This is a genomic window from Barnesiella propionica, assembly GCF_025567045.1.
GTDB classification, from domain to species: Bacteria; Bacteroidota; Bacteroidia; order Bacteroidales; family Barnesiellaceae; genus Barnesiella_B; species Barnesiella_B propionica.
The window spans coordinates 461,374-519,044 of record NZ_JAOQJK010000001.1; the positions used below are offsets into that span (position 1 = coordinate 461,374).

The following is a 57,671-nucleotide window of genomic DNA, read 5'->3' on the forward strand; positions in this document are numbered from 1 at the left end:
GTTTACAAAAGCAAGATTTTCTCCCGTTTTCAGGAACCTATGATTATAGAAACCATTGGGATGCGCCCGAAGTTGGCAAGCTGACCAGTACTACAAACAGCTTTGTATTCACCTTAGGATTTAAATTCTGAAGATAAAAAATAATCTGGTAGGAGCGGTTAAAGAGGTTAGCCGCTCTTTTTTTGTAAAAAGTGAAAAGATTTTGATATATTTGAAAAAGAAACTTCGAAATAACTTATTATGGCCGAAAGTTGGGAAATAGATATTGATAATAAGGAATTTAAGGATGCGTTGAGCCTGATACAATTTACTTCGCAATCGGTTTTTTTGACGGGAAAGGCCGGGACGGGAAAGTCGACGTTTCTAAAATATATATGCGCTCATACGCGAAAGAAACATATTATATTGGCTCCTACGGGAGTGGCGGCGATAAATGCCGGCGGCAGTACGATTCATTCATTCTTTAAAATGCCCTTCAGGCCTATTTTACCGGACGATCCTGATCTGAGTCTGACGAACGGGCGAATATTCGAATTCCTTAAATACACTAAAAAACATCGTCAGTTGATTCGGGAAGTTGAGCTGGTCATTATAGACGAGATATCTATGGTCCGGGCCGATATGGTTGATTTTATAGATCGGGTATTACGTGTTTTCTCAGGTAACATGAGGCTGCCTTTCGGTGGAAAACAATTGCTTTTCGTCGGGGATATTTTTCAATTAGAGCCGGTTGTGACATCCGATACCAGGGATATTCTGAGCCGGTTTTACAAAAATGCGTTTTTCTTTTCGGCACGTGTCTTTTCTGAAATATCATTGGTTCCCATAGAACTGAGAAAAGTTTACCGCCAGAGCGATGAGCGTTTTGTTCATCTATTGGATAAGATAAGGAGCAATACGGTTTCCGATACGGAGCTGAAAGAGTTGAATAATCGTTATAAACCTATGTACGAGCCTGTTGTCGATGATTTTAGTATAACTCTTGCTACGCGTCGTGATCAGGTAGATTATATAAATGACAAACGCTTGTCTGAACTGGATGAGGACAAATATTTTTTCGAAGGAGAAATTAAGGGCGATTTTCCGGAAGGAAGTTTGCCTACACCTTTGGAGCTTGAACTGAAAAAAGGAGCCCAGGTCATTTTTATCAAAAATGATACCGAAAGGCGTTGGGTGAACGGTACGGTAGGTCTTATATCGGATATTGCCGATGACAGGATATTCGTCGTGCTTGAGACGGGAGAGGAATATGAGGTAGAACGGGACGTTTGGGAAAATATACGTTATACTTATAATGAAAAAGAAAAACGTATTGAAGAAAAAGTTCTGGGAACGTTTATTCAGTTTCCGTTGCGTCTGGCGTGGGCCATTACTGTACATAAAAGCCAGGGACTGACATTTAACCGGGTGATCGTCGATTTTACCGGTGGAGCTTTTGCAGGAGGCCAGACCTATGTGGCGTTAAGCCGTTGCGTATCACTGGAAGGGATTGTTCTGAAAAAGGAGATTACGCCGCGGGATATTTTTATAAACCCTGAGATTGTTAAGTTTAGCCAAAGTTTTAATGACCGTCAGTTAATAGAACGTTCTTTGAAACTGGCACAGGCCGACCGTCTTTACAAAGAGGCATCCTTCAGTTTTGACAAAGGTGATTTCGATGCGTTTTTACGTCAGTTTTTTGAAGCTATACATTCCCGCTATGATATAGAAAAGCCCAACATAAAACGTTTTATCCGGAAAAAGTTAAATATTATTACCCGGCTTAAAGAAGAGAACCGTATGTTACGCGAAAAATTATATTCCCGTCAGGAAATGTTGCAAAAGTATGCGTACGAGTATTATCTGTTAGGAAACGAATGCATTACGAAGGCTCACGATACCCGGGCGGCACTGGCCAATTTTGATAAAGCGTTATCGCTGGATCCTATGCTGGTCGATGCCTGGGTACGAAAAGGTGTTACTTTAGCAGATGTGGGCGAATATAACGAGGCAGCAGGGTGCTTTAATGAAGCAGTGAGACTGAGCCCTCGATATTTTAAAGCTCTTTATAACCGGGGAAAACTGAGATATAAACTGGAGGACTTTGACGGTGCTGTTTCGGACTTAAGCAAATCGGTGGATTTGAAACCGCAGAACGCTACAGCTCATGACCGTTTAGGAGACGCGTTTTCTAAATTGGGTAATGTGGATATGGCTACGCGCCATTGGGTGATAGCCGAGACGCTACGTGAGAATAAACAACGTAAATAAAATAGGGAACCATGAATGTGAAGTTAAAAAAAGGATTAAAAATTACAGGTATTATTTTGGCCGTAGTTATTGTACTTATGTTGCTCCTTCCTTTTGCATTTAAAGGGAAAATAGTGGATGTCGTAAAGAAAGAGGCCAATAAAATGCTTAATGCGAAATTAGATTTTGAGGAACTTGATTTGAGTTTTTTCAGACATTTTCCTAATGCTTCCGTTGAATTAAATGGCCTTTCCCTGTCAGGTATCGGCGATTTTGAAAATGATACGTTGATATCCGTAAAGTCTGTTGAAATGGCTGTTGATCTTCTGAGTTTATTCGGAGATCAAGGGTACAAGGTAAATTATATCGTATTGGATGAACCTTCGGTAAAAGCGGTAAAATTACAAGATGGCAGGGTAAACTGGGATATTATGAAGCCGGATACGGCTTCGGTTCAGGAAAAGCCGGATACGGTGTCGTCTTCTTCTTTTAAATTGAAGTTAAAACAATTTAAGATCAAAAATGCGACGATCGCCTATGTCGATGATTCGACAAAGATGCAGTTCTATACACGAGATTTAGATTTGAAGTTATCTGGGGATATGTCCTCCGATGTGACCGATATAGACAGCAAGTTGTCATGTAAAGATATTTACTTTTCTTTAATGAACGTACCTTATCTTAAAAATGCATCTGCCGAAATGAAGCTGACGGTAAATGCCGATTTCTCTGAGGATAAATATACTTTTAAAGAAAATTCCATCAAATTGAATGCGATAGAATTAAATCTTGACGGATGGCTGGCGTTGCTGGACGATGGAATGGATATGGACATAACCTTGAATACGCCTAAGATACAGTTCAAAGATATCTTATCATTGGTCCCGGCTATATACCAGAATGATTTCGATAAATTGAAAACATCGGGAAATATCGAATTAAATGCATTTGCAAAAGGGCGTATGGCGGCTGATGTATTACCTGAATTTGATATATCGTTGCAGGTAAAAGACGGAATGTTTAGCTATGAGGGGATGCCGAAAACCGTCGATCATATTGTTATCGGTTCCCGGATATATAATCCCGGAGGTATTGCCGACAGAACGACTATATCGGTAGATAATTTCAGTTTTAGTATGGCGGGTAACCCTTTTAAGCTGACTTTGTTTGCGAGCACTCCCGCAAGCGATCTGAATTTTAAAGCGACAGCGTCCGGAACTTTGAATCTTAATCTGGTAAAAGATATATTTCCTTTAGGTGATTCCATTCAGTTAAACGGGATTATACATTCCGATTTACGATTTGCCGGAAAAATGTCCGATATAGAAAACGAACGTTATCAAAATATACAAGGGGAAGGGAATTTTACGGTAACTGATATGGTATTGACTACTGTTCAGTTGCCCAAACTGGAGATACGAGAGGCTGTAGCAACGGTAACTCCCAGGGCCATGACATTATCGTCTTTCGATGTCATATTAGGTAAGAGCGATATACAGGCAAAGGGAACATTGTCTAATTATCTGGCTTATTTTCTCAAAGACGAGTTGCTTACAGGAACACTGACGGTTACATCTACTCTTTTGGATTTGAATGAGCTGATGCAGGATGGCACAGATGCCGCAGCTCCCGAAACCCGGCAAACGGACTCTTCGACGGTCATGAGTGCTTTTGAAGTTCCTAAGAACCTGAATTTAACTATGAATGCCGATCTGAAAAAAATCTTGTTTCAAAAAATGATACTGACCGATGTTACCGGGAGATTATTCGTGTCGGGGGGAACTGTGCGTATGGCTCCTATCGGCTTTAATGCTTTTGGAGGCAAGGTTCTGGCTAACGGTTCTTACAGTACTGCCGTGAATGCTTTGAGGCCTGTTGTCGATTTCGATCTCAAAGTAAGCCGGGCATCGTTCGAGCAGACTTTCGAACAATTGGATATGATCCAAAAGATCGTCCCGATATTCTCCAAAACAGGAGGAACTTATTCGGTTGATTTTAAAATGAACATGCCGTTGAATAGTGAAATGTCGCCCGAATTGAATGATCTTACGGCGAAAGGTACTTTACAATCGAATGATATTAAATTGCAGAATATCGAGATATTCGGTCAATTGGCTTCTTTACTTAAAAATGATAAATTTAAAAATATAGAAGCGAAAGATATAAAGATTTCATTTACTATTGAGGACGGAAAATTACAGACTTCTCCTTTCGACCTTAAGTTCGGAAATATAAATATCAATTTTTCGGGGATGACGGGGCTTGACCAGACAATAGATTATGTGGCGAAAATAACTTTACCATCGGGTACTGCCGGAGGAATGTTGAGTAGTTTTTCCGCTCATATCGGAGGAACGTTCGCTAAACCGGCTTTAAAGCTGAATGCTGCGGATGCGGTGAAAGATGCCGTCAAATCAACGGTCGCTTCCAAATTATTAGGTGCAGATAACCATGATATAGAAGCCCAGAAAGAAGCGATACGAAAGAAAGCGGAAGAAGCAGGTAATAAACTTGTAGAGACGGCAAGAACAGAAGGCGATAAATTGATAGAAAAGGCGAAAAATCCGTTGGCGAAGATCGCCGCCCAGACAGCTGCTAAAAAGTTGTTGGAAGAAGCCGAAAAACAGGCTGGAAAATTAAAGGAAGAAGCCGAAAAAGTAATTGAAAAAGAATACGGCCCGCAGTCATAAAATAAAGCGGGAATAAGTATAAATACGGCGTAACCTAAATAAGACCGACGGTTACGCCGTATTTTTAAATTAAAGTTAAGTTCCTGTGTTAAAGGTTAAACCAACTGTACCTCTTCGTTGTTTTATAGGGGAAACCGAAAAGATAGGACTTATGAAAAAACTGATTTATATTATCTGTATACTTTTAACAGGTATGTGGGTCTCTTGTAGTAGCGAAGAATCGTCTTCCCTGAATAGCAACGTGCCGTTTTATCAGAGTCTGGATGTAGAATATTATGTGAGTAAGAATAAGACCAAAGCATCTGCTAATTTTAATAAGTACAATGCGCTTGGCGATAATATACAATTGACAGGGATCTCTTCAATTAAATTCAATAATGACAAACCGAATTATGTGAATATTGCTCCTTTCTTTTATACCTATTCGTTCAACGGACTGGACGATATAACATTCCGTTTCACCCGTAACAGAAATGAAGTATATATTAATACAGTGTCCATAAAAGATATAGAACCTATAGATTTTCCTGCCGGATTTAATGATATAGATGTAAATAAAAAAGTGGATTTCAGATGGATCGGATCGCCTGTCGGAAAAAAAGAGGAGGTTCAGATCCGAATTGTGACGGCGGAGGGAGAATATAATTTTTATGACGACACTGTGGGAGACGATTTTATTCGTCTTGCTTTGCCTAAATCTGTAGATAAAGGAGATGTGACAGTTTCTCTTACCCGTATTAGAAAAATGGCATTGAAAGAAGCAGAGAGTGCCGGAGGAGAAATAAAAGTCTCATATATCCGTGATAAAGATATTCGTTTAAGATGAACAAGATAATATATTTTTCCCGGGATAGTTTGTGCATCGATTAATTTCTTATTTTTGTACGGTTAATCAAATATCAGCACATATGCTATGGAAAAAGGAAATGCTACCTCGCTTTTTCATTATACGAATACTTTTGAAAATCTTACCGGTATTCTTCGTAAAGGTTTTTTGCCTAATTATTGCCGGGAGGTGATGCCGGACGGAAACATATTAGGTATTCCCATGGTATCTTTTTGTGATATTCCCCTTACCAGAGCGGGCGAACATAGGAGCCGCTATGGTAAATTTGCCGTAGGTCTGGGTGAGAAATGGGGTACTATGCAGGATTTAAATCCTATTTTGTATATAAAATCCGCTCATTTAAAAAGTAGTATGCAAAGCCTGGTCCTGTCTATGGAAAATTCAAGGATGCTCAGACATGAAAAGATAGAAGAACTGCGTCATGATCCTAAGTACAAAGATATCTTTGTCGGGTTTTCAGATGCCTTGAATTCTTCGGAGCTGCTTAAACTAATTGACGAGAAGGACAGACATCTCTTTTCCTTCATAGGAGAATCTGTAGATGTGAGTACTCTGCATCAGATGCAGGGATACATGAAATTACATTCTTTTACCGATGATAAAGGCCGGGTAATTTATAATTACGATGACAGGGAATGGCGTTATGTCGTATCGGGAAGTAGTGAGAAGGAACGATGGCTCAGGGGTGAGAACGAATATAACAATTGGAGAGGAAAGACAGATAAGCCGAAACCCCGTTCGACGTTCGCTCCCTTGCGTTTTACAGCACACGATGTCCAATACATTTTGGTAGAAAAAGAGTCGGAGTCGTTGAAACTGATAGATGCGGTAAACCGCATGAAAACGATTGGCGGGAATGAAGTAGCGGATGATTCGGATCGTCAGTTATTACTTACTAAAGTATTGAGCGTAGAACGTCTTTCCAGGGATTTTTGATGAAGTTGGGCTTTCTTTTGTAGTAGTTGCGACCGGCTTGGAAACATTGCAACCAGGTTGCATTCCTTTATCCTTACTTTTGTTCCGGAATTAAAAGAAAGGAAAGAGGATATGAGCACTTGTAGTTGTCATACACATTATCATGCCGAAGAAAATATTATTTGCGGGATTAGAAATTATTTGCGGTCCGTATTATCCGGTATCATGCTTGTGTTGGGTATAATAGCCGGTAAATTGGAACCGGAGTGGCTCGATAATTCGTTATTATATTTTACGTGGTATCTTTTGGCCTATCTCCTTGTCGGAATGCCGGTTATGAAGGAAGCGGCCGAAAGTATTCGGAACCGGGATTATTTTAGTGAATTTACGTTGATGTGTATTGCTACGATAGGGGCTTTCTATATCGGTGAATATCCCGAAGGCGTAGCGGTAATGTTGTTTTATTCCATTGGAGAATTATTTCAGGAAAGAGCGGTAAACAAGGCTCGTCGAAATATAAAAGCATTACTGGATGTGCGTCCGGATACAGCTACGGTATTACGGGACGGTAAGAAAATAGAGGTATCCCCTTCTGATGTGAGAATAGGGGAGGTATTGGAAATAAAGGTGGGAGAGCGTGTACCTTTGGACGGGAAAATGCTGAACGGGGAAGCATCATTCGATACCTCGGCTCTTACAGGCGAAAGTATGCCTCGAGAAATACAGGCAGGAGAGGAGGTATTGGCCGGAATGATTGTTGCCGACAGAGTCGTGGAAATAGAGGTTGTACGTTCTTATGAACAAAGTGCGCTGGCCCGTATACTGGAATTGGTCCAGAATGCTTCGGAACGGAAAGCCCCGGCAGAACTGTTCATACGAAAATTTGCCCGTATTTATACTCCGATTGTGGTTGTTTTGGCTTTTCTCATTATTCTGTGTCCGCTTTTGTATTCACTTGTTCAGCCTTCTTTCGTGTTTGTTTTTGACGAATGGTTATATAAAGCTTTAGTCTTTCTGGTAATTTCTTGTCCTTGCGCTTTGGTCATAAGTATTCCGTTAGGATATTTCGGTGGAATAGGGGCGGCCTCCAAACAAGGGATATTGTTTAAAGGAGGAAATTACCTGGATGCTATAACAAAAGTCAATACGATAGCTTTTGATAAGACCGGAACTTTGACAAACGCCCGGTTCGATGTGAAGGAAGTACATGCTGCCGAACCGTATGATGAAGTAGAATTGGTTTCCATGATCGCAGCAGCCGAAAAGTCAAGTAATCATCCGATTGCTAAGGCTATTATGGACTATACGGTTTCCAGAGGAATCAAGGTGGGAGAAAGTACGGCTGTAAAAGAAATGGCCGGTTACGGGTTATCGGCAAACATCGCTTCACAGGAAATACTTGTCGGCGGACTGCGGTTATTACAGATGAACCGGATCTCATATCCCGCTTCCCTGGATTGTGTACCTGAAACGGTCGTGGCTTGTGCTGCAGGCGGAAAATATGCCGGTTATATTCTTTTGGCAGATGACATGAAAGACGATGCTGCCGATACGGTTAATGAATTAAAAAAATTAAAGATTGGTAATATTGAAATATTATCGGGGGATAAACAAGCTATTGTTTCTAAATTAGCTGAGAATTTAGGAATAGCACATGCTTATGGAGAATTGCTCCCGGAAGGAAAGGTGAAACATCTGGAATCATTGAAGGCGGATAAAACGAGTAATATAGCGTTCGTGGGGGATGGGATCAATGATGCGCCGGTATTGGCGGTCAGCCATGTAGGTATCGCTATGGGTGGCTTAGGCAGTGATGCTGCTATAGAGACGGCAGATGTAGTTATCCAGACCGATCAGCCCAGTAAGGTAGCTACCGCTATTCGGATAGGGCGGATGACCAGGAGCATTATCTGGCAAAATATAGCTTTGGCTTTTGCGGTCAAACTGACGGTTCTGATTCTGGGAGCCGTTGGTCTTGCTACTATGTGGGAAGCTGTATTTGCCGATGTGGGCGTTGCTCTGTTGGCGATTCTGAACGCTATACGCATACAGAGAAAAAAAATTAAATAAAGATAAGACAATATATAAATCGAGACCTATGAGCGATATATATTTAGACCGGTTGAACCGCAGGGAAATAAAGCCGACGGCCATGCGGCTGCTGATTCTTCGGACAATGATGCAATTCGAACGGGCATTTTGTCTGCTCGATCTTGAAACAGAGTTAGATACGGTAGATAAATCAACTCTTTCGAGAACGATAACTTTGTTTCTGAAACACCGGCTTATACATTGCATTGACGATGGTTCTGGCTCGCTTAAATATTCGGTATGCGGTAATGATTGTGATTGTTCTTTAAACGATTTACATGCTCATTTTTGCTGCCAAAAATGTCATAAAACATTTTGTTTCAGAAGTATTCATGTTCCTACGGTCGATTTGCCACAGGGTTTCACCGTAGAAAGTATCAATTATGTTCTTAAAGGATTGTGCAGCGAATGTTCCCGGAAAATAAACGCAACTGAATAATCATTCTTTTTCTGAAGATTCAAGATCGGTGAACCAATAAGTGAAAACTTTCTCACTGCCGTCTTCCATCTTAACAGGAAAGGAGTCCGATCGGGGTTCTCCGAGAGAATAATCGACCGGATACCTGAACATGCCGCCCGCATAGCAAAATGTATGATACTCTCCGTTCTCTCCGCATGGATCGGTATCTGCAGGCAGAAGGTTTATTAATTCCCGGTCTATATGTTTCCCTATGAAATTTTTGTCGAGCTTATCGGCTGTAGTGGTAACAATAATAGTACGGAGCCCGGATGCAAGAAATTCCTCCATGACATCCGAAGACGATTTGCCCCATAAAGGTTCTACTACCGAAATCCCGAAGGGGGCTAATTGTTTTTCCCTGTATTTTTTTACATCGTGGAGAAATATATCTCCGAAAATAAAATGTTTGATACCCAGTTTTTTAAAATGCAGTATTGCATTTTTCATTGCCTCTTCGTAACCGTTTATTTCACCGTCAGGTTCGAGAATGAGCGGATATAACGGAATACCTATGCTTTCGGCCTGCGAATATAAAAGGGAAAGGGGAATACCGTGCATGGACGAGCGTTCTGTTTGCTTATTGACGGTAGTCAGTAAAGCGATAACCTCATATTCGTAACCTTGTAATATTTTCCATAAAGCCAGGGCCGAATCTTTTCCGCCGCTCCAGTTGAATACGGCTTTTGGCGGCCGGATGGATTTTTTTATATCTTGCAGACAATCGGGACACAGGCAATCGTTATATAGGGAATCTATATAATTTTTCTGACAATAGTTTAAAGATACCGATGTACACTGGCACCGGGATATTTCATTATGACGGCACTCGAAATGCTTACCGCATCTGGGACAACTTTTTTTCATAAAGAGCTTATTTGCGTCAAAGATAAATGATATTCATAAATCAGAAGAATGATCTCTGTTTTTTTAGCGATAAGATAGAAGTAATAGCCGGAAAATTTTGTATTTTTACAGAAACGGTAATGAAACATATATGAATAAGATAAATGAAAGTGTACTCCGGCATATCGAAGAGGATAGCTGGTCGGAAAATGATATTTATAAAATGCTCGGGAAAGCCTGTGAAGATATTTCTTATGATCTGTTTTCCGAGAATGTTTCGGGCAGATTATTGTGCGAACCTGTTTTTGAAAGAAAAGCACCAAAACGTAAGCCTAAATATTATTATCAATTGCAGGGATTTACGTTTTGGAAAAAAATAGAACCGGAGATATATCATTTTATTTGTTACGATAAAAGACCGAGAGAATGGGTGAATGAATTGATATCGGGGGATATTCGAAATTTAGCGGTGGGAATTATATCGGCATTGACCGCAAAATATGATATAGCGATGGGGATAGCTGTGCCGATTGCTGCTTTGATTATAAAAAAGCAAATAATCCGTTTTTGTGAAATAGATATTCCTTATGAGAAAGGGCATGAATCGAATATAAAGGAACTCTTAGGAAAAAAAGATGAGGATGTATGAATGCTGTATTACGGTATCCTTTTTTGACGTCGGTTACCGCAGTATAATTCTTCTTCGAATGAACTTATATATTTGAAACCTCTGCGGCTGTAATAGTCATTTAGTTTTTTATTATCTTTCTGACAGTCTATACGTAATAGAAATATATTCTTTTTTCTGGCTTCGTTTTCACAGAAACAGAGAATATCGTCACCTACCCCCCGGTGATGGATGTCCGATACGAAATTGTGGATATATAAAGCTTTTTGTCCGTCATTCCACCGTTCATCATAATCAAATAAAGTAAATGCTCCGATAACCTGGCCGTCCGTTTTTACTGTATATAATTGTCCGTTCGAGATTACCCTGTGGAAGTATTCGTTTGTGAACCGCGATAGATAATCTGTCCGGTTCCACTGCTCGATATTGTTTTCATTCATCCACTCTATGCGTGCCCGTATAAGTGAAAGAATACTTTGCAGGTCGTGAATAACGGCCCGTTGTATGGTGCGCGAAGGTACTCTTTTCATTACATATATTTTCCGGCGAAGTAAAAGTCCGGAATTTTTCTTTTTAGAAAGATTCTATAATGATATCTTTAGCCTGTAATCCTTCTATATTTTTTGCGAATGAGTTGAAATGTTTCGATGCTGCATGAAAATCCATGGCAGCCTGGTCTTTATATTCTTCGTAGAAAATAAATTGTGCAGGATTCTCAGGATTCTGATAAAGGGTATAGCTTATATTTCCTTCCTCTTTCCGGGTATTGCCGACAAGAGTTTCTGCGATTGATAAAAATTCGTTCTCTTTGCCCTTTATCACTTCAATACGGGCTACAATAGTTTTCTTTTCCATTTTATTTATTCCGGTTTTCAGTAGATGGGAGCAAAGATATGAAAAATTATAACGGGATTGTATGTTAACGGTTATCTATGAAAAAGAAAATTTTTTCAGAACAAAAATGAAATAGCATCGTTCTACCCATATCGGATCGGTAACTTACATGTAATAAATTAAGATATGGAAATATTGACAATGCTTGCTATTATATCGTTACTATTGTCTTTAATGTCGGCGATAAAGATATGGTTGGATTTAAAAGAGCATACACAGCCTATGAAAATAATGAATGTCGTGTGGCCTTTGACCGCATTATGGAGCGGTTTAGCAGGCTTATGGGCTTATAATTCATTTGGCAGGACATCCTGTGTTTCAATGAAAATGGATAATGGCGATATGAATATGCCGGAGATGAAAGATGAAAGACCTTTTTGGCAGAAAGTTACTTTGTCGACTTTTCATTGCGGAGCGGGCTGTACGCTGGCGGATATCATAGGAGAATCTGTAGGTTTTAAATTCTTGTCTTTACTGGGGTTGGATGGGATTGTTTGGATGTGGAGTCTGGATTATCTCCTGGCTCTTATTATAGGTGCTTATTTTCAATACGCGGCTATTCGGCCCATGTTGTCCCGTTTATCGGCAGGGAAAGTATTCATAAAGGCACTCCGTATCGATTTTCTTTCACTAACGAGCTGGCAGATCGGTATGTATGTCTTTTCATATATAATTCTTTTTGTTCTGATGCCTCAGCCGTTAGCTCATAATACATGGACTTTCTGGTTCATTATGCAATTAGCTATGTGTGTCGGTTTCTTTTTCTCTTATCCCGTGAACTGGTTTTTGATCAGAAAAAATGTGAAACCGTCCATGTGATTATTGAGCCGGGAGCGGATTATTTTTTGTCTTTAAGAAAGTACATCGTATTCTGATGTTTTTTATTTTTACAAAAAAATAAAAGCAATGAATAACTTTACTTTTTATAGTCCTACTGAATTTGTTTTCGGGAAAGGCAGGGAATATGAGACTGGAGCGTTGGTTCGAAAGTACGGATCAAAAAAAGTTATGATCGTATATGGAGGCGGTTCTGTTGTTCGAAGCGGATTATTGGAACGGGTAACGGGCGTTTTGAAGTCGGCCGGAGTGGAATATTGTTTAATGGGAGGTGTTCAGCCGAATCCTATAGATACGAAAGTATATGAGGGTATTGCGATATGCCGGAATAAAAACGTTGACATGATACTCGCCGTAGGTGGGGGTTCTGTTATTGACACAGCCAAGGCAATAGCCGCCGGAGTTTTATATGACGGTGATTTCTGGGATTTCTTTGCAGGTAAGGAAAAAGTAACCCGGGCGTTGAAAGTGGGTGTGGTGCTTACCATTCCCGCTGCAGGTAGCGAAGGTTCTGGCAATACGGTTATTACGAAAACGGATACGCTGCAGAAATTAAGCTTGCGCGTTCCTGAAGTGCTCAGGCCTGTTTTTGCTGTTATGAATCCGGAATTGACCTATACACTTCCTGCTTTTCAAACAGCATGCGGAGTTGCCGATATGATGGCTCATATCATGGAACGTTATTTCACGAATACGCAGGATGTGGAAATTGCCGACCGGTTGTGTGAGGGCACTTTATTGACGATTATAAAAGAAGCGCGTATTGTAATGGAATATCCGGGTAACTATGGAGCAAGGGCTAATTTGATGTGGGCGGGAACGATAACCCATAACGGCACTTGTGGGGTAGGATGTGAAGAAGACTGGGCATCTCATTTCTTGGAACATGAGGTCAGTGCGATTTACGGTGTAACTCACGGAGCCGGACTTGCCGTTCTTTTTCCGGCCTGGATGACCTGGATGGCGGAACATAATGTAGATAAGATCGTTCAGTATGCTGTGCGGGTGTGGGGTGTGCCGGAGGAGGAAAATAAAAAGAAAGTTGCATTAGAGGGGATTCAAAGATTGAAAGAGTTTTTCGTATCATTGGGATTGCCCGTTACATTCAAGGAATTGGGAATAGATAACCCCGATATATCCCGTTTAGTCGATAGTCTTCATAGGAATAAAGGCGAATATGTAGGCAATTATGTAAAATTGTCCCGAAAGGATAGCGAAGAGATTTTCAAAATGGCTTGCGTTATATAAAGCTTACTTTTGTCCATAAAGAGAACGCCGTTTTGATTTTTTTCAAAACGGCGTTCTCTTTATGGGGTTATTTTACTTTTATTTTTTCTTTCCCTGATTTGCGACTGCTTCCATCAATTTTTTTATTTCTTCCGGATCACCAAGAAAATAATCTTTGGTAAGATTAAGGTCATCGTCAAATTCAAATACGTATGGAATGGCTGTGGGAAGATTGAAATTCACTATATCTTTATCTGAAATATTTTTAAGATGTTTAATAATTCCTCTGAGGCTGTTACCGTGAGCGACTACCAATATATCGTCCGCTGTTTTCAGGTTCGGAAAAATGATACATTTCCAGTAAGGCATTATCCGGTCGATGGTATCTTTCAATGACTCGGTGCGGGGAAGTTCGTTATCGGGAACTTCTTTATACCGTATGTCCTTTGCCGGATTTCTTGGATCATCTTCGGTCAGTGCTTCCGGGGCTATATCAAAACTTCTCCTCCATTGTAAAACTTGTTCATCGCCGTAGCGGGCTGCTGTTTCACTTTTGTTCAGTCCCTGCAGGGTACCGTAATGTTTTTCGTTCAGTCTCCAGCTTTTTTCTATAGGTATCCAGTCTTCGTTCAGCTCATCCAGAACGCAATTCATGGTTTTTACCGCTCTTTTCAGGTATGAAGTATATGCTTTCTGGAATGCAAATCCTTTTTCTTTTAATATTTTTCCTGCTTTGCTGGCTTCTTCCACGCCTTTTTCAGTAAGATCTACATCGGTCCATCCGGTAAACCGGTTTTCTTTATTCCATTCACTTTCTCCGTGCCGGAGCAATACGATTCTTTTCATATGATAATCTCCTATATGTTTTTATTCGGCTTTGTTATGTGATTCGCTTTTATGAAAATACGAATTTCCGATTTTAATTTTAAAATATCAATCATTAAAAACAGGTATTATTCGGTATTACCTATTATTTGACATATAAATGATAACGTATGAACTTTTTTATAGTTCTGTTTTTCGGTCAGGTTATGATTCTAACATTTATTTTGTGAGGCAGTCATAAGGTTTGTTTAGAATGAATATAAAATTTTCAGCAACTATAAAAAAGAAACGAGTGTTATTCTTTATATATCATATAAGATAAATAACGGATTATGGAGAAAAAAGAGCTGTTGACTACAGAAGCGGGACGACCTATTGGTGATAATCAGAATGTGGAGATCGCCGATAAGTCTATTGTACCCGGTGTGAGATTTTCTCCCGGCCGTACGTTACAGGGATGCCTGTTTATTTATTCCGGAGCCCAAGGACGTCTTATGGATAATATGACAAATGAGCTCTTACAAGTTCCTGAATTTGTCAGGATACGTGTTTTTTGCCCGTTTTTATCAGGCTGATAGGAAATGTAGTATGAGAATTGCCGATCTCCTGGATATTCGAAAGAATGCCCGATAACGGAGGTTAAGAAGCAGAAAGAGGATGATATGCGCATGGAATCCAAATAAAAGTAAATATAAATTTAAAATTGTAAGGTATGAGTTTTTTTTGGTATATTGTAATAGGTCTTATCGCCGGTTATCTGGCTGGTAAGATAATGAGAGGGGGCGGATTCGGCCTCGTTGTGAATCTGATAGTAGGTATTATAGGGGGTGTCCTCGGTGGCTGGGTATTCGGTCTTTTAGGTATTGCTACTACGGGTATAGTTGGAGGATTGATAACCTCGGTAATCGGTGCAGTCTTGTTATTGTGGATTGTTTCCCTGTTTTCTAAACCTAAAAATGGCTGAAAACTATTTTATACGAATATAAAAAAAGGGGATATTAATCCCCCTTTTTTATGTACATACATTTGAAATTATTTTTTTACCCATACAGATAGTTTCCCGCCCGAAACGGTGAATTTTCCATTACCGTTCTCATCAATAGTGACTTCATCTTTAATGTCTCCGGTTATTTCGTGCCAGATTTCTCCTTTTCTATTTTTACCCACATTCATTATTTTGTCGCCGTTGTCACCGTTAGACAAGAGAAGCGCGAGGCCGGAACCGGGATGTTCTTCATCTCCTGAGCGGACGAAGCCTACTGTATTCGGATGGTCAAAGTAGTCTTGTTGTTCTCCGTGGGCATATTTTTGCCGGGCATCGAGCAATATATCCAGAATAAGCCGGTGAGGAGATTTTTTGCCTTTTACTCCGTAATAATCTCCGTAAAAAATACAGGGATAGCCATTTTTCATGAGGAGTATGAGACCGTAGGCGATAGGTTTGAACCAGTCCTTGATTTGCGATTCCAAAGAGCTTCCCCGTTGAGAATCGTGATTATCGACGAATGTAACAGCCAGGTCGGGATGGTTAGTCACCAGCGTATCTTTTAGCAGATTCTGTAGATCATAATCTCTGCCTTGCTGTGATGCCGTGTACATATTGTAATGAAGGGGGACATCGAATAAGTCTACTTTATACTGAACATGAGACAGATATTCGTTGAGAGAATCGATATCGTTTTTCCAGTATTCTCCGACGGCATAAAAGTCATTGCCCCGGTTATTGCGTACCGCTTCCAGGAAATGTTTGATAAACTGGTCGTTGATATGTTTAATTGCGTCCAGACGCATACCGTCCAGATTTAGTTCATTAGATACCCATATACCCCATTTTTTCATTTCTTCTACAACTTCGGGATGATCGAAATCGATGTCGGCGAACATTAGAAAATCGTAATTCCCGTTTTCATTATCTACTCCTTCACTCCAGGCTTTTCCTTCACCTATGATTTGATAGATGCCTTTTTTATCATTAGCTTTATTATAGTCGGTACCAGAGAAATGATACCAATGCCATTTAAAATCGGAGTAGGTGTTATTCCTGCCGGGAAAATCGAATCCGGTCCATCCTTCTATTTCATAAGGTTCGCTTATCGATTCTTCTCTTTTTTCGGGATCAACTTCTTTGGCCATGAATTTTTCCGTGTAATCCGCTCCTGCCTTATGGTTCATTACGGCATCCAGATATACGCTTATCTGGTTTTTATGGAGTTCTTCTATCATTTCCTGTAATTCTTGTTTGTTTCCGTATTTGGTTCTTACGGTTCCTTTCTGGTCGAACTCTCCCAGATCATACAAGTCATACGTTCCGTATCCTTCATCTTCCTGTTTTAATCCTTTATAAGCCGGTGGAATCCAGACAGCGGTGATTCCTATCTTATGCAGATGTTCTGCATCGTCCTTTAGCTTTTTCCAGAATTTTCCGTCGTTAGGCAGATTCCATTCGAAATACTGCATCATTACACCATTTTCCATAATTTGCCGATTTTTATTTACATGATTAATTATTTTTCCTGTTGTTGTTAGAACACTTGACAGGATAAAAAGGTAAGTTGAGGAATGCTAAAAAGATGTAATATATTGATTTGTAGATATTAGGATGAAAACATACATGCTGTTTTGCAACCGGGCTTTATGATGTGTTTTCTTATTGAAATATTATGGGTACTGTTATAGATGGACAAACTAAAAAATATATATCGGAAATGAATGATGATGAGAAATGACGGAAAGAAGCGGTAGTTTATAAGATTTATCCGTGAAGTTTTAAAGATAGCAGCGGTGATGGATCGGCGACGGAGAGGGCCTGCGCTTTATTTAGGTAATGAAGACCAACTGCGAATGGCTGCATGCTATGGAAATGATAAACCGGAATATTATGTTTTATCGGCCAGGATGCTGTCTGCCTTTCTTCTGACTATGAGAGCTTTATTGGTTTGCCGGAGATGAGATAGAACTCGGTAATATCTTCTTGAAAAGAGAAGAGCTTTTTGGGGATTGTCCTGAATTTTTCGTCGCATACAACAGTTGCCGATACAGGGAAGAAAATATAGAATGGCAGTATCGTGTATTATAATTATGCAGGTATTATTCTCCTTGTGGAGAGAATAAAAATAAAGTTCCATCCATTCGAGGTATCACTGTGGATGTCGAGACGATAAAACTTTTTTAAAAAAGTGGCTTTGAGTCCGGGATCCATTTATTTTTGGAACAAAGTAATGCCGGTTTGTGTTTAATAGGGAAAAAAGAGCGGGTATTCGTTACCCATAAAAATAGAATGAAATGAAACAGATCATATCTTTAGGCCGGATATTTATAGGAATAGCTTATCTGATTTACGGTTATCTCCATTTTTCACAGATAGCGGTCGATGCCAATATGGTTCCGTCCGGTATAGGACCGAAAACTTTTTGGGTGATATTTATAGGCATCTGCTGGTGGGCAGTGGCTTTGAGTTTCTTTACCAATATCCTTACTCGCTTAAGCGGTTTCCTGGCATCCGTGTTACTTATCTTGGTTTTATTCTTTGTCGTATTACCCGATTTCGAATCTGTAAGCTCTTGGATATCTATAGCTTCAATCTTTGCTGTTATGGGAGGTTCCTTGCTTGTGGCAATGCAGGGAAACATGTGGCCGATTAAAAAAAATAGTAAAACGAAATGAACGATCCTCTTAGCCGGGATTTGTCTGGCTTCCTCTCGTTCCATCAAATATTTTATTCCGAACTTTATCGGGAAATTTATGTACGTGATGCTTCATATTTCAATATGAAGCCCAAAGTGATTGTACGGCCCGAAACAACCGATCGGGTGCACGGTTATTGTCGACAGCCTCCTGTCACAGAAGGGGAGTGACCTTCAGGGCCGGAGGAACGTTTTTGTGGAGGTAAGCTGTTTTATCAGTGTTCTCAAATGTTTCGTAATATCATAGAAAACTTATTTGCTTATTGAACAATGATTCCAATAAGATATTTACTTTTACAGAGAGGTATTTGACTCGATGGAAAAACACAGCAGACTAAGTTAGTTTACTCATTTCTATATCGTTACCCATTGCTCTTTCCCTTTCTTCTAAATATCTATTAATCGATAGATAAATTTAAATCTTCTGCAACCATACGGCTTTATCGTTTTTATATTGGCCTGTTGTTATCTAATGGCAATTATTCTCTGGATTTATTAAATTGTTTTTGGGTGATGATACCGTTTTTAATAAGTTCGTAGATTTTTCTTACGCTATCTTTGTCGTAATCTTTGTAATTTTCCCCGAACCGTTCCCGAACCTTATCGAGATCGTTCCAGTCTACGAGGCAGGCATGTTTTTTTCGTTTTTCATTTTTATTGACCGATGTATCAGCCGGAATTTCTTGTAAAGGCCATGTATCCCATTCGTTCGCGAAGAGAGTCGCATTCCAGTGGAGGTGTTCCCCTTTGGCCAAATTTATTAATCTTTCTTCTCTCAGTAAGGATAAAAATTCGTTTTCACTGTTCAGACTCCTGATTTTATTGTAGTCCAGTCCTGCCATTTCCAATTTTGTGTATAAATGCATGGCAGCCGATACGTTTGTCGTTTTCTTGATTTGACTCAGGTTATTCCAGGATATCCTGTCTTTTTCCTCTTTCTTTTGGTTATAATAATCATGTATTTTTTTTGCAGCGGCAGTTCTTTCTTCATCGACGATGATATCTTCTGTAAAAATATTTTCATAACAGCCGAAGATATGTATCGTATCGAATATCTGGGCGGATGTTTTCATAAATTCATAATCGGGATTGTCATGGACTTTTACCATGATAGGTATGTTCCTGTCTGTTTCTCTGGTTATGAAATGGTTTATGTCCATAGCTGTTCTTATATTCAGCATATCGTCTCCCAGGCAGATGACCAGATAATTCAATGTATTTATTTTTTTCTTTAATAATTCCCAGAATTCCGTGCAATGAATATCTGTATTACGGTAAGTGATATTATAGTGTTTGAGACCGGGATATCGGTTGAGAAAACTTCCTTCCTTGCAATCCATTTCTTTATCGATCACGGTCGCGTGGAAATCTTTTTTATAAAATTGTCCGAATTCGACCAGGGAACGCAAGACATAATTACCTGTCTCTCCGAATCCCAGTATCATAGTTTCAAAGCCCGAAAGAGCCATCGCCTTTTCAGTATCTTTTTCAATAAAATTCACGGGAGGATAATGCAGAACCAGTTCTGTTGCGGATAAACGGGAGGGATTGATTATATGGACTTCTATATTCTTGTTTTTTATTCTTTTATAAAATATATCGGTTATATAATCGCTATAACTTTTCAGGTATAAAACAACAGTTCCCGAAAAGTTTTTCATTTGGCCTATCTCCTCCAGTATTTTCAGTGCCGATTGTATATTGTAGTTTTCATCGTCCGACAATAAAAATAAATGAGTATCTCCCTTGATAATAAGTTTTTCCAGTCCGAGGCTTTTAAAAGTGGATTTGCCCGAGTACTCTTTGTTTATCAGTAAAGCGTCCGTTCTGCATATTCGTTCGAATGCCGTTTCTTTATTCTGTGAAATAGTTCCGTTGGTTCCGGGTTTAGATGAATTTATTTTATTCGATATTCTTTTATCCAGAAAAACGACAAATCTTTTTTTATCGTTTTTCAGTAAGTTTTTTCCTAATGTTGCGGATTCTTCGTTGATCCCGAAGAATATATAACTGTTAAGGGGATTCGATATTTTGAGCTTCAGTCTTGATATGAAGTGTTTTCCGAATAATTGTAGGATTACCATAAAACTTAACAGGAAAGCCGAGAGGTGTATGACAGCGAAGAAGAACATGTATGTTTTATTTTCATGCATGGCTTCCCGTACCTCCAGCAGGTCGGAATGTAAGAAGAACATGTGGAACGTGGACAGGAAAGAGCGGATAGCTAATGTGGTAAGCGATCCTGAAGTCCCGCCGTTCATATAACCGATGAAATAAATAACGAGCCCTCCGGCGGCCGTGAGAGGGATCAGTACCCTGTTCCTTAATTTAAGGAACGACTGCCTGTCTTTTATCAGGAATATACACAACAGGTATATTACCAGAAGAATACATATGGAAGGTATAAAATCTGTTAGAGAAATAGGATAGACTATTTCATGCGTTACGTTGGCAGTACTGTCGTTCATAATATTATTCATAGTTTCTTTTCTCCTTTTCGGTAACTATCACAGGAAGACATACAGATATGCACCGGTCGTATTCCCGGGCGTTTTTCCCTGTTTTATCCGGTTGTAATGTTTGATAGGGGCGAATGTCGTAATGTTTACGTTTTTTCTTGAATATATTTTTAAGCGATATATCCGCTTTTATTTCTTTTTGCTCGTCTTCTGTTACGGCGCTGTAACCTATAAGCAGTTCTTCCACATTCCATCGGTTGTGTTCTACTTCGGCCAGCAGTTCTATTTCATGTTCCGAGAATGTGCGTTCCGGATCAGTCTCCATTATATCTATTCCGAAAGAGTGTAATTTGGTCGGTATGGATTGGGCGTTATAAATATTAGACCATTTTTTCGCCACTTGCAGTTTATCCCATTCGCATTCTAATTCTTTTTGGGAGGGGAAATGTTCCGGACATTCCGAATGATTGTAGTAATAATCATAGATATAATTTATTCTTTTTGCGAATTCCAGATATTTATTTTTTGCTATATAGCAATCGTCCAGCATCCCGAAAGGATATAAATTCTTGTATTTATCCGAATCGGCAGAGGCCGCAGCTATATCGATGATAGATGAAGATGTCTTTTGATAGACAAGTACCGGTATCTGGTTCTCATAGATACTATCCGGCAAATAGAAACTGCATGCTATACTGGCAGGAGGATAATCGAAACAGACCGCTACGGTTACCAGGGCGTCTTTCTCCTGAGCCCAGTTTTTGATATGTTTTTGTAAGACAGGAGATTCTATTTTGCCTTGTACGAATCGCCATTCTATGTCGATGAAATCCCCCAGGTAATCGAATCCCTCGTTCCGGGGACATTCCGTAAATACGGATGCTATGCCGGTGTCCATAAAAAAAGACCGGGCCACATCGAACATATGCCTGTAATGGCTCTTGAATAAGAACATTTCCTGTTCTGCATGCTGGTCTATGAAAGTGATACGGGTCTTTTTCCCCCGGGCTATGAAATTCGGGAAATGGGCTATATGGGCGGCTTCGGTGGCCAGGGCTATGCCCATTGGTGACATGCCTATAATTATGAGATGAACATATTTCTCGGAATTTTCGGTGATGGGTTCTCTGTCGAGGAGAGGATAGGCCGTATTTCTTTTGTTCCGTTTGTCCGGTATCCATAATTTCTGGGCCCAGTCTTCATGATAATTAAAAGGAAAAAAGTCTATATGTTTTTTTATTGTGGAGCTCACATCGGCATACTGGAACATGGCAAACGTAGTCTGGAACTCGAACAGAACGTTGCATTTTAGTTTTCCGCTTTTCCCATCCTGTTTGCAAATGTCCGCGATCAAAGTAAGGCAGTCCATGTTTATGGAGTCATGATCGTATTCGTCTTTTTCCCCTAACAGGAATACTTCTTTCGCTTGGGTAATGCGGAGCAACTCCAGTTCTTCCCGGGAATCCCTGCGCGCATAAATGAAAGATACCCGTTCTTCTTCGTTCCCGTTCAGTTCCGAACGCAGTTCCAGCCGGGTTTCTTCTACGTTCCGGCTGGTCTGAAGTACGATATCGCAACCGTTATAATTGTTGTCCTTGCATAACTGCCGGATGAGGTGGGGAACCATAGGATCAAAGCCTATAATGACGATGTGATTTTTGAAACGGTATCGGATGGTTCCGTTGTTATATCTTCCTATTCTCCGTTCCATAATGTTGGAGATGGTCGATATTAGCAGCCCGCTCATGAAAATGGAACCCAGCAGGCTGATAATGACGACAAAAGGTTTGCCGCTCGAATTGATATACAGCTGGTCTCCCGGGTCGATGAAATGACAATATATTTGCCATAACAGGGACGGTTTTCCGTCTTCGCCTTCGATAGAGATGTCTTGTCCCATTAATGTCCCGAAAAGACCCAGCGACAAGAATATCAGGGCTGTGATCCCCAGCAGGAAGAATATCTGTCGCCACATGCCTCCTGAGATTATCCGGTCGATTGTACGGGAACTGAAAAATGAATATATATGTCGGTTCTTCATATTATTGTTTTCCGGTGTTACCGGTCTTTCTCTATTTTAAAACCGTGTTTCATTACGTACTGTAAAGTCGTTGTCGCCGTTTTACGGTCATATTCCCGTTCCGATTCCGGTAATTCTTCATAAGGAACCAGGCAGGGATGGGTTTTTAATTTATCATTACGTTCCGGGCCTTTTACCCAGCCTTCAGCTTTGCGGGAGGCTACCCATGTATCGTGCACGTTCTTTGCTATGTCGTCGATAAGTTCTGTCAGCTCTGGCGGCAAGGGCGTATTTTCGTCCGGTTGTGATACGGTTGTGTGGTTATTATTCATGAATTAATGAAATAAGTTGTTTAGAGATTCTTCGTTTTCTACGATATGTTTATCGAAATTCCCAACGAGATAATAGAATTGAGTATTGTCGAAAAGAATTAATTTGTCATATTTTTTTCCTTTTGATTCTCCTAATATTATTTTATCGTTTTCTTCCCGGGATAATATCTTGTATTTCTTTTTATTCAGCGATCCCAGAACCGTTTGGTATGTTTTGATTGCCTGCGGATCATTGCTGTTACATATGATTGCATAAACTTCCGTACAATAACTGAATATCTTAGCTTGTTTGGTGAGCTGATCCCACATATTTCCCGACTTTTTATTTAAATTTATCGTAGTTATATTTTCAATTTTAGTTAGTTTATTAAATATATCTATAGGGGAAAGATTTTCTTTCTTTTTCATCTCCGGTTCTTTTTTAATCCCGGTAGGACGTGAAGCTGTAATTTTTTTAGTATTGTCTTTTTCCCATTTCTTTGCCATGACCTTGAGTCGTTCGTAGTTTGTATCTGAAACATTAGCGGTTTTGAACTTGATTCCTAAGGTACGGGCATAGGAACCTATGCTATCTGTTCGTGAGCCGTCCGTGGTAAGATATAGATTCCGGAGAGTGAATTTTCTCTCAGGATAGTAAGTAATCAGGTTTTCGAGTCCGGACGATTCTTCTTCAAACAGCCAGATATTTCCCAAAGACCTGTTTTCGAATGCTATCAAAATAGCCGGATCTTTCAGCCCTTTCTCCTTGAATACATGATTGTTATAGGCCGATTTGGTTGGTAAAACCAGGATGATCTCGTTTTTGCCGGTATCGTTGCCGGACAGGTCGGCATTCACTGTGATATCTTCATTATAGGTCAGATATGTATTTAGCGCTGTTTCCAGGCGTTCGCATTCTTTCTTCGTATAACATAACTGATGGGTGGTGAATCCCAACTCAGAGGGTGTTCCTTCTGGCAGACGGATAGAAACGACTTGACTGCTCTTGTTTTCTATATCATGTCTCAAAACCCATATTTCTTTTTCACCATGAGCCGATAAAACCGTTTCTATGTTTAGCTCATTTTCGCTGTTGCCGTTATATTCGGTACAAGTTTGGGGATACCTCCAATTGCCGTATTTAAGTAGAATGTCGCCGTCCTTTAACAAGTTAGTATATCCTATCGTATCTATTACCTGAATACATACGGCTTTGGGAACATTGGTTATGAATTCTTCCATGTCGCCGATATCGTTTCCGTTTTCGTCACAATAATAACTCTTTCCGTCAGGAGCGAAGCGCATGTAGTGGTATACGGCATCATTGTTCATGATATAAGCCGGTTCGCCGAATTCATTTTCCCCTATAAAAGAACTGAAGTTTCCATATATATTGTTTGACACCCGGACGTTATAGTATAGTGCTCCTTCATAATAAGTCCGGGATGGCTTTCCAAAATCATTTAATGACATCTGTGATAAGATATTATTAAAACCTTTATCATATTTCATGGAGACGCTCGATATGACTTTTTGAGAATTGTCATATATGGTAATTAATTTTGTCCGGGATACCGTATCAATGGCGATAGTTCTTATGCTCCAGTTCTGGTCATCGGGTATGACGTAGTTATTCAGTGTATCTGCATAGAACTCATAAGATCTTTGGGGAACCTTGTCATATTCGTAAAAAGTGTAATGTTTGGAATATCCTCCGTTCATTATCGGTTTTCCGTTCAGATCATAATATTCGACAAGAACGTCATTCCCGTGGGAATCCGCCGAATCTATCCGGCAGATATTCTTATCGAGCCACTTGTATATGGTTTTGCCGTCTTTATAGGACTGCCTGTCATATGTCAGGTATAAACTGTCTCCTCCGGCACTATATTCCTGTAAAGATTTTGTTTCTGATCCTTCGTAAGTAATAACTTGTTTACAGCAATTCAGTACATTATTTACATAATTACCCTGGGGATTTTTCAATTCAAAATAGATTTCATTACCGTTCTTATCGTAATCTTTCCGGATTTGAGCGATGTTCAGGCTATCCGATCCGGTAAGATTTCCGTTTATATCGAAATAAGATACTTTGATAACCTGTCCTTTTTCATTAAATTCGTTTGTTATGCAATGAACGCCGTTTTGGTTTTTATCTTTTTTATTATTTTCATCTAAAAATTCTTGTTTAATCAGCCTGCCGTATTCATCGTATGTATACTTACTTTTAATGTGATTGTCGCTTTTGCTTGCTGATATACGTATCGGTTTCCAATTATTATCGTAATAACATGAACTTGTTTGCTGTCCGTTTTTATCATATTCCGCGTACCAGCCGCAATTACCATAATCGTCGATCATATAATTGCCGATAGCATTACAGGAAGCTTCTTTTATTTGTAATCCGTCTTTGTCGTATTCCTTTTTTGTCATATAAGCGCCATCCTTATTTTTGGCCCGGTAACCCTGTTCGTCCATATATTCATATAATATTTCATTACCCTGCTCATCGTAAGTGATGTGTACATAATTAGCTCCTGCTTCCAGGCTGTCCTTTCTCATTTTTACGGGCATTCCCCAGCTGTCGGTATAACTTCCTGTTATTTTATTCTTTTCAATAAATACGGGTGTATAGCAATAGATCAGGTTCATATCTTCATCATAGGCGCGTTCCTGAATTACGGTTTTACCTTTGGGATCTCCTACCAGTTCCCACTGGCAGATTGTTTTCAGCCTTTCTTTCCACAACTCGTCCGCGCCGGAATCATTGTCGTCGTATTGGTTGACCAGGTAAGTTGCCATGGAATGATTTGACGTTAACCGGTGGTAACCGTCGAATGCTTCTATTTTGGTCCAGTGACCTGCCTCGTTCATTTCCGATAATCTGAAATAAAAAGTAAGGTGTGAAGCTTCTTCCTTTGTCAGCGGTTTTCCGTAACCTTTGAACCAACCGTATTGTTTAATAATTCGGGCATATAGTTCGGGCTCTTTTTTTATTTTATTATGTTCCCGTTTTGTGGAAATAGTTTTGCTTATTCCATAGTTATTGATGTTGATTTTATTGGCAGGTTTTGCACCCGTTTTTAGGATATTGTCCTGATCGGCTTTGCCTTTCTCCGTGTTACCGAAGATGGATGGAAGAGCGGTTTTTCCTGCATTCGGGGCAGAGGCATTTCTTTCTTGCGCAAAAGGGGTCATCGTTATTAATAACGACAGGGCCAGTATTATTTTTCTCATAACGGTTTTATGATCTTTTCAAGTCTTTCTTTTTCTTTTTCTGTATAATAAATGGGATATACCTCTGCCCGGAGAGCTCCGGCAGCTGGTTTACATTCAATGATCCGGCTTGTCTTTTTAACAGGGTCGTGCCGAACGGCCGTGACCGTACGGGATGAATGCTTTAAATTTTGTAATTCCGAATAAAGACGGCTGTTGTCGGGATTTTTAAAAGAGAATTTCCAGGAACCTATGCCGATAAGGATATCTCCGTCCTTTAGCCCCGATTTATAAGCTGTCCCGTTTTTGCTTTCCAGCCTTATAGTCATAGCTTGCGGTGCATTAGAGAGAGGAGACACCTGGGGTTTTCCATTTTGGATTTTCATATCCGTCCAGTTCCCGTTTTGTTTGCAATATACATAGGATTCTTCTCCGAATTCGTTGATCCCTTTCAAGTATTCGAATTTCCCGCTAAAATCTTTTATGTACCTTATTTTATAATAATACAGTCCGTCTACGTCCCATGGGGCATAACGTACAGGGCTTCCGTCTATGCCCATGACCGATTGGGAAATTAGTTCTCCCAGTTCGTCATATTCATAAAGATAAGAGAATATAATTTCGTTATTCTTATTATATAATGTCCGGCTTAACAGGTTGTTTCCCGTTGAATAGATGCAAGAATCCATGGCATAATCTCCGGTGTTATCGGAACAATAGAGTTTCAGTCCGGTATCCAGGAATTGCGTCACGACACTTATTTTTTTATCCGGCAAAGTATCTTTATCAATTACGTATTTGTGATATCCGTTATACATGACAGGTTGGTTGTTCTTCCCGTAATATGCTATTTCGCAGAGGTCTCCGTTGTTATATTTTTTCTTTTCGTTGAGATAAGGCAGGCTGTCGTTGTCCGCATCTATCGTTACAATATCCAACAAAAGTTTTCCGTCTTTGCCGAATGTGTTCGTCTGGCTGTATATCGCTTTTTCTTTTCCGTCGATTAACCGGTACCGGGTTTCGTTCAGCAAGTTCTCTTCATGATTCCCGTACCTATATACGATCCTGGAATAATCTCCTTTCCGGTGAGTAGAGACAGGTTGTCCGTCAATGTCGTAGAAACAGACTAGCGTATCGTTACCCGATCTGTCTTGTTTGTTTATAATTATCGAACCGTGCTGGCCGGTAGCTAAGACAGGTTTTTGCTCTGCATTGTAAAATCGCCGGGTCGTCTGGTTGTTCTCCAGTTCCCTTTCTTCATAAGCATATCCGTCTTCGTTATTTACCATCCGGTCGTTATTCCGGTATTTGCATTTCTTCCACTGTCCGTATTTGTCGAAATCGGTATATTCGATACGGTCATATCCTTTCACCGTAAGAGGATAACCGTACTGGTCTATGTTGGTCCGTTTTTCGGTTATATGGGTGAGTGAGTCTATCGTATAGGTATATCCGTATACTTTTTCATAATTATCTTTCGGGCTGCCGCTTTCATCAAAGAACATGTATTTCACTTCATGGCCGGCCTCGTCCATCGATATCCTCATGCGGTTAGCTCCGTTACTCCTTACTTTTAGCGGTTTTCCGTATTTATCCATATAGATGGTCCATATTTGCTTGGTTCCGCTTTCGTTATTGTCAGAGATGAAAGGTTCGTTTTTAACTTTGTTGAATGATTGGGAAATATCGTTGATACTCTGGAAATAAGATAATACGTAAAGTATGGAATTATCTTTCCCGTACGCGATTTCTTTGGCTACGTTTCCTTTATTATCAGGCTCATATCTCCAATAACTTATTTTTCGGAGCAGATCGGCGAAACGGTATGCATCATTGTCCGAGATATCCTCATGCAGCGATACTAAAGGTATATGATAGGATTTATTTGTTGTCGTCTCTCCGTAAGCGTTGATGATCTCTGCCCGGGTAAAATGTTTTTGCCAGTGTCCCTGCCGTGATAAACGGTAGTATGTGCCGAATGTGCTGCGTTCCTTTTCGTCGAGCTGTTTGCCTATTCCCTGCGGCCATCCTTGTACTTTCGTGAACGATAAATAATATTCCGACTCGGTTTTCTCATAGGCATACCAATACAAGAATAGGCCTCCGGAAACGAGAAATAAGATAGATACTATGCCGATGAGCAGATTCCGGATTCTTTTCCGGCTCCTTATTTTTTCCCTTTCCGCTTCTTTTTCTATCTTTTCTCTTTTTCTTTTTTCTTCTTCTAATATTCTTCTCTGTGCCGCTTCCTGCTTCAGCCGTGTTTCTTCTTGTTTTTTCAGGAGCTGCCGTTTTTCCCTTCTTTCTCCGGCTACCTTGCAGAGGATATCATGGATGAATTCGATTCGTATAGAGTTTCCCCAGGCATATCTCCGGATCAGTCTCTGGTCTTCCAGAATATCCAGTTCTTCTTCTTTTACTCCCGATTTAAGTGCGTTGTAAAGCGAAATATTCTCACGCCTTCCTTCATCGTTCAGCAGGCTGTCTTCCAGATAATCCGCGCTTGACCGGGATATTTTGCTCATCGACTCTTCGTAAAAAGACTGGATGATGTTTCCTCCGAATTTATCGACTAACTCGCTCGAAATGTAATTTGTAGATGTATCTTTCTTTTTATATAATTCACTCAGGAATAAGGAGAGCATCGCCGAATCGACCTGTATTTCAGGTTTTCCGTCTAATTCGAACGAAGAATCTCCCGTAACTTTTATGATGATCTGTTTAGCGACCTTCTTGTCTATCAGCCCCGGAATAGGATCTGTGATAATAGTAGCAGCCTGTTCTTCGTTGATGGGCTGCAGGCAGTAGCGGTTTTGTTTTAAGACAGGTATATGGGTGATATTCCGTTCCAGATAAGAAAGGAAATCTTCACGCAGGGAAAGTACCAGATGAAAATCCGAATGGGGCAGATATTTTGTAGTGATTGGCTCTTCCAGGTCTATGCCTTGCAGCAGGTCTTCTATGCAATAAGTATCGGAACCATCGGTCTCCTTGACTTTTTCGTTATTATAATCGGAGGGTTGCGACTGTAAAATGTAATCGGGAACGATGCCGTTGAGCAGGTCGGCCAGTTCATCGAAGAAACGGGATATTTTATTCCGGTCTTTTTCGAGTGTAAATATCTCTTCAAACTGGTCTATGACGATCAAAGGAAAGATTCTTTCATTCTTTTCATCTCTAAAAATATGACGGTGGAAAAACTCCCATAAGCTTTCTTCTCCCGTACGAATAACGGGCACGAGTTCTTCTATGCTCCCTTTTGTCTTTTTGAATTGTTTATTTCCCAGGTCGTCCAAATGTTCTTTCCTAAGATTATCAAGGCACTCTATAACCCTTTTTTTTATTTGGGCGATATAAGGAATATCATTATGGACTAAGCGGATATCCACGGGAAATAAATTGGCGTGACGGGCTATCGGGAAGACTCCGGCATTGAGGATTGACGATTTTCCGATACCCGATTTTCCGTAAATAATAGTCTGGACGTTCGTTATTATATTTTGAGAAAGAAGCCTTATTTCTTCGCTCCTTCCATACAGGATCTGTCCTTCCTTATATGTTTTTAGACCTAACCACGGATTTTCGTTTTCCATATCTTTTTATTAAAGAAGGTTTACTTTATTCATTATGTCATCTGCAATTTCCGAAAAGTCCATATCCGGTTTGTAGAAAAATGCATTGTGACTTTTCAACCGGTTCGGCAGTTTTATGTTAGGATTGTACATGTCGAAATTTTCTTCGCATATGGGCAGTATGAATTCCCGTCCCAAACCTATGGCTTGTTCTATGGCATAATCCCATTCTTTGCGATATACATGGTAATCATTCACTTCTTCCGAAATATGATTGGATAGTAGTGCTACAAAATATTTAGTCGTCTTGATCGCATCCTGGATTTGTTCCATGAAGTCGGCTCCCGTAGATAAGTTTTTCATATCGTACCACACATTGAGTCCTTTGGCGGTTAAAGTTTCATATAACGTTTTGGCGATTTCTTTATTCGAACGCGAATAAGAGATGAAAACATCCGTATTCATTCTCGGATGGTCGAACTTCGTGCGGTTGAAATCTTCCATCCGTTCGCTTAACCGGTGCTCTATTTCATCAATGACTTTTTCAGGATCTTTTTGAATAAACGTATTGGTCCGGTTCAGGAAATCGATCAGGCTGTCTTCTACATCATTATCGACCATCATACCCGACGGGTTCGATTCGAGGGATATTTTCATCGAATACCAGATGAACCTGAATAACCAGTCCGAGTAGTTGCCTCCCAGTACCAGCAGATATTTGTTGCTTATCACCTCTGACAGGACTTTGGGACGGAACCCTTCTGTGAGCCATGATTTGCAGAAACTCAGCATATCATGATCCGTTACTACGAAACGATGAGGATTCTTGTCTACTTTCCCGAACATGTAGTATAGAGTAGGGTTGTATATGTCCGATTTTTTAGCGATATCTCCTTTGTTCGGTACATTGGTCGTGGCCGGGTTATTGCTGAACGCCAGTACTTTTACATTCCTTTCTTTCCATACCTCCCTCATTGTGTTTTCCACGATAGGATCGAATGTGGTAGTAATAACGAACGGGAATTGCTTAATAGAAAGAAGCCTTTTCAATGTACGGGAAGGTTCGAACTTTTTTAACTGGAAGATATTGTTCAATATTCCGTAAATGTTATCCCTGTTCTTGAACTTCTGGATGAACTTATCGTCATATACCAATTGGGAAAACGTTTGAGGATGAGTTTCTATCTGGCATAATTTCGCGATAGAATCTATTAAAGTCTGGTAAAGATTGACTTCGTTGTCTATCAGTATATTCTGTCCTATCACAGGAATTACGTTTCCGGCCATTATCTGATCTGTCAGTATAGTCCATTTGCGTTCTTCTTCGATTTTTACGGGATCGATGTCGAAACCGGCAGGGAACAAGTCTGAAAGTTGGATATCGTTTAAATCTTCCATGTATGTACGATTATTTGATGTGAAAATTAAGGTAATGAGGCAGCCGGAAGCTCAGTCTTTATCACGTACGATGTTATTTCGTATCTTGCTGTTTATTTCCCGGACAGGTTCCGCCGCGGTTGCCTGTCCGGTATAATAAAGACTATAATTTATTTCCGCATGAACTGCAAAATTTTGCATCCCCTTCGAGTTGTTTCCCGCAGTGGGTACAGAATTTTCCCGGGGCAGAGTTCGCCGGAGCCGCATGTACCTGCGAACTTTCCCGTTGGATAGTATCGGCGGCGATTTCCAGCACCTTATCGTCTATCTTGGATTGAGAGATAAGCCCTGATATCTGGGTAATGATTACCGGCCAGAAGAAAAACAGGGAGATGACCGTAGGAACGGCCTGCTGTCCGAATATACCTACTCCGGCTTCGATGCGGATGTTGTTACCCTGCGGGAATATATTTACCTTAAGGGCTGTTTTCATACCTAACACGGCTTTGAACAAGTTCCCCTTGGTAATGGATATGTCATAACCTCCGCTTATTAATTCTTCGGTTTGTACTTCGTAGTTTTCGTTGGCGAACGATGTGGCGATCTCTTGCGCTACCATAGGGATGAGGGCAGGAGATGCAAAAAAAGTTTTGGATGATTTGAAAGTTCCCATGGCTGTTTATCGTTTATGATATAGATCCTGTATTTCTTTATATTGGTAAATGGCGTGTAGTACGCTCATCTCGGCAAGCAGTTTTTCCACCTCGGCAAGTTGCTCCGGAGGAAAGTTCTTTTCGATGTGTTTCAGTAACGATATTACCAGCCGGGTCTGCTCTTCCAGTTCTTCGTCGGTTACGATGCGGTCTTCCATTATTTTTTTGAATGTGGGTTGCGTGGCAACCAGTTCGTCTATGCGAAACATTCCGTTCTTATCGAATAGCATAAGGGGATAGGGTTTATGTTGTGTTATTTAATTTTACGTCCGCAATGCTTGCAGTATATCCATGATTCTTCTGTTTCCTTATTACAATGCGGGCAGATAAGTCCTCTTTCCTGCAATTGCATGGTTTTTATGATTTGCCGGTACGATTCTGTTTTGCTCCATTTGAGTATTTCCCTCACGCGAATGGCGGTGAACGGATGACTGGAGTCCAGAATGGCATAATTTTGCAACAGGTTGTCCCAGGTATTTTTTTGTAACGAATCGTAATAATCGGCTTGTTTTACAAATTCTTCCACATTTACATCCTTGGTAATAGAGAGTGGACCTCCTGCCAGCCTTATCTGGAAAGCAACGACTTTATCGGCATCGCACAACGCGACGGCGGCGGCCCTGTCGGCCGACAGTTCGCTGCGACGGCTCCAGTACATCAGGGCCCAGTAGACTGGAATGACGGCTTTACCCAGCAGACCCAGTTTGTTTATATTCTGGAACAGCATCTGTGCCAGTGTGTAATATAACATGTGCCGGCAGGCTATATGTCCGCATTCGTGGGCAATCACCGAGGAAACCTCTTCCTCGGTAAGGTATTCCAGCAATCCCGATGTTACCGAAATCATCGTGCGCGTATCTCCCATAGCATAAGCATTGGGAACCGGGTTCATCTCCAGATAGAATTCCGGTTCTTCTATCGTAAGTTTCCGGCATATCGGAGGCAGTTTATGGTAAATGTGCGGTAGCTGGGTTTCCGAAAGCCTTATTTTATTAGCCATATTCAGGCCGTGAGTAACTTGTTCGTCATAATAGCGCATAAACAGTTTCATCGCGGCGGCGAAACCCGGAAGCGCCTGCATATTCCGTAAGGCGGCTTCGTCTTCGGGGTGTATATAATCTGCTGGACGTATCATTTATATCATGTATTCGGTTATGTGTGTTCAAACGTATCCCATTTATTCTATATGGGGAAAAGTATAAAAACAATTTGATGTGATGATTTTTCCCGCTTATTGTGCATAAAACAAGAGTAACAACCGCATTGTTAAATACGTCTCGTTTAAAGAATAAATTACAGAAACAAAGCTATATAAATGTACATAAATAAACAATTTTTTGGGGATATTTTTGAATAAGATTTCTTTTCGTTTTTTCACCGGTATAATGAAAAGAGCCGGAGCCGCCGAGAGCTATGACCGGCGGCTCCGGCTTATATGGTCCGGAAGGCGAATGGCGTTTAGAAATTCGCACTTAGATTCAGCATATAAGTATGAAGGTTCTCTCTTTTTTCATCGGCCCTCACTCCCGTAGTGAAATTGCACCGGAAGCCCAGGTAAAGAGAGTGGCTGGGCGTCATTTTATATTCTACTCCGCCGCCCAGCGAACCGCCGTACAGGAAGACACATACATCTTTTTTTCTGTATCCTCTCGTTCCTTTATATTCCCCGTCGACATAAGGAGTTTCCTGTCCCGATAACCAGACATCCAGGGAAGGACCCAGTTCTACGTAAGGGATGAATTTCCCCGTCATAAAATTAAAGGAACACCGGAACATTAAAGGAACCTGTATCGATTGCCTTTCATACTCGTATGTGAACCTGTCTCTTTGTTTTTTGTCTAAAATGTAATCGTTTTTTCCGTTCTTATTATCTGTATAAAGATAGTTTATTTCGGGGTGGAAACTGAATTTGTCATCCAGCGGGATTTGCATGAATATACCGGCTGAAAAACTGGCGGATACGTCGTACGAGTAATCCACGTTTTTGTATTTGGGTTTGTTCAGTCCCGCACCCACCGTCACACCGATACGGAACCGCGGGAAAAGATGAGTGTTGCATTTGGTATAAGCATTGTACATTTTTATGAGGGAATACCGCTCCACTTTCATTTTTTGTTTGTCTATTCTCTTTATTTCCGGACAGTCTTTCGCTTTCTCCCTCAGGAGTTGCCGGTAGTTCTCTCCGTCGGCATTGACAGGTTGCAAGGGAGTGTCGCCCTCCTGTATATAGAAAAAGTCTTTTTCTTCATCTGCGTAACAATATAAGGTGAAGTCCTTATCTTTAAATATCTCTTCCAGGAATATTTTTTTCTCTTTGTCTTTAATGCGTATCGAGGCGCTTATGTATTTGATTCCGTTGATATATCCGTATTCGATGATTTCGTCGGGATAAAATGTCTGGGAGTCATGGTTTATCTGGTGGGGAATGATCAGGGCCTGGGATCTGAGTACATTATTCTGCAGCATGATTTTTATACCCGATACTACTTTATTGTCCGTTGTAATATAATAACCCTCCTTGCTGCCGGAGATTCTTACACTGGCCGGATCCGACAGGTCGGTTTGGGCATAGGTATGAAATACTATACCTATGAATAGGAAAAGGATATAGATCGTTCTGTTCATTATTTCTTGATTTAGAGAGTGCGACTTTTAACAAAGGAAAGAAATAAAATATATAAATACAAATTTTTATGTAAAATAGTTGCCCGATGGCTGTTTTTATTTTCAATGTGTTAATAAAATAATGGCAATTATACTATTTAGATAAATATGGAAGCTCTTTGCCTGTATGTCGTTTACTGTTTTTGTTTCCTGTTTACTTGCCCGTATATGGTTGTGAAATGAGTACGATAGGTCTGCGGAAATATGGATGGAGTAGGGCGCATTGTTTCGTATATGTATAAAAAAAGAATGCCGTACGGCATTCCTTATTATATTATATGAAATTTGTGTTTTATCGTAATAGGCTGCCTGTCGGCGGGTGCCGGCGAAGACAGTTTTCATTTTTCCGGTAACGGCTCTTTTAAACTTACCACTTCTCCTATCCGGGGAACGGTCAGGTTCAGGGAGTCTTTTTCTATGGCTCTTTTTTCATTCTCCAGAGGTTCGTCCCACCGGTGTTTCGCCAGTGCGTATTTGGAGTGGTGAACCGTAATGATTTTTTTCGCTTTCAGGTTTCTGGCTGCTTGTGGGAGATATTCGGGCATCAGGTGTATATATTTCCAGCCTTCGTCATATTGTCCGTTCTCGAGAATAGCCAGGTCTATGCCGGGAAATTTTTCCCCTATCTCTTTGTAATGCGTATCATATCCGCCGTCTCCCCCGATATATATTTTTTGCGACGGAGTTTCTATCAGGAATGAAGCCCACAAGGTACGGTTGGGAGACAGGCCGCGGCCTGAGAAATGCCGGGAAGGCAGGCAATGGACGGTGAAGCCTTTGTCGGCTGGTGCATTCTCGAACCAGTCCAGCTCGATAATTTGTCCTTTTTTAAATCCCCAGTATTCGAGGTGTTCCCCTACGCCCAGCCCGCAGATCACTTTATTTACGCGGTCTTTCAGTTCCGTAACCGTTCGGTAGTCCAGGTGGTCCCAGTGGTCATGGGTAATTACCAGATAATCGATATCGGGCATGTCTTCCGGCTTATATACATCGGTTCCTTTGAAAGGACGGTTGACGAACGATACCGGCGAAGCCGTACGGAATACCGGGTCGACCAGGATACGCTTTCCGTCTGTCTGTATCAGATAAGACGAGTGTCCGAACCAGATTAGCATATCCTTATCCCGGCTTATCTCTTTGAGATTCGTTTTGATAACAGGGAGAGGTTTCTCCGGGCGCACTCCTTCGGTCTTGCGGAAGAGGAAGTCCCACATGGTTTGCAGCCGTCCCTTGTCCGACGTCATCATAACGGTATGATGCAGGTTTTTGAATTCTCCGTTTTTATAATGAGGAGATTGTTTTATCCTTTCGAGCCTCTCGTCCCGGGGCAGTCTCCCGAAACGGGGGGAGTTGAGAAATAAATATCCGGCCAGCACGATGGCGGATAGTGTGAGCAATGCGATCCATATATACATGTGCGTACGTTTTTTCTTGAATATTTTCATTTTTCTTTCTCTTTCGTTTTATGGCGCAGCCATAGCGTACAGCCTTCCGGCATATCGGCATCGGTCGGTATGAATGTTATCGGCTGTATTTTTCCCTTCCGGTTTGCCTCCGGTGAGGACAGGTACAAAGTTAAACGACTTTCGGAAATATGTGTTTATCCGGATTACGGTTTTTATAATCCATATTACAGGATTAAAGATATATAACAGGTTTTGGTTATTCCTGTTCTTGGTTTACGTTGTAGATAAATGTAAAAAGTTTTTTTGTAATCGGGCAAATACTTTGGCGGAATCGTAAAACCTTCGTATATTTGTATTGTGTCGCGAGGAGAAATACGCGGCCTTTTGTGAAGCGTTAGTTTTTATTCTTGTCCCTTAAAATCGCCAGTTTTAAAACTCAGATAGGAATAAGCAACAAAACGTTTCCACGTCTATGGGTGTTCTATGAACATTACATAAAGGGCGTGGAACGGTTGTTTATTATTAATCTGAGGGGTGTCTGGCGATACCTAAGGGGCGAGTAATAACAATTGTTTCCACGCTTCCTTATTTTTAACTCGTCTGCCCTGGAAACAACAGGCACAATCGATAGACGTAAAGAACATGAAGTAAAACATTATTTTTTTCTTTTTCCCGGGGGGACTCTGCCCCGCATCGGAAATAACATTCATATCCGGGAGATCTGGTGACAAATACGGTAAAACTCCGTTATCGAGCGGCTGGTGCCTGATAAAAAGAAAGACACCGTATATTCACTTAAATCTTTATCATTATGAATGTCCTGAAACGAAAACTGATGCTGTCTTTTCTTGGGAAAGAACCTTCTCCCTCGAGGTTCGAAGTCTGCGACCGGATGCGTCCTTACCTTCGGCAATACGGGCTGAGGCTGACCGGTGAAGGAATACTGTTTCCTGAAAAATGGAGCGATAGTCAGTATCTGCTCTGGCTGATATATGCCTGTCCCCTTTACAGACGGGAGATTCCTTTCGGTGCGGTAGTCCGTTTGCTGGAAACCCCGGACGGTCTGCACTTGATGTTGCGTACCGGACACGTGTTCTATTTCGCTGCCGGAGGCAGCGTATGGAATATAACCAATGTGTACCGGTATGGCGAACCCTCGTTGCTGACCCTTCGGTGGTGGCAACTGAGCGGATGGATTGCCGGCCGTTATAAGCGGTTGCACCACCGTCGCACCTGACAAAACAGAGAATAAAGAATCTGGAAAGGGAATAAGGAAAAGAAAAAACATGTATCTTTACCGGAGTATAACGAATAAACCGGAACCATTCATGAAAACATCCTTGTCCAAACTCCCCGAATACGCCCGGCTCGATCTGGAGCAGATCGTTGGCCTGATCCTGGAAAATGTGCCACGTTGCGAAATGATAATTCTTTACGGAAGCTATGCGCGCGGTACACAAGTAGAATTTGACGAAAGGATCGAGTTCGGGATACCTACCTCTTTTATGAGCGATTACGACATATTGGTCGTAACGAGTGAGAGCGATGCAAAGGAAGTAGGACGGATGCTCGATGCGGTGGATATGAAATATTACAAACGTCCCGATCACCAGGTTCCTATCCAATTCATTAACGACGATATAGAGAAACTTAATTCCGATTTGTCCGAAGGACGTTATTTCTATACCGAGATAAAGAAACAGGGAATCATGTTATACGACAGTAAAAATTATCAGTTGGAACGTGCCCGGAAGCTGGACTTCGAAGAGATCAGACGACAGGCGCAGGAATATTTCGATGAAAAATTTGATTACGCAAATAGTTTTATCAAACATGCGATATATGCATATAAAGATATGGACTATAAACTGACTTCATTTTTTTTACATCAGGCGTGTGAAAATCTTTTCTATACTTTACGTTTGGTTCATACTTTAAAGAACAGTAAACAACACAACCTGTCGAAACTGTTGGGAGCAACGCATAAATATTCGGACGAACTAAAGAAAATCTTTCCCCGGAAACCACAAGAAGAAAAACGGCTGTTCGAACTACTCCGGCTCGCTTATGTCGAAGCACGTTACAATCTTAAATTCGTGGTAACCAAGGAAGATATAGATGCATTGCTGCCCAAAGTAGAACGATTGCGCGACGTCACCGAACAGATATGTAAAGCACAGATAGAATCGTATAGGGAAATGGGAAAATAACCGCAGTCCGGATATATTGTTTACAACCATACAAAACTTCCATCCGGTACACCTTGTATGTTTTTGATCTCCTTATAACGCCTGTTATCTGTTGTATAATCACATCTTTCGTGGAAAGGAAATATATATATATACAGGGCGGGGGACATTTCTTTTCGGTTTTTTTATCCCGGATCGAAATAAAAACGCCCCATGCAATATATCGCAGGGACACTTTTATTTTTAATTAAATCACTCGCCTGGGATTCTCTTAAGAGAGTTATTATGTTTATATTTAAAACTCTATATTTTTAGCTCCAAACATATCCATGAATTATCCCACTAATTTGCTACTTGCCTTTGCAGTAGTTTGCTCATGGAGAATACTGGGACAAAGATATATCATTATTTTATGATTTATCAAAAAACAAAAAAGTTTTTTTAGTTGGTTACTATATTGGAGTAATCTAGAAAAATATGATATATGGAAAATACTTCTTTTTTATTTGAATTTCGTTTATGTATAGATTTATAAGTAGTTGAAATGTTTGGGTTGATTGGGCACGATTTTAATAATTGTTCCGTTGTAATACAACTTGAACGTTCAAGTTTATTATTTATATCTTCAACTATTTGTTGGTCAGATAAAGAACTAGACTCTATAAAACCCAATTGTCCTTCAAAGGGTAGTCTGAGTTCAATGTAACTTCTATTTGTGAATTTAATTAGATCTCTAATATAATGATTTGTATCTGATATGTTGTTGATTCTTTTACATTCAATCGCGAAATATATTTTATCTTCACATTCTCCCCAAGTTTGAGCTAACCCTAACTTATTAATAAATATATCAATTTTGTCAGGTTTTTGTTTATAATCAATTTGATCTATATACTCTTTCTGAGTTTCTGATGTAAAATTGATTTCGTCTAGTTCAGATGTTCTTGCCTTTAAAATATCTTTGTTTTTGGTTAGGTAGTCTTCAACAAATCTAAACCGAAGAAAATCCTCAAAGTGAATTGTTGTATGTTCTTTTACATATGTTTTGGAGTATTGCGCTTTATCATTACGAAGCAATATATAACATTCTCCAATATACCAAAATATATTTTTTATTCTATTGTCTGTAATAGACTGTTTACGGTTAAATGCAAATATTGAAGCCTCACTCATTTAATTACTTTTTTAACTGGTTCAATTCTGCGTTTTCAATTTCTGCTTTAAACTCCGCAACATCATACCATGCCATAGCTCGATGCCAACATTTATATTCGTTTGGCTTAATTATGTAAAACGAGTTCTGCTCAAATCCTTTTATGTCTTTTTGGATAAACAAATTCTTAGTTTTATCTGTAGTATTTGTGATTTGTGATATACTCAAATTACCTATTTTTTCAAGGACTTCTATTTCGTTTAGCTTGTCTTTGGGATAAATGATTTTATTTGTCACTTCTTTTGACGAAAAGATAAAATTCATTGCAATGAAATGTCGCAGAGGATAAATCTCAACTTGAATATTCTCATCCAAGTATATTTTCTGAAATTCTTGAATATATACCTCTGCATATTTCTCAAGAACTGCTTTTTGATATCTATAATCAGATTTATTGTTAAATGTAAAGTTTGTAATCAAGTGTTGTTTACTATCTTGAAACTGGTATCTTGATATTTTTAAAACATAGTCAATAAGATCCTTTTCATATTCATTTATTTGATATATACTATTTATAGTATCATTTATTGTATCTAAAACTTCACAATTAATCTTGGGATCTAATTGCATAAACTCTGTATCTTCTGTTTTGAATTGTTTAATGAGCTTTTCTATGCAACTTGAAAGAAATATTGATTCCTTTTCGTTAGAATCAACTATAGGGAATAATAAAAACTCTTCTTTCCATCTAATTTGAGGTCTTGTAGAAGTTCCCCATGAACCAGAGATCATATAGATATAGTATTGATACAAATCCGTAATAAGATATGTATATAACTTTTTAATTGTGTCTTGAGAATATGAGCTACTAATAGCAAAAACCCCTTTTCTAAATACATATTCATTGTCTACCAATGAGATAACTATCTCTGATTCATTTTTAGTTTGTTCTTTTATTAGAATCTGCTTTCCTTCATATAAGCCTTTAATTCTTCCACTTTTAATATAAATATCGTCATTCTCTATTTTGTTAGATGGATTTTTGGAATATGAAAAAAATCTTTTTACATCTGAATTTTCAATAATTGGTTTATTTAGAAGAGGTGCAAAAGGTTTATATTTGTCTTTTGTGCCTTTGAGTATACCTGCACCTCCAAAAATGATTTTATTATCTATGTAGTCGATTATTTTTTTCTTGTTATTTTGTATCTTTTTAAGTAAATTAAAATCTAAAATATTACCATATAAAGCCACCTTAAACATCCAATCATATTCAAGAAAATATCGTTGACAGATGCTTTTTTGATCATATTTCTCAATGAGTATCATTTTGAAATACTTCAAAAAGTAGTTAATTTTAACGGATTGGTGGATTATGACATTCTTCAAATAATCATCATTTTGCGATAATTGATAGTATACAATACTAGCTGGACTGTCTTTTTCTTCGAAGATTAGACGTCTTACAGGTGATAGATCAAAGAACTTGCTGATATTATATGTAGTGAGAAACTCTTTTTTAAATTGCCTCGTAGTTTTAGAAACATTGTAAAAAATAGTGCTCGTAACGATTAGTGCTACCTTTGTGTCGAGATCCATGAAATCTTTTGTTCGCAATAAAAAAGATTGTGCTATCTCAAATCGTCCTACGATTTTTTTATTTGATTTTAGCCATTCGACATGAAAACTATCTTTATTACTTTTCCAAGGTGGGTTTCCTAGTATATAATGAGGTCTTATTTGATTAATAACTTGATTAAACACATGAGTTGTATCAAAAAAATTTGCATGAAACAAGTTTTCATTTAACAAATTAGGAAATTTATATATATTGATATCCTTAGGCTCTTGATAATCTAGCAAAGCAATATATATAGAGAAACATGTAACTTTTAAAGCTTCTTTGTTAATATCAATACCGAATAGATTATTCTTAGCTATATTCCTAATTCGTTCACTAAATTTCTTTTTATCATAGTTACCATATAGTTCTATTTCTTTTTCAATCATTCTTCTTAAAGATTGAACTAAAAAAATACCAGAACCAACCGCAACTTCAAATATTTTACATTCAGATGTGTTTTTTTGATATATATATATATCAATAGTATCATTAAGTATATATTCCACTAAAAATGAAGGTGTATATACTGCGGACTGTAGATCTCTTGTTTCAGGGTCAATCAGTGATTCATAAATTCCAGAAATGACTTCTACTGGGATTATGGAGAAATCAAATATTTCAAAGTAGAAATCACTTCCATAAAACAAAGATCCTTTTTCTGGTATCTCTCCTTTAAATATGCCTGATAATGCTAATGCTTGTTCGTGTGTTAATTTAATATCAACGTCTTTGAACAAAACACCATTAAATCTATCATTCAATTTAATAAATAATTCGCATAACTTATTTTGCTCTTGGATTAAATTACTAAAACTGTATCTTCTTGAATATATATCATTTCCTTCTATATATTCAGGATCAATATTTATATTTCTATCAATAAGATATCTAATAAAAATCAACCTAAGAATGAGGGAATTTGGAATACTACCTTCTGGATCATTTTCTTTATCAATTAATGCATTTCTTACATCTTTTATATTCTGAAAAAGGCGTTCATTAACACGTTTTTTTGTTCCTTTCCGTCTGTAATGATCAATATATTCTTTTTGAAACCACGTCCAAATTTCAGTACTTTGAATATTCCAAAATGAAAATTTATTAACAATTTCTTCGTTTGTTAGATTCAATTCTTCTAAACGTCCCTTATCTTTTATATAGTTGAGCGCATTATATACTTTTATTTCTTGATTTTTAATAACAAAGGCTATAGGTGAGTAATCAAAAGACCAGACCTTCTTATGAATGTCTTCTTCTCTTTTTATATCAACGTTATCAGATAGGTCAAAAAATAATATTAATGGTTGATTATTATAGATGAATATTGCATCAGGGTTGATTAAATCTAACTTATTCTGTAGATCAAAATGTATGGTAGAAGAATACGTCCCTTTTTCATTTTTGAAGGAAACGGCTTCTCCGATACTTAACCGAGACAGAAATTGATTTAACGATTTTCCCATGCCATTTTATTTTCTTCTGCAAAAATAGAAAAAATATTGGTTCTTTGATGGATAGACTATAATATCTTAAAGATTTTAACATGTTAGATTGTATAGTAGCATTTGCCCAAATGTAAAGTATGTAAATTTACTTATGTGTTGATTTATAGCTCATTGCAACTTTTTGCGTTTTACTTTTCTGATTTGGGGTTTTGTTCTTTGTGGTTGGCTAAGTAACTTGCTTTTGATAGTATAGGAGAAATTGATAGTATACGTTCATTTTTTTTACCGAAAGATGAATAAGCGGAAAATATTTTTTTGTTGTTTGGCGGTAGTATAACAATTATGTCTAAAATTCTATTTCTATTTTTCCTCTTATTAGATTGGATATTTTTCTTTTGTACTTTAAGCTGCTCAATTATAGACCTATTTTTCATTGTATTTTGATAATCAAATGATTCAGTTTGTTGTCGACTATATTTGAATATTCTATCAAATCCTTGTTCTACCTGTTGAAATAGGTTCACACGATCAAAGCCACCTTTTATTATTCCATTCTTGGTGTTCTTATGATTGGTAAGTGGTGACAACTTCTTTTTATTTGCTTGATCTTTTCGGCTTACGATCAAATGACAGTGCATATTCAGTTTGTTATCTGAACGACTACGGTCAAAATGAATTTAAACATAGAACTTTATATCCGAAGCAAATAGCTCTTTATTAAAGTTCTTAGCATATTTAGGAATAAATACCTCTCGAATATAGCGTTTTATGGCGATGGCTTATTCTTGTTTTGGGTTACCCTTTGCTCTAATTTCTTTTCCGATGGGCTGATATGAATAGCATAAAACTTTGTATCAGTTTTCAGGAGTTGCCCTGTATTGCTATCTATATCTTTTATGACTTTTGATTTATAGATGTTATCATTTACCAAGTTGAAAAAGACTTCGGTGTAAATATTCTGCTTTATCCAACTCAAATCTTCATATTCCGAATAACAGGCTGACTACATACTTATATGTTTTGTAGGGTGGCGGGTTATAATCTATGTGTATGGCTGTATTTTATTTATTAAGCTCGCTATCCGGTTTTCGGGTTCTTATTATGCTTATTATCCGTTACACTGCAGGCGGACGGTTATAAAAAGTCCCATAATTCAGTTCTGTAAAATATGACCGGAAGCGTATTTTTGTTACCTGTTAGAAAAAATAAACCCTGATAATAAAGCAGAATCTTGATAATGCTTGTTTTTTGCTCTGTGTACACTACCTATAGGTAGCTACTATGGTTTTTTTACATCGTTAAAATCTATGTAAATTTAACTTCTATATATTGTATTAATTAACTTGCTGATTTTATGTATGTTTTAGCAAATTTATAACATGTAGAAATTTAAGAACGATAAAAGTGTGGATTTAATATCGGAATAATTAAAAAATATTTTAAATAATATTATAAGATTATTTGTATTATATTTGTAAGTATAATACCTTAATAGATATTTAATATAAAATATGCAAAGAGGCTCTCTTGCGATCTTTGTCATCGAATTGTTTTAACGAATTTGAAAACTACTTTATTTAGTATTGTGAAATTAAAACAATAAAAAGGAACTAATAATGAAAAGAAAATTTTTATTGGCAATCGTGTTGTTGTTCTGTATGCAGGTATATGGACAGGTAAGATGTGGCTCAGAATTGAATCTGACAGAACTTCAGCAAATAGATACAGCCCGTTATCAAAGAATTATGTCTTTAGAGAAACGAATACAAAAATCTGTTAGTGAGTCGGTTATGTCTCGTAGTAGTGAGCAGTCTCCGATTATTATTCCGGTTGTAGTACATATTGTTTATAATAATAGTGTTCAAAACATTAGTGATGAGCAAGTTTATTCGCAAATTCAGGTACTTAATGAAGATTACAGCCGTTTGAATTCAGACAAGGCAAATACGCCGAAAGCATTTGAGGGTATTGCCGGAAATGCGAATATTACTTTTAAGCTGGCAGAGGTAGACCCGTATGGACAATCGACTACCGGTATTACGCGAACTGTCACAGCAGTCAATAAATTTTATCAGGACGATGATGGAGTGAAGTTTTATGCCCAGGGTGGTCATAATGCCTGGAATACCAGGAGGTTCTTAAATATATGGGTTTGTAATATATGGACAAGATATAATGGAGCCGATGAAGAATTATTGGGTTATGCCCAGTTCCCAAGTGATTTTTATACTTCTCCGAATACAGATGGGGTGGTGATAAATTATAAAGCTTTTGGCCGGGATGGGAGTGCAGTCGCTCCATATAATAAAGGACGTACGGCAACCCACGAAATTGGTCATTGGCTCAATTTGCGACATATTTGGGGCGATGACGGATATGTCGGATGCCATTGCGATGGAAGTGACGAAGTTGATGATACCCCTAACCAATCTGTTGCGACAGGGGGGTGTCCTTCGTTTCCTTTGACTGATTGTTGTACAATGTCAAGTCCTGGAATCATGTTTATGAACTATATGGATTATTCTGACGATGCTTGCCTGAATATGTTCACGAAGGGTCAGGTAGAACGCATGCGTGCTGTATTTAATATAGAGAGATATGAAATGTCGACTCATTCACATTGTTTTAATGGTAAACAAGATGGTAACGAGACAGGTATAGATTGTGGAGGAGATTGTCCTCCATGCAAAATAATTGTAATAGATCCTCCGGAAACTTGTAACGACGGCATTCAAAATCAAGATGAAACGGATATAGATTGTGGAGGTGTTTGTCCTCCGTGTGGTATTGGCGGGAATCTTGATCATATATCTGCTATAGGAGATTGTGAGTGCGGGGATGTAGGTGTTTTGCCTGTTAATAATACTAATTCTTTTTTTTCGGGAGAGAACATATTCGATGCGGACGATATAAAACTTTCTCACGGTATGTATAAAAATGTTACGGGGAAAAGTTTTTATACTCCTTTTTACCGTTGCCGTAATATTGTTTATTATACGAATAGGCGCTCTTCGTTAGACGGAGGTATTTTTTTCGAAGAAAATAATATGAGGTTTTCTCCTGATAAAATGTATAAGTTATCTTTTAACTATTGGATGTATACGGGTTATTTTATTCCTAATGACAGGAGGGGACCGGTTCATTTGAGATTGGCAAATGGGCTGAAAAATACAGCCGTTAAGAAAGAATATCATTACAATGCTGAGCCATCATACAGATATGACGGATACACTTGGGAGTCTCCTGTATCGACTATGCCTCAAATAGACGATACATTTTATATAGGTTATATTAAAGATTTGGAAAGTCCTAAAGGTTGTTCTTATTATAATGATGATAAAGATTACAGATATGCTGAAGTAAGTATTATCTTTAAACCTGACAATTATTATAGCCAATTGTGGATAACGACGGAAAATAATTATCCTGTTATCAATAGTTTTAAAATTCAGGAAATGTGTATGGAAAATTTTGTGTATAATAGGAATACTCAAAATATAAATAATCCTACAAGAGCCGCGGATATGATAATGTTCCAGGATATGGATTATAGGCCGACTGATGCTGTAGAATTTATTGCGGGAAATACAATTATTATTAGAAATAGTGTCAGTATTATTCCTCAGGATCAGGGTTCGGTATATATGCGAATTGATAAAAGCGTATGTCCAAACAATACTCTTCGATCAGCAGTTATAGTTGAAGATAGTCAGGTGGAAACTTTGCCAACATTTTTGATAAATGAGGCTGAAACCGTATATTACGATAAAGTAAGGTTGTATCCTAATCCGACATCAGGTATTGTAAATATTATAACTTCGGACGGTGTTTCGCAAGTAAAAACAATAAGTATATATGATGTTACAGGTAAACTGTTGAAAAATTACATGAATTTTACGGAGAATAGATTGGATTTGTTTGGTTTTAATGACGGTATGTATTTTTTGAAAATTAGAACATCATTAGGACTAACAACACATAAAATAATTATTGAAAAATAGCTTCGTATGGAATTCTTTAAGGTAGTAATTAGGAATTAAATTTATGGGACTAAAAATCGTAGAAATAAAAGTCCCATAATTCAGTTCTGTAAAATATGGCCGGAAGCGTATTTTTGTTACCTGTTAGAAAAAATAAACCCTGATAATAAAGCATTATCAGGGTTTTGTTAATTTCTTTTCTTGTTTTCTGTGATCCGCCTGGGGCTCGAACCCAGGACCCCAACATTAAAAGTGTTGTGCTCTACCAGCTGAGCTAGCGAATCATCCTGTATTGCTTTTGTTTTACCGAAAAGCGTTGCAAAGATAGGTGTTATGGCTGGTTCCTGCAAGTTTTTGAGTAATTTTTTCGTAATATAATTCAATCTCGAAGGAGATTTGCTGGGCATTTACCGTAGAAACTGTTCTATAACAGGGATCAACAGAGAAGTGGCGACACCCATAAGTCCTATTGCCAGTCCGCTTACGGCTCCTTCTATGGCTCCGAGCTCTATCGCCCGGGCAGTTCCCAGCCCGTGTGCTGCTGCTCCTATTGCCAGCCCGCGCGCCACCTTGCTACGTATGTGGCATTTGTCGAGAACGAATGGTCCGATAATGCCGCCAAATAATCCGCACAGGAATACGATGATAGCGGTCAATGCCGGGATGCCGTTGGAATGTTCCGACAGGGTAATGGCAATGGGGATGGTTACCGACTTGGGTTGCAGGGAAGAGGTTATACGGTCTTCTACTCCCATGCCCTGGCAGATAAGTATGACGCTTACGATGCCTACGATACCTCCTACAGTGATAGCGGACAGGACGGAGATTACTTTTCCTTTGATCTGTTCTATCTGGTCGTACAGGGTGTAGCCCAGTGCGACGACGGAAGGGCCCAGCAGGAAGTTGATGAATTCGCTTCCTTGCCGGAAGGTTTCGTAGTTGATGCCGAGAATTTTCAGAACGAATATGATGATAGCTATACTTACGATAAGCGGGTGGAGCAGGGCTATGCCTGTTTTGCGATAGAGCTTCGAACCTATAAGGTAGCTGGCCATTACCAGGAATAGCATGAACGGTGCCGATGTAAATACTGTGTCCATAATTACTGTTTTTTATTTGAATGGTTTACCTATATGCAGATGTCTGCGGGTACGTACTTCTACTTTTTCCTGAACGTATCCTACTACGATCATTACCAGTATGGTAGTAACTATGGAAACGACTAGCAGCGCAGCCCAGTTCCGGGCGATGATATTGTATTCGGCCATCAGTCCCACGCCGGCGGGTACGAAAAAGAGGGCCATATTGCGGGTCAGGATATTTGCTGTCGTTTTTACGTCCTCGGGTTTTATGATTCTGGCTGTTAGGGCGAGGAAGAGGAGTATCATCCCGCAGACGTTTCCGGGAATGATTTTTCCGGTGAAGTGACTTACGATTTCTCCCAGGAAATAGAACAGGAGAATATAAGTAATGCCTTTAAGTAATTTCATTTTGAGTTATGAGTTGATCTTATATGTATGTCCGGCTTCACAGTTTATGTATTCTTCATCGCAAAGAAACCGTAAAGTCTCGATAACTTGCTCCCGTGGATAGGGCAGTATTTCTATTAAGCGGGCTCTTTCGCAGGGGCCTTGGTTTAAAATGCGTCGGATATCCGATTCTATGCGTCCGAAACGGGCGGATGACAGTTCTTCGGAACGGCGGGATATACATATATCGCAGTTTCCGCACTCTTCTCCTGTCTTTTCTCCGAAATACTGCAGCAGCATGTTTCCCCGGCATCGTTCGTCTTCGGCCACATATTGTAACATGCTGTTTATGCGGTGTTCAAATCTTTCTTTTCTTTCTTCATAAACTTTTTTCGGTATAATAAGATGCCGCGGTTCTTCCCGCCCGGCGGTATATAATATGAAGGGTGTTCTTTTACGGGGAATGTAGTGGAGTACGTGCAGGCGGTTCAGCCTGATGAGCCCTTCGTATATTTCCTGTTGTGTGAGATTTGTCCTTTGCCGGAGCAATTCTTCGTTTATAAATACATAGTCGGCAAACAGCCCTGTGTAGGAGCGCAGCAGGCACTGGAGGATGCAGTCGGCTACAGGATCTTCTTTCGGCAGTGAATATAATTCGTCCTTTTTCATCTGCATCATTACGCGGGAAAGGGTGTCCTCTTCTTCTACAAATTCTATATATCCGGCTTGTGTAAGTATTTTGAGTGCATTGAACGTTTGCAGGACCGGGAACTTGAATGTTTTGCAGAACGTATTGAGGTTAAATTCGTATAATTCGTCTTTGCCGTATCCTATAGCTACGTTTAGGAAATTTCCCGCCGCTTCATATATGCGCAGGATAAATTCTTTTTCCGGGAACAGGTCGCTGAGCCGGCGTTTCAGACTGGCCTTGTCGCTTTTGGAATAGAGAATGACGGCATAAGATTTTTCTCCGTTCCTGCCGGCACGTCCGGCTTCCTGGTAATATTCTTCGGGCGAATTGGGGAGGTCGAAATGTATCACCGTCTTTACGTCTGCTTTGTCGATACCCATCCCGAAAGCATTCGTCGCGACGATTACCCGGCAGTCGTTACAAGTCCATCGCTGTTGTTTCAGGTTTTTGTCTTCGATGGAAAGTCCGGCGTGGTAATAATCTGCATTTATTCCGTTACGGATGAGTTCTCCGGCTATTTCTTTTGTTTTTTTTCTGCTCCGGACGTACACGATAGCGCTTCCGGGAACCCGGTGGAGTACCCGCAGCAACTCCTGTATTTTATTTTCTCCTTTACGCACTACGTAGATGAGGTTGGAACGCCGGAAACTTTTTTTGTAAACGTTTTCTTTACGGAATAATAATTTGTCTTGTATCTCTTTTACGACTTCGGGTGTGGCGGTTGCCGTGAGCGCGAGTACCGGAATCCCGGGAAGCTGTTCTCGTATGCTTGCGATCTGCAGATAGGAGGGGCGGAAGTCGTATCCCCATTGCGAGATGCAATGTGCCTCGTCCACGACGATAAAGGAGACGGGCAGTTCTTTCAGCTTTTGCCGGAACAGGCTTGTGGATAATCTTTCGGGCGATATGTACAGGAATTTAAAACGGCCGTAGATGCAGTTCTCGAGCGTAACGATCATTTCGCGCCGGGTAATGCCCGAATGTATGTACGCGGCTTTGATCCCTCTTTTACGCAGATTATCCACCTGGTCTTTCATCAGTGCTATAAGAGGGGTAATGACCAGTGCTATACCCTCGACCGCCAGGGCGGGAACCTGGAAGGTAATGGATTTTCCTCCTCCGGTAGGCATAAGACCGAGCGTGTCTTTACCTTGTAATACGGAGAGGATGATATCTTCCTGTAGCGGGCGGAATTCGTCGTAGCCCCAATATTGTTTGAGTATATCCCGGATCAGTTCTTGCATACGACTTTTGTTTTTTACTGTCGGGGCAAAGGTATAAATAAATTGAGACATGAGGGCATAAGATGGGAGAAATATATGTTATAAAACATATAATGGCTATCTGTTTTTGCAGATAGCCATTACCGTTTATTTGGGAAAGAATGTTCTTTTTATCGTTCCGATATTTTTATTTCCTTGATGAACAGTTGCATATAGGTATTTCCGTTATGATTATTCTCTTCTATCGTATAACATATATCGAACGGTTTGTGGGCTTTGATATAATCGAAATGTTCGTGCATGTTGAATGCAATGCCGTTCATAATGTTTTCGCTTTTACTGTCTACCAGTTCCAGTTTTATGTGTTCCAGCTTCCGCCCTACGAGACGGCTTGTCCCGTAGTCGTACACCTGCCGGGTGCAAAAGACCGGTTTTAGGTTTCCGGGACCGAAAGGATTCATTTGTTTTAACTGCCTGAAAAATTCGGGAGTTATTTCGTTGAAGTCGAGAAATGTATCGATCTCTACCTGGGGCTTCATCTGCGCCGGAAGAATGTTCTCGGTGACATGAGCTTCAAAACGCCGGCGGAATTCCTCTATATTCTCTTCTTTCAGGGAGAGCCCGGCGGCATAGGTGTGTCCTCCGAAGTTTTCCAGCAGATCCCGGCACGACTCTACGGCTTTGTAGATGTCGAATCCTTGTACCGAACGGGCCGAACCTGTGGCAAGACCGTTGGATAAGGTCAATACGACGGCAGGCCTGTAATACAGCTCGGTGAGCCGTGACGCTACGATGCCGATAATACCTTTGTGCCATCCCTTGTTGTAGATAACTATTGATTTGCGGGATCCGAACGAACTGCTGTTCTCCAGAATGGAGTTAGCTTCCTCGGTGATCCGTTTGTCCAGTTCTTTCCTGTCTTCATTGTACTGGTTGATGCTGCGGCTTTTTTCACAGGCCGTAGCATAGTCTTTGGCGACCAGCAGGTCTACGGCTTCGATACCCGACTGCATGCGTCCCGAAGCATTGATGCGGGGACCTATTTTAAACACAATATCGCTGATGGTTATTTCCTTGTTGCCGAGCCCGCAGATATTGATGATTCCTTGTAGTCCGAAACTGGGATTGGAATTAATTCTTTTTAGTCCCTGGTAGGCCAGTATCCTGTTTTCCCCGGTGATGGGTACTATATCGGAGGCTATGCTGACTGTAACGAGGTCGAGCAGGGGTTCCAGGTATTTTTTTATGTTGATATTGTTATTTATCGAAAAACCTTGCATGAATTTGTATCCCACACCGCAACCCGACAAATGTTTGAAAGGATAGGTATCTTCTTCCAGTTTAGGATCGAGGACTGCTGCAGCGCAAGGAAGTTCGTCGTCGGGCATGTGATGGTCGCAGATGATGAAGTCTATATTTTTGCTTTTGGCGTAAGCTACTTTCTCCACTGCTTTTATACCGCAGTCGAGAGCGATAATGAGCGTAACTCCGCTTTCTTCGGCATAGTCTATACTCTTCGTCGAAATGCCATATCCCTCGTCATAACGGTCGGGGATATAATATTCGAGGTTGGAATAAAAATTCCTTAAAAATTTATACACTAAGGCTACCGCTGTTGTCCCGTCAACATCATAGTCGCCGTAAATTAATATTTTTTCTTTGCCCCCCATGGCTTTATTCAGCCGGGCTACAGCTTTATCCATATCTCTCATCATGAACGGGTCATGAAGATCGGATAGCTGGGGATAGAAGAACTTCTTAGCTTCCGCTGCAGAAGTAACCCCTCGCTGTACAAGAAGCTCACATATAGCCGGACTTATAGCCAACTCTTTTGCTAAAGTCTGTTTTATCTGTTGTTCGTCTGTTGTAAGGGGTAAGTAATTCCATTTACTTATCATTTATATGTTTTTTATTTTTTCTTTATCAGTCTCCTTCAGGAAAACTCCTGCTGTCACGTGGAGTATGGAAATCTCCTGTTCTTGTCGGGAAGAAATTGTTCCTGACAGACAGGGGTATAAGGAATGGACGGGAACCGGCGGATGTTTTTATTTACAGGCAGCACCGATATTCCCTCTATTATTGGCGTAAAGTTATAAAAACCCACTTAAAAGAACGAGTTTTTTTCTGTTAAATTCTGAAATCGTGTCATTTTTTTTAAATAAGACCGGGGGCTCTTTTTCAAAAAAGAGCCCCCGGTCTTTGCGATATCTGTGTCTGTCAATTGTTTGTATGGTCCAGATGTACGTCCATTTGAGGGAACGGAAAGTTCAGCCCGTGTTGCCCGAACTCTTTATATACTTTCTCATTCATGTCGAAGAATACGTTCCAGTAATCGCCCGATTTCACCCAGGCTCTCACTACCAGTGTGACGGCACTGTCGTCGAGGCTGGACAGATTGATAGAAAAAGCCGGCGTTTTTAATATGCGCGCATCTTCTTGGAGCATTTTCGTAAGAACCGCTTTGGCCGTATCGAAACTGTCTCCATAAGCTATGCCGTATTTCCATTCCAGCCGCCGGGTCGCTTCTTTGGAAAAGTTGTTGATGGAGCCTGTTGAAAGTCCGCCGTTAGGGATAATAATGGTTTTATTGTCCGGAGTGTTGAGAATAGTGTTGAATATCTGTATTTCCTTAACTGTTCCTTCATATCCCTGTGCCACGATATAGTCGCCTACCCGGTAGGGTTTGAATAATAATATCATAACTCCCCCGGCGAAGTTCTGCAACGTTCCGCTCAAAGCCATACCTATTGCGATACCGGCGGAGGCGAATAATGCAACGAACGAAGTCGTGTTTATACCTAATACTCCGATTATAATGACTATGAGTATCAGGGTGAGCGTTATGCGCGTAAGACTTAGCAGGAAAGAACGAAGGGAAGGTTCTACGTTACGTTTGACAAGGATGGTGTATAGCAGATTGTAGAGTTTTTTTAATATCCATTTACCTACAAAAAAGATAATGCAAGCAATCGCTATTTTGATGGACAGGTGGATGAGTCCGCTGATGCTTTGTTCCAATAATTGCTGGAAAGACATATCGGATGCGGACGATAGCATGTCGTAAAATGTGTGTGTCTTTGTCGTGTCGGCAACTGCCGTTGCTGCCTCTTTGGTTCCTAATCCGGCCGTTAGGGCCGACGTTAAATCACCTTGGGTCATAATTCATTTGTTTTTTAGGTTATTAATATATTCTGTGGTATTCTTTGCGGGACAGGTCTTTTTATACCAATTGAGTGCCGTGCGGAAATCCTCCAAAGAGTAATCTCCCGTGCCGGGTATATGGATGCTTAATCCGCCTTGACGGTTTATTGCCATGGGACAGTCGCCGGATATCCTGCCCGATATGATAAATGAGAAAGCCGTGTCCGGAATGGCCGAAACTACGTCGGTAAATTTTATGTAATTGTTTTGCGATTCGTTGCTGCTTGTCGGGCCGACCGGACGTGGAAATACTCTGTTATTTATTTGTTTTACAGGTGATTCTGTTGTTGTCCGGGGCGCATTGGATTCCTGGCCCGTAGCATGCTTCCACAGGATAAGCCCGTATTCCCGGGAAGATAATGATTCTTTCACATCTGTTATGACTGACGATAAATATTCCCGGTTAGCGGATTTAAAGTATATGTAAGTTTTTAACATCTTCTTTATTGCGTGGCCTTGTGTATCCCGAGCCTGATGTTTGAGTTGTGACGATGCTTCGTTATCGATGAGGTATGTGACCGTTTTTCCTTCGTTTAATTTTCTTTCGGAAATAGCGGACATCATATCGCTTATATTCTGGTGTGCATACCTTCCCGGATTATTGTTCTCCAGCATGTATACGAGTATGGTACGGTTTGTAGCCGGAACAAATGTACCGGAACCGTTTTCACAGGATTGTCCCAGGAGCGCGAGTGAAAAAATGAAAATACAATAAACTATTTTATGGTAAAACATTTTATATATAAGGATTCCGTATGCAAAAATAATAGAATTTTTTGTATTATGGTTTTACGCCTGAATATTAAATACGGGTGAAAACGGAATATTTTATAAAAACATTTTAAATAAAGTTTTAATGATAATAGTATATCCTTTTTCATTTATCTTTGTTCTTTACTCAAATAGCAAATTAAAAATATGAAGCGATTGCTGATACCTGTAATATTGTTTCTGGTATTACCTTTTTTCTCTTTTGCCCGGACTTATATGGAATGGGTGGACGAGGCTGACAAATATATTAAAGCCCGTGAATGGAGTAAGGCAGAGGAGGCTTTGCTGAATGCATTACGTTCGGAACCGGCGAATGCGCAAAATTCATTGTTACTGTCTAATTTGGGAACGGTGCAGCGTTATGCCGGAAAATATCAGGAAGCATTGCAAAGTTATACGAACGGGCTTCTGATGACTCCCCGTTCGGTTACTTTATATCGTAACAGAGCCGCTTTATATGCAGAGATGGACAGTCTCGACCGGGCCTTGGATGATTATAATCAGGTTGTATTACTGGATGATAAAGATGAGGATGCGCTGTACAGGAGAGGTCTTATACGTCTGGAGAAAAAAGATACGGCTGCTTGCCGGAGGGATTTCGAGCAAATTTTAAAATTGAATCCGGCCAGTTCCGATGCCCGCATAGGCTTGGCTATGCTATTAAAATACCGTCATTATTATCCGGAGGCTATTGATTTATACAGTCAGGTTATTAAAATGAATCCCGGTATGGCTTCATTATATGAAGGACGTGCGGAAGCTTATATTAAAGCTTCTCAGTTGAGCAAGGCCGACCATGACGTGGCTAAAGCGATGGAACTGGATAAGGACGATCCGTTGCCTTATGTGCTGAGAGCTATGATCAAAAAGGCCCGTTTTGAAGATGCTGCTGCCCGAAAAGACTTGGAGACCGCTGTAAAAATGGGCTATGACCGGCAGAGTGCCGAGAATATGCTGAAAGAATAGTTTGTGATAAAAACGAGAGTGTTTCCTGTTTTTTAATTTGGGTAAGAGAAAAAAAAACTTTACTTTTGTGATATGAATCGGATTGCGGAACATATCGGTTATTTGCTGACTGTTCATGATTGTGTGACAGTGCCCGGACTGGGAGGATTCGTCGTACAATATGAATCGGCTTTCTTTTCTGAAGATATGCGCAGATGCATGTCTCCGGTAAAGACGATTTGTTTCAATACGGCTTTGTCACACAACGACGGACTATTGCCTCAATCTTACATGAAGGCATGTGTCGTTTCTTATGAACAGGCTTGTGCGATGGTAGAAGAAGATGTGAGCTTGTTGAAGACGGAGCTGGAGAAAAAAGGGAACTGTTGCTTACAAGGAGTCGGAGTTTTTTCCCGGAACGAGGAAGGTGCCGTATTGTTCGTACCGGAGGAACAGTCTGCCGTCCTGGGAGATATGTTCGGCCTGCAACCGTTGACATTGAAAAAACTTTCGGATATACCTGTATTACAAAGCCCGGAAAAACAGGAAAATATTGCGACCGGCGAAGGTAGACAGGCCGACGTCGTATATATTCCGGTAAACAGGCGTTTCGTGCGATATGCTACGGCTATCGCGGCTATGTTCATTCTTTTATTAATGATTTCCACACCGGTAGATACTTTCGATACAAAAGCTGATTATGCCAGCCTGCTGGCGGCAGAGCTTAGCGGTGATCGTGAAGATGTAAATAGCGCAATTGCAGAATTGCCCGATACAGATGCCGAATTGTCTGCGGTATTCTCCGGGGATAAACATGAGGCCGAAGAGAATATATCGGTAACAGCCGTTTCAGAGAAAAATAAATCTTCCTACTATATCGTCATAGCATCCTTGGTGAACAGGCAGGCAGCGGAGCTCCAGCTGGAAAATTTTCGGCGAATGGGGGTGACCGATGATATTCATATTTATGAAGGCAAAGGTAAGGTTCGTTTATATCTGGCTGATTTTTCAAATTTTGACGAGGCAAGCCGTTATTTGTCACGGTTACTGAAATCGGGTTCTCGCTTTTCTGACGCCTGGATATTTTCTTCCAAATAAAAAAGTAGTCGTTTATAATTTTTCTGTATTTGATCGGATGGCGATAAAATAGCCGTTTGATTTTTTTTGACATTTCCTGAATGCTACTTCCTAATAATTAGTTCAAATGGTCGCTGAATCTGTCTGTACGGTAGGAGAGATTTGGCAATATTAGTTTTATTGTTTTTTTAATTTTACTTATTTACAAATGAATAAAATTGATTTATTATTTTATATTATTGATTTTATGTTTATATTTGTCTCAGTAAAATTATTGAAATGGATAAAATTAAAAAACGTTTACCGTTACAATGTCCTTCTTGTGACCATGTTTTGAAAGTAGGACGTATGTTCTGTGATGAATGTGGAACGGAAGTTTGCGGCGCATTTGATTTGCCTGTTCTGGCAAGGTTGACCGGGAAAGAGCAGTCTTTTATTTTGTCTTTTGTCAAAGCGAGCGGGAGTCTCAAAGATATGGCAAAAAATATGGGAGTAAGTTATCCTACTGTCCGTAACCTGCTGGATGATATAATAGATAAATTAAACAAAATCGAAGAACTATGAAACTAAATCTGAAACAACTGTTCAATCCTTTTGAGCGTGTAGCCGGCTACCGGTCTCTTTTATGGGGTATTGCCGGAATGATTATAGCAACTTTATTATCTGTTATGGCCGATATACATTATCATGGTCTTCTTCATTTCGGGCCGGCGCCCAATCCTGCCTGGTGGTGTTTTGCCATAGAGCATCTGGTGGTATGGATCATTCCGGCCGTTTTGTTTTATATATTCGGGCTTATCTTTTCTAAATCCCGTATTCGTCCGGTAGATGTTTTGGGAACAACGGCTTTTGCCCAGTTGCCGTTTATTCTGATGTCCGCTTTTTATTTGTTGCCTCCTTTGAAAAGATTTCTGCAATTACCTGTCGATACGATGGTTCCGCAGCAATTGCTGCAATCTCCCGATTTTATAAAAGGGATGTGGCTTTCCCTTATAGGAATGCTGTTCCTGATATGGGTATTGATATGGATGTATCAGGCTTTCAGGATATCCTGCAACCTGAAAGGGTATAAGCTGGGACTATGTTATGCTATTGCTATTTTAGGGGGTGATTTCCTGTGCCGTTCTTTAATAGGTTATTTGTGTTATCGTTAGATCTTAATAGAATGAAAAGAATAAGTATATTAGCCGTTTTTTTAAGTATAGCTTTTACGATGTTCTCCCAGAGTGAGAAGATCAAGGCTGAGACCTTGTTTGAACATTTAAGGAACGGAGAGGGGCAGCAAGTTTACGAGATGCTTGACGAAAAAGCGCAATCTATGATAACACCGGAATTCCTTTCATCTTGTTTTATGGAATTGCAACGGGGGATGGGAGAGTATAAAGGCCATACCGGATTTGTTTCCTGGCCCGGTAATATGTGGTATAGCGATATAAGAATGGGAGATATGCAGATTCGTTTATTGCTCGTCTTTGACAATGACGGCCTGGCAAATACTTTGCGTTTTGTTCCTGTTCCGGAGTTTCATACTGCAACATATGGCAAGGGGGAAAAAGAAGTGATAATAAAAAGTGGCAGATACTCCTTGCCAGGTACCTTATCGATGCCCGAAACCGGTTCGGCTCTTCCTCTTGTGATTCTTGTGCACGGTTCGGGGCCTAATGACAGGGATGAGACAATAGGGCCGAATACTCCGTTCAGGGAGTTGTCAGAAGCATTAACCGCACGTGGTATTGCCGTATTGAGGTATGACAAGAGGACGAAAGTTTATACTCCGGATAAGAATGACACGGTTACGCTGGATTATGAAGTGACGGACGATGCGCTTTCTTCCATAAATTATGCACGTACGTTGCCCCGGGTAGATGAACGAAGGATTTTTGTATTAGGACATAGCCTGGGGGGAATGATGGCACCGCGTATTGCGGATCGTGACGGAAAACTTGCCGGAATTATTTTACTGGCTGCTCCTGCCCGAAAAATGGGAACGTTGATG

General features: G+C 39.9%; 47 protein-coding genes, 1 tRNA gene and 1 pseudogene (2 of these 49 only partly in view). 23 read left to right on the forward strand and 26 right to left on the reverse strand.

The features are described from left to right. The 7 genes from OCV73_RS02075 to OCV73_RS02105 form a co-directional block, all read left to right on the forward strand. A protein-coding gene (locus OCV73_RS02075; protein WP_167551188.1) for an OmpP1/FadL family transporter crosses the window boundary here: on the forward strand, nt 1–131 show its final stretch. Its footprint begins 1,483 nt before the window's first position; 131 of the gene's 1,614 nt are visible here — the last part of the coding sequence; its start codon lies beyond the left edge, outside the window; its stop codon occupies nt 129–131. A 109-nt stretch (nt 132–240) separates the two neighbouring features. Then, nucleotides 241–2,250 (forward strand): tetratricopeptide repeat protein, encoded by a 2,010-nt coding sequence (locus OCV73_RS02080; RefSeq protein WP_147548575.1) that lies wholly within the window; start codon nt 241–243, stop codon nt 2,248–2,250. Nucleotides 2,251–2,261: 11 nt separating this feature from the next. Beyond that, complete coding sequence (locus OCV73_RS02085) at nt 2,262–4,919, forward strand: DUF748 domain-containing protein (protein WP_147548577.1); 2,658 nt, start codon at nt 2,262–2,264, stop codon at nt 4,917–4,919. Between the two features lie 151 nt (nt 4,920–5,070). Further along, nucleotides 5,071–5,745, forward strand: a complete 675-nt coding sequence (locus OCV73_RS02090) for a hypothetical protein (protein WP_147548579.1) — start codon at nt 5,071–5,073, stop codon at nt 5,743–5,745. An 87-nt stretch (nt 5,746–5,832) separates the two neighbouring features. Next, nucleotides 5,833–6,702 carry an abortive infection system antitoxin AbiGi family protein gene (locus OCV73_RS02095; RefSeq protein ID WP_147548581.1) on the forward strand — a complete coding sequence of 290 codons (870 nt, stop codon included), beginning with the start codon at nt 5,833–5,835 and terminating at the stop codon, nt 6,700–6,702. A 111-nt stretch (nt 6,703–6,813) separates the two neighbouring features. After that, nucleotides 6,814–8,751, forward strand: a complete 1,938-nt coding sequence (locus tag OCV73_RS02100) for a heavy metal translocating P-type ATPase (RefSeq protein ID WP_147548583.1) — start codon at nt 6,814–6,816, stop codon at nt 8,749–8,751. A 28-nt stretch (nt 8,752–8,779) separates the two neighbouring features. Further along, the gene (locus tag OCV73_RS02105; protein ID WP_147548585.1) at nt 8,780–9,211 is read left to right on the forward strand and encodes a Fur family transcriptional regulator; all 432 of its coding nucleotides are present in this window, start codon (nt 8,780–8,782) and stop codon (nt 9,209–9,211) included. On the opposite strand, the gene OCV73_RS02110 is transcribed toward OCV73_RS02105, so the two are convergent. After that, complete coding sequence (locus OCV73_RS02110) at nt 9,212–10,096, reverse strand: cysteine-rich CWC family protein (RefSeq protein ID WP_147548587.1); 885 nt, start codon at nt 10,094–10,096, stop codon at nt 9,212–9,214. It abuts the gene before it with no gap. 130 nt (nt 10,097–10,226) lie between these two features. Between OCV73_RS02110 and OCV73_RS02115 the strand changes: the two genes are divergently transcribed. Next, nucleotides 10,227–10,724: a hypothetical protein gene (locus OCV73_RS02115; RefSeq protein ID WP_147548589.1), complete on the forward strand. Its 498-nt coding sequence runs from the start codon at nt 10,227–10,229 to the stop codon at nt 10,722–10,724. 8 nt (nt 10,725–10,732) lie between these two features. Here OCV73_RS02115 and OCV73_RS02120 read toward each other — a convergent pair whose 3' ends face one another. Continuing rightward, a complete protein-coding gene (locus OCV73_RS02120; protein ID WP_147548591.1) occupies nt 10,733–11,233 on the reverse strand; it encodes a GNAT family N-acetyltransferase in 501 nt (166 codons plus the stop codon). 43 nt (nt 11,234–11,276) lie between these two features. Continuing rightward, nucleotides 11,277–11,558 (reverse strand): putative quinol monooxygenase, encoded by a 282-nt coding sequence (locus OCV73_RS02125; RefSeq protein ID WP_147548593.1) that lies wholly within the window; start codon nt 11,556–11,558, stop codon nt 11,277–11,279. Nucleotides 11,559–11,723: 165 nt separating this feature from the next. Here OCV73_RS02125 and OCV73_RS02130 point away from each other — a divergent pair, with 165 nt between their 5' ends. Continuing rightward, the gene (locus OCV73_RS02130; protein ID WP_262512843.1) at nt 11,724–12,416 is read left to right on the forward strand and encodes a DUF4396 domain-containing protein; all 693 of its coding nucleotides are present in this window, start codon (nt 11,724–11,726) and stop codon (nt 12,414–12,416) included. An 87-nt stretch (nt 12,417–12,503) separates the two neighbouring features. Beyond that, nucleotides 12,504–13,682: an iron-containing alcohol dehydrogenase gene (locus OCV73_RS02135; protein WP_147548595.1), complete on the forward strand. Its 1,179-nt coding sequence runs from the start codon at nt 12,504–12,506 to the stop codon at nt 13,680–13,682. Between the two features lie 78 nt (nt 13,683–13,760). Here the strand turns inward: OCV73_RS02135 and gpmA are convergent, their stop codons facing one another. Then, nucleotides 13,761–14,507, reverse strand: coding sequence for a 2,3-diphosphoglycerate-dependent phosphoglycerate mutase (gene gpmA / locus OCV73_RS02140; RefSeq protein WP_147548596.1), 747 nt, complete (start codon nt 14,505–14,507; stop codon nt 13,761–13,763). A 311-nt stretch (nt 14,508–14,818) separates the two neighbouring features. Here gpmA and OCV73_RS02145 point away from each other — a divergent pair, with 311 nt between their 5' ends. Together OCV73_RS02145 and OCV73_RS02150 are read left to right on the forward strand one after the other, a co-directional pair. Further along, nucleotides 14,819–15,061, forward strand: a complete 243-nt coding sequence (locus OCV73_RS02145; protein WP_147548599.1) for a hypothetical protein — start codon at nt 14,819–14,821, stop codon at nt 15,059–15,061. 137 nt (nt 15,062–15,198) lie between these two features. Then, nucleotides 15,199–15,450 carry a GlsB/YeaQ/YmgE family stress response membrane protein gene (locus OCV73_RS02150; RefSeq protein WP_147548601.1) on the forward strand — a complete coding sequence of 84 codons (252 nt, stop codon included), beginning with the start codon at nt 15,199–15,201 and terminating at the stop codon, nt 15,448–15,450. Nucleotides 15,451–15,518: 68 nt separating this feature from the next. On the opposite strand, the gene OCV73_RS02155 is transcribed toward OCV73_RS02150, so the two are convergent. Continuing rightward, nucleotides 15,519–16,961: an alpha-amylase gene (locus tag OCV73_RS02155; protein WP_147548603.1), complete on the reverse strand. Its 1,443-nt coding sequence runs from the start codon at nt 16,959–16,961 to the stop codon at nt 15,519–15,521. A 306-nt stretch (nt 16,962–17,267) separates the two neighbouring features. Here OCV73_RS02155 and OCV73_RS02160 point away from each other — a divergent pair, with 306 nt between their 5' ends. The 3 genes from OCV73_RS02160 to OCV73_RS02170 all read left to right on the forward strand — a co-directional run bounded on the left by OCV73_RS02160 (nt 17,268) and on the right by OCV73_RS02170 (nt 18,340). After that, nucleotides 17,268–17,435, forward strand: a complete 168-nt coding sequence (locus tag OCV73_RS02160; RefSeq protein ID WP_167551189.1) for a hypothetical protein — start codon at nt 17,268–17,270, stop codon at nt 17,433–17,435. Between the two features lie 333 nt (nt 17,436–17,768). Next, entirely contained in the window at nt 17,769–18,149 is a 381-nt protein-coding gene (locus OCV73_RS02165; RefSeq protein ID WP_147548605.1) for a hypothetical protein, read from the forward strand. Then, nucleotides 18,146–18,340 (forward strand): FAD-binding oxidoreductase, encoded by a 195-nt coding sequence (locus OCV73_RS02170; RefSeq protein ID WP_147548607.1) that lies wholly within the window; start codon nt 18,146–18,148, stop codon nt 18,338–18,340. The genes OCV73_RS02165 and OCV73_RS02170 overlap by 4 nt, the downstream gene beginning before the upstream one ends. A 308-nt stretch (nt 18,341–18,648) precedes the next feature. On the opposite strand, the gene OCV73_RS02175 is transcribed toward OCV73_RS02170, so the two are convergent. The 11 genes from OCV73_RS02175 to OCV73_RS02225 all read right to left on the reverse strand — a co-directional run bounded on the left by OCV73_RS02175 (nt 18,649) and on the right by OCV73_RS02225 (nt 35,946). After that, nucleotides 18,649–20,649 (reverse strand): Rossmann-fold NAD(P)-binding domain-containing protein, encoded by a 2,001-nt coding sequence (locus tag OCV73_RS02175; protein WP_147548609.1) that lies wholly within the window; start codon nt 20,647–20,649, stop codon nt 18,649–18,651. Beyond that, nucleotides 20,642–22,669: a hypothetical protein gene (locus OCV73_RS02180; RefSeq protein ID WP_147548611.1), complete on the reverse strand. Its 2,028-nt coding sequence runs from the start codon at nt 22,667–22,669 to the stop codon at nt 20,642–20,644. Before OCV73_RS02180 ends, OCV73_RS02175 begins: the two co-directional genes overlap by 8 nt. Nucleotides 22,670–22,686: 17 nt before the next feature. Continuing rightward, nucleotides 22,687–22,980, reverse strand: coding sequence for a RyR domain-containing protein (locus OCV73_RS02185; RefSeq protein WP_147548613.1), 294 nt, complete (start codon nt 22,978–22,980; stop codon nt 22,687–22,689). Between the two features lie 3 nt (nt 22,981–22,983). Then, nucleotides 22,984–26,196 carry a DUF4252 domain-containing protein gene (locus tag OCV73_RS02190; RefSeq protein WP_147548615.1) on the reverse strand — a complete coding sequence of 1,071 codons (3,213 nt, stop codon included), beginning with the start codon at nt 26,194–26,196 and terminating at the stop codon, nt 22,984–22,986. Beyond that, the gene (locus OCV73_RS02195; RefSeq protein WP_147548617.1) at nt 26,193–29,768 is read right to left on the reverse strand and encodes an nSTAND1 domain-containing NTPase; all 3,576 of its coding nucleotides are present in this window, start codon (nt 29,766–29,768) and stop codon (nt 26,193–26,195) included. Before OCV73_RS02195 ends, OCV73_RS02190 begins: the two co-directional genes overlap by 4 nt. Nucleotides 29,769–29,777: 9 nt before the next feature. Further along, nucleotides 29,778–31,145: a toll/interleukin-1 receptor domain-containing protein gene (locus OCV73_RS02200; protein ID WP_147548619.1), complete on the reverse strand. Its 1,368-nt coding sequence runs from the start codon at nt 31,143–31,145 to the stop codon at nt 29,778–29,780. A gap of 142 nt (nt 31,146–31,287) precedes the next feature. Beyond that, nucleotides 31,288–31,797: a zinc ribbon domain-containing protein gene (locus OCV73_RS02205; protein WP_147548621.1), complete on the reverse strand. Its 510-nt coding sequence runs from the start codon at nt 31,795–31,797 to the stop codon at nt 31,288–31,290. A gap of 6 nt (nt 31,798–31,803) precedes the next feature. Continuing rightward, complete coding sequence (locus OCV73_RS02210) at nt 31,804–32,067, reverse strand: hypothetical protein (RefSeq protein WP_147548623.1); 264 nt, start codon at nt 32,065–32,067, stop codon at nt 31,804–31,806. Between the two features lie 23 nt (nt 32,068–32,090). Continuing rightward, nucleotides 32,091–32,972 carry a M48 family metallopeptidase gene (locus OCV73_RS02215; RefSeq protein WP_147548625.1) on the reverse strand — a complete coding sequence of 294 codons (882 nt, stop codon included), beginning with the start codon at nt 32,970–32,972 and terminating at the stop codon, nt 32,091–32,093. 323 nt (nt 32,973–33,295) lie between these two features. Beyond that, complete coding sequence (locus OCV73_RS02220) at nt 33,296–34,462, reverse strand: porin family protein (RefSeq protein ID WP_147548627.1); 1,167 nt, start codon at nt 34,460–34,462, stop codon at nt 33,296–33,298. Between the two features lie 377 nt (nt 34,463–34,839). Continuing rightward, entirely contained in the window at nt 34,840–35,946 is a 1,107-nt protein-coding gene (locus tag OCV73_RS02225) for an MBL fold metallo-hydrolase (RefSeq protein ID WP_317244117.1), read from the reverse strand. Between the two features lie 772 nt (nt 35,947–36,718). Between OCV73_RS02225 and OCV73_RS02230 the strand changes: the two genes are divergently transcribed. Next, complete coding sequence (locus OCV73_RS02230) at nt 36,719–37,144, forward strand: hypothetical protein (RefSeq protein ID WP_147548629.1); 426 nt, start codon at nt 36,719–36,721, stop codon at nt 37,142–37,144. Nucleotides 37,145–37,235: 91 nt separating this feature from the next. Beyond that, nucleotides 37,236–38,117, forward strand: a complete 882-nt coding sequence (locus OCV73_RS02235; protein WP_147548631.1) for a HEPN domain-containing protein — start codon at nt 37,236–37,238, stop codon at nt 38,115–38,117. 420 nt (nt 38,118–38,537) lie between these two features. Here OCV73_RS02235 and OCV73_RS02240 read toward each other — a convergent pair whose 3' ends face one another. The 3 genes and pseudogenes from OCV73_RS02240 to OCV73_RS02250 form a co-directional block, all read right to left on the reverse strand. Further along, nucleotides 38,538–39,269, reverse strand: a complete 732-nt coding sequence (locus OCV73_RS02240) for a hypothetical protein (RefSeq protein WP_147548633.1) — start codon at nt 39,267–39,269, stop codon at nt 38,538–38,540. 4 nt (nt 39,270–39,273) lie between these two features. Then, nucleotides 39,274–42,336, reverse strand: a complete 3,063-nt coding sequence (locus tag OCV73_RS02245; protein ID WP_147548635.1) for an Eco57I restriction-modification methylase domain-containing protein — start codon at nt 42,334–42,336, stop codon at nt 39,274–39,276. A 170-nt stretch (nt 42,337–42,506) separates the two neighbouring features. Then, nucleotides 42,507–43,370, reverse strand: a pseudogene (locus OCV73_RS02250) (DUF5712 family protein). A 564-nt stretch (nt 43,371–43,934) separates the two neighbouring features. Here OCV73_RS02250 and OCV73_RS14500 point away from each other — a divergent pair. Continuing rightward, entirely contained in the window at nt 43,935–46,319 is a 2,385-nt protein-coding gene (locus OCV73_RS14500; RefSeq protein ID WP_167551190.1) for a M43 family zinc metalloprotease, read from the forward strand. 190 nt (nt 46,320–46,509) lie between these two features. Here OCV73_RS14500 and OCV73_RS02265 read toward each other — a convergent pair. The 7 genes from OCV73_RS02265 to OCV73_RS02295 form a co-directional block, all read right to left on the reverse strand. Beyond that, nucleotides 46,510–46,582 (reverse strand) — tRNA-Lys (locus OCV73_RS02265). A gap of 123 nt (nt 46,583–46,705) precedes the next feature. After that, nucleotides 46,706–47,398 (reverse strand): LrgB family protein, encoded by a 693-nt coding sequence (locus tag OCV73_RS02270; protein ID WP_147548637.1) that lies wholly within the window; start codon nt 47,396–47,398, stop codon nt 46,706–46,708. 12 nt (nt 47,399–47,410) lie between these two features. Further along, the gene (locus OCV73_RS02275; protein ID WP_147548639.1) at nt 47,411–47,788 is read right to left on the reverse strand and encodes a CidA/LrgA family protein; all 378 of its coding nucleotides are present in this window, start codon (nt 47,786–47,788) and stop codon (nt 47,411–47,413) included. Nucleotides 47,789–47,794: 6 nt separating this feature from the next. Further along, on the reverse strand, nt 47,795–49,702 hold the full coding sequence (locus tag OCV73_RS02280) for a RecQ family ATP-dependent DNA helicase (protein WP_147548641.1): 1,908 nt from the start codon (nt 49,700–49,702) through the stop codon (nt 47,795–47,797). 149 nt (nt 49,703–49,851) lie between these two features. Next, nucleotides 49,852–51,579 (reverse strand): single-stranded-DNA-specific exonuclease RecJ, encoded by a 1,728-nt coding sequence (recJ, locus tag OCV73_RS02285; protein WP_147548643.1) that lies wholly within the window; start codon nt 51,577–51,579, stop codon nt 49,852–49,854. 319 nt (nt 51,580–51,898) lie between these two features. Next, the gene (locus OCV73_RS02290; protein WP_317244118.1) at nt 51,899–52,840 is read right to left on the reverse strand and encodes a mechanosensitive ion channel family protein; all 942 of its coding nucleotides are present in this window, start codon (nt 52,838–52,840) and stop codon (nt 51,899–51,901) included. 3 nt (nt 52,841–52,843) lie between these two features. Continuing rightward, nucleotides 52,844–53,617, reverse strand: coding sequence for a clostripain-related cysteine peptidase (locus OCV73_RS02295; protein ID WP_147548645.1), 774 nt, complete (start codon nt 53,615–53,617; stop codon nt 52,844–52,846). A 183-nt stretch (nt 53,618–53,800) separates the two neighbouring features. Between OCV73_RS02295 and OCV73_RS02300 the strand changes: the two genes are divergently transcribed. The 5 genes from OCV73_RS02300 to OCV73_RS02320 form a co-directional block, all read left to right on the forward strand. Then, nucleotides 53,801–54,619, forward strand: a complete 819-nt coding sequence (locus tag OCV73_RS02300; protein WP_147548646.1) for a tetratricopeptide repeat protein — start codon at nt 53,801–53,803, stop codon at nt 54,617–54,619. A 72-nt stretch (nt 54,620–54,691) separates the two neighbouring features. Beyond that, on the forward strand, nt 54,692–55,696 hold the full coding sequence (locus OCV73_RS02305) for an HU domain-containing protein (protein WP_147548648.1): 1,005 nt from the start codon (nt 54,692–54,694) through the stop codon (nt 55,694–55,696). Between the two features lie 258 nt (nt 55,697–55,954). Then, entirely contained in the window at nt 55,955–56,239 is a 285-nt protein-coding gene (locus OCV73_RS02310; RefSeq protein WP_147548650.1) for a DUF2089 family protein, read from the forward strand. Next, nucleotides 56,236–56,829 (forward strand): YIP1 family protein, encoded by a 594-nt coding sequence (locus OCV73_RS02315; protein WP_147548652.1) that lies wholly within the window; start codon nt 56,236–56,238, stop codon nt 56,827–56,829. Before OCV73_RS02310 ends, OCV73_RS02315 begins: the two co-directional genes overlap by 4 nt. A gap of 11 nt (nt 56,830–56,840) precedes the next feature. Then, on the forward strand, nt 56,841–57,671 hold the 5' portion of the coding sequence (locus tag OCV73_RS02320) for an alpha/beta fold hydrolase (protein WP_147548654.1). The gene runs 447 nt beyond the window's last position; the window shows 831 of its 1,278 coding nt (coding positions 1–831); the start codon lies at nt 56,841–56,843; its stop codon lies beyond the right edge, outside the window.

Coding starts and splice junctions, on each gene's coding strand:
- OCV73_RS02080 (WP_147548575.1), top strand. CDS start 241: ATGGCCGAAAGTTGGGAAATAGATATTGATAATAAGGAATTTAAGGAT.
- OCV73_RS02085 (WP_147548577.1), top strand. CDS start 2,262: ATGAATGTGAAGTTAAAAAAAGGATTAAAAATTACAGGTATTATTTTG.
- OCV73_RS02090 (WP_147548579.1), top strand. CDS start 5,071: ATGAAAAAACTGATTTATATTATCTGTATACTTTTAACAGGTATGTGG.
- OCV73_RS02095 (WP_147548581.1), top strand. CDS start 5,833: ATGGAAAAAGGAAATGCTACCTCGCTTTTTCATTATACGAATACTTTT.
- OCV73_RS02100 (WP_147548583.1), top strand. CDS start 6,814: ATGAGCACTTGTAGTTGTCATACACATTATCATGCCGAAGAAAATATT.
- OCV73_RS02105 (WP_147548585.1), top strand. CDS start 8,780: ATGAGCGATATATATTTAGACCGGTTGAACCGCAGGGAAATAAAGCCG.
- OCV73_RS02110 (WP_147548587.1), bottom strand. CDS start 10,096: ATGAAAAAAAGTTGTCCCAGATGCGGTAAGCATTTCGAGTGCCGTCAT.
- OCV73_RS02115 (WP_147548589.1), top strand. CDS start 10,227: ATGAATAAGATAAATGAAAGTGTACTCCGGCATATCGAAGAGGATAGC.
- OCV73_RS02120 (WP_147548591.1), bottom strand. CDS start 11,233: ATGAAAAGAGTACCTTCGCGCACCATACAACGGGCCGTTATTCACGAC.
- OCV73_RS02125 (WP_147548593.1), bottom strand. CDS start 11,558: ATGGAAAAGAAAACTATTGTAGCCCGTATTGAAGTGATAAAGGGCAAA.
- OCV73_RS02130 (WP_262512843.1), top strand. CDS start 11,724: ATGGAAATATTGACAATGCTTGCTATTATATCGTTACTATTGTCTTTA.
- OCV73_RS02135 (WP_147548595.1), top strand. CDS start 12,504: ATGAATAACTTTACTTTTTATAGTCCTACTGAATTTGTTTTCGGGAAA.
- gpmA (WP_147548596.1), bottom strand. CDS start 14,507: ATGAAAAGAATCGTATTGCTCCGGCACGGAGAAAGTGAATGGAATAAA.
- OCV73_RS02145 (WP_147548599.1), top strand. CDS start 14,819: ATGGAGAAAAAAGAGCTGTTGACTACAGAAGCGGGACGACCTATTGGT.
- OCV73_RS02150 (WP_147548601.1), top strand. CDS start 15,199: ATGAGTTTTTTTTGGTATATTGTAATAGGTCTTATCGCCGGTTATCTG.
- OCV73_RS02155 (WP_147548603.1), bottom strand. CDS start 16,961: ATGGAAAATGGTGTAATGATGCAGTATTTCGAATGGAATCTGCCTAAC.
- OCV73_RS02165 (WP_147548605.1), top strand. CDS start 17,769: ATGAAACAGATCATATCTTTAGGCCGGATATTTATAGGAATAGCTTAT.
- OCV73_RS02170 (WP_147548607.1), top strand. CDS start 18,146: ATGAACGATCCTCTTAGCCGGGATTTGTCTGGCTTCCTCTCGTTCCAT.
- OCV73_RS02175 (WP_147548609.1), bottom strand. CDS start 20,649: ATGAATAATATTATGAACGACAGTACTGCCAACGTAACGCATGAAATA.
- OCV73_RS02180 (WP_147548611.1), bottom strand. CDS start 22,669: ATGAAGAACCGACATATATATTCATTTTTCAGTTCCCGTACAATCGAC.
- OCV73_RS02185 (WP_147548613.1), bottom strand. CDS start 22,980: ATGAATAATAACCACACAACCGTATCACAACCGGACGAAAATACGCCC.
- OCV73_RS02190 (WP_147548615.1), bottom strand. CDS start 26,196: ATGAGAAAAATAATACTGGCCCTGTCGTTATTAATAACGATGACCCCT.
- OCV73_RS02195 (WP_147548617.1), bottom strand. CDS start 29,768: ATGGAAAACGAAAATCCGTGGTTAGGTCTAAAAACATATAAGGAAGGA.
- OCV73_RS02200 (WP_147548619.1), bottom strand. CDS start 31,145: ATGGAAGATTTAAACGATATCCAACTTTCAGACTTGTTCCCTGCCGGT.
- OCV73_RS02205 (WP_147548621.1), bottom strand. CDS start 31,797: ATGGGAACTTTCAAATCATCCAAAACTTTTTTTGCATCTCCTGCCCTC.
- OCV73_RS02210 (WP_147548623.1), bottom strand. CDS start 32,067: ATGCTATTCGATAAGAACGGAATGTTTCGCATAGACGAACTGGTTGCC.
- OCV73_RS02215 (WP_147548625.1), bottom strand. CDS start 32,972: ATGATACGTCCAGCAGATTATATACACCCCGAAGACGAAGCCGCCTTA.
- OCV73_RS02220 (WP_147548627.1), bottom strand. CDS start 34,462: ATGAACAGAACGATCTATATCCTTTTCCTATTCATAGGTATAGTATTT.
- OCV73_RS02225 (WP_317244117.1), bottom strand. CDS start 35,946: ATGAAAATATTCAAGAAAAAACGTACGCACATGTATATATGGATCGCA.
- OCV73_RS02230 (WP_147548629.1), top strand. CDS start 36,719: ATGAATGTCCTGAAACGAAAACTGATGCTGTCTTTTCTTGGGAAAGAA.
- OCV73_RS02235 (WP_147548631.1), top strand. CDS start 37,236: ATGAAAACATCCTTGTCCAAACTCCCCGAATACGCCCGGCTCGATCTG.
- OCV73_RS02240 (WP_147548633.1), bottom strand. CDS start 39,269: ATGAGTGAGGCTTCAATATTTGCATTTAACCGTAAACAGTCTATTACA.
- OCV73_RS02245 (WP_147548635.1), bottom strand. CDS start 42,336: ATGGGAAAATCGTTAAATCAATTTCTGTCTCGGTTAAGTATCGGAGAA.
- OCV73_RS14500 (WP_167551190.1), top strand. CDS start 43,935: ATGAAAAGAAAATTTTTATTGGCAATCGTGTTGTTGTTCTGTATGCAG.
- OCV73_RS02270 (WP_147548637.1), bottom strand. CDS start 47,398: ATGGACACAGTATTTACATCGGCACCGTTCATGCTATTCCTGGTAATG.
- OCV73_RS02275 (WP_147548639.1), bottom strand. CDS start 47,788: ATGAAATTACTTAAAGGCATTACTTATATTCTCCTGTTCTATTTCCTG.
- OCV73_RS02280 (WP_147548641.1), bottom strand. CDS start 49,702: ATGCAAGAACTGATCCGGGATATACTCAAACAATATTGGGGCTACGAC.
- recJ (WP_147548643.1), bottom strand. CDS start 51,579: ATGATAAGTAAATGGAATTACTTACCCCTTACAACAGACGAACAACAG.
- OCV73_RS02290 (WP_317244118.1), bottom strand. CDS start 52,840: ATGACCCAAGGTGATTTAACGTCGGCCCTAACGGCCGGATTAGGAACC.
- OCV73_RS02295 (WP_147548645.1), bottom strand. CDS start 53,617: ATGTTTTACCATAAAATAGTTTATTGTATTTTCATTTTTTCACTCGCG.
- OCV73_RS02300 (WP_147548646.1), top strand. CDS start 53,801: ATGAAGCGATTGCTGATACCTGTAATATTGTTTCTGGTATTACCTTTT.
- OCV73_RS02305 (WP_147548648.1), top strand. CDS start 54,692: ATGAATCGGATTGCGGAACATATCGGTTATTTGCTGACTGTTCATGAT.
- OCV73_RS02310 (WP_147548650.1), top strand. CDS start 55,955: ATGGATAAAATTAAAAAACGTTTACCGTTACAATGTCCTTCTTGTGAC.
- OCV73_RS02315 (WP_147548652.1), top strand. CDS start 56,236: ATGAAACTAAATCTGAAACAACTGTTCAATCCTTTTGAGCGTGTAGCC.